The organism is Streptomyces sp. NPDC051555, from assembly GCF_044454405.1.
Lineage (GTDB): Bacteria > Actinomycetota > Actinomycetes > Streptomycetales > Streptomycetaceae > Streptomyces.
In genome coordinates, this window is record NZ_JBITDP010000004.1 from 345,636 (window position 1) to 399,187 (window position 53,552).

Genomic DNA, 53,552 nt, shown 5'->3' on the forward strand with positions numbered 1-53,552 from the left:
CCCCGCCCCCGCGCGCGCGGCCGCCGCCCCCCCGGGCGGGGGCAGCCAAGCGCCGCGGGGCCCGCGGCGGGGCCCCCCCCCGGGGCGCCCCCCCCCCCCCCCCGCCCCCGCGGCCCGAGGGCCCGGCCGTACTAGAACTTGTTGCGCGGGGTGATCCCCAGCGACATGCCCGACAGGCCGCGCGCGCGGCCGCCCAGCTTGCCCGCGATCGCCCGCAGCGCCGCCCCGGCGGGCGAGTCGGGAGCGGCCAGCACCACCGGCCGGCCGTCGTCGCCGCCCTCGCGCAGCCGGACGTCGATCGGAATCTGGCCCAGCACCGGCACCGTGGAGCCGATGGTCCGCGTCAGGCCGTCGGCGACCGCCTGGCCACCGCCCGAGCCGAACACGTCGACCATCTCGTCGCAGTGCGGGCAGGGCAGCCCGGACATGTTCTCGACGACGCCGACGATCTTCTGGTGGGTCTGCACGGCGATCGAACCGGCCCGCTCGGCCACCTCGGCGGCGGCCTGCTGCGGGGTGGTGACGACCAGGATCTCCGCATTCGGCACCAGCTGCGCCACCGAGATCGCGATGTCACCGGTGCCCGGCGGCAGGTCGAGCAGCAGGACGTCCAGGTCGCCCCAGTACACGTCCGCCAGGAACTGCTGGAGCGCGCGGTGCAGCATCGGGCCGCGCCACACCACGGGCGCGTTGCCCGGGGTGAACATGCCGATGGAGATGACCTTCACGCCGTTCGCCGACGGCGGCATGATCATGTTCTCGACCTGGGTCGGCTTGCCCTCGACGCCCAGCATGCGCGGCACGCTGTGGCCGTAGATGTCCGCGTCCACGACGCCGACCTTCAGGCCGTCGGCCGCCATCGCCGCGGCGAGGTTGACCGTGACCGAGGACTTGCCCACGCCGCCCTTGCCGGAGGCGACGGCGTAGACGCGCGTCAGCGAGCCGGGCTGGGCGAAGGGCACCTCGCGCTCGGCGGTGCCGCCGCGCAGGCTGCTCGCCAGGTCCTTGCGCTGCTCGTCGCTCATCACGTCCAGCGTGACGGCAACCGAGGTGACGCCCGGGACCCGCTCGACGGCCTCGGTGACGTTCTTGGTGATGGTCTCGCGCATGGGACAGCCCGACACCGTGAGGTAGACGGTGACGGCGACCGCTCCGCCGTCGCCGACGTCCACCGATTTGACCATGCCGAGTTCGGTGATCGGCCGGTGGATCTCGGGGTCGTTCACCGTCGCCAGCGCGTCGAGGATCGCGTCCTGATCGGGCCCGGCCTGGTCGGGCGCGGCGGCGGAGCTTGTGTCGGTAGCCATGCCCCGATGGTACGGCTCGGTAGCACGCCGTCGGTAAGCCCGTCAGCGGTCGCCTTCGTCACGTTCGGACGGGAAGAGCCGGCGCTCGTCCATCTCCTTGATCAGGTCCTGGAACTCCGACCGGATCCAGTCGCGGGTCGCGACCTCGCCGAGACCCATCCGCAGCGCCGCGATCTCCCGGGTGAGGTACTCCGTGTCCGCGATGGAGCGCTCGTTCTGCTTGCGGTCCTGCTCCAGGTTGACCCGGTCGCGGTCGTCCTGCCGGTTCTGCGCGAGCAGGATCAGCGGAGCGGCGTAGGACGCCTGGAGGGACAGCATCAGGGTCAGGAAGATGAAGGGGTACTCGTCGAACCGCCACGGGTCGGGCGCGAAGATGTTCCACAGCACCCAGGCGATGATGACGACCGTCATCCAGACGATGAACCGCCCCGTGCCGAGGAAGCGCGCCACCCGCTCCGACAGCCGGCCGAAGGCCTCCGGGTCGTACTCGGGGAGCAGCCGCCGGCGCGCCGGGCGCGGCAGGTCCAGGCGCACGCGCGAACGCGTCAGCGCGCTCGACCCGGTCGACTGGCCGGCCTTCATCCGCTCGGCCCGGCCCTCGCGCGCCTCGCGCTCGGCCCGGTCGTGCCGGTCCGCCCGCTCCGCGCGCACCCGGCCCGCGACCTCGTCCAGCCGGTCCGACAAGCCGTGCTCCCGCCCGTGTTCGCGCGCCTGCGCCCTGGCCTGCTCGCGGCGCTCCTTGATCTGCTCCCGGCGGCGCTCCCGCCCGGAATCGCGCCCCCGGTCAGTGCCCACTACCGGCCTCCTCGGAGTGGAAGTCCGTCTCGCGCCAGTCGTCGGGCAGCAGGTGGTCCAGTACGTCGTCCACCGTCACGGCGCCGAGCAGCGAGCCGCTCTCGTCGACCACCGGCACCGCGACCATGTTGTAGGCGGCGAGGTAGCTGGTCACCGCCGGCAGCGAGGCGTTCGGGCGCAGCGGCGGCAGGTCCGTGTCCACCAGCGAGCTCACCAGCGTGAACGGCGGGTCGCGCAGCAGCCGCTGGAAGTGCACGGTGCCCAGGTACTTGCCGGTCGGCGTCTCGTCCGGCGGGCGGCACACGTAGACCTGCGCGGCCAGCGCCGGGGACAGGTCCGACTGCCGTACGCGCGCCAGCGCGTCCGCGACCGTGGCGTCCGGCCGCAGCACGATCGGCTCGGTCGTCATCAGACCGCCCGCCGTGCGCTCCTCGTAGGACAGCAGGCGCCGCACGTCGGCCGCGTCGTCCGGCTGCATCAGGGTCAGCAGCCGCTCCTTGTCGACCTCGGGCAGCTCGGAGAGCAGGTCGGCCGCGTCGTCCGGGTCCATCGCCTCCAGCACGTCCGCGGCGCGCTCCTCCTTGAGCTTGCCGAGGATCTCCACCTGGTCGTCCTCGGGCAGCTCCTCCAGCACGTCCGCGAGCCGGTCGTCGTCGAGGGCGTTGGCCACCTCGGCGCGCCGCTTCGGCGTCAGGTGGTGCAGGACGTTCGCGAGGTCGGCGGGACGCATCGTCTCGAAGGTGGCGACCAGGTTCTCGGCGCCCTGCCCGTCCTCCTCCAGGGAGAAGCCGGTCACCCCCGACCAGTCCACGGTCAGCGTCTCGCCGCGGCGGCGCAGCGCGCCCGCCTTGCCCTTGCGGACGAAGATCCGGTTGATCTCCCAGTCGCGCCGGGCCGGGAGCTGCTGGATGGCCACGTCCAGGACGGTGACCTCCTCGTCGTCCGCGACGAGCCGCACCCGGCGGTCCAGCAGCTCGCCCAGGACGAGGCGCTCGGTGGGGCGCTGCTCGAAGCGCCGCATGTTGACCACGCCGGTCGTGATGACCTGTCCCGACTCCACGCCGGTCACCCGGGTCATGGGCACGAAGATGCGGCGCCGGCTCACCACCTCGACGACCAGGCCCAGCAGCCGGGGCGGGCGTCCGCCCACGCGCAGCATCGCCACCAGGTCGCGGACCCGGCCCACCTGGTCGCCGTTGGGGTCGAAGACGGGTACGCCCGACAGATGCGAGACAAAGATCCGCGGGGCGCCTGCCACCATCCGAGCGCCTCCTGGAGCGTCGATCAAGATTCCTGCCGCCCTCAGGCTAGCCCGTGCCGCCGCGAACCGCCCTGGTGGGGCGTTCCGCCCGGGCCCGGGTCGCGCACGACGTGCGGGTACGCTGCCTGCTGCTCGCTGACGACCGACGAGAGGCACCTGCCCGTGACCGCCACCTTCCCTGCCGCACGGCTGCGCCGGACCACCGCCATCGGGGTCCTCTGCGCGGGTCTGGCCATCGCCGCCACGGGCTGCGGGGAGGACCCCGACAAGGGCACCAACGGGGTCGGCAAGCTGTCCGCGGACAAGATCGAGTCCAAGGCGCGCGCGGCCGCCTCGGAGGCCAAGGCGGTGCACCTGTCCGGCACCCTGGTCAGCGGTGGCAAGTCCTTCACGCTGGACATGAAGCTGAAGTCGGACGGCGGTTCGGGGGAGGTCAGGTCCAAGGACAACACCTTCCGGCTGCTGCGGGTGGGGGAGCAGCTCTACCTGAAGGCCGACGCGGCGTTCTGGGGGCAGTCGGAGGCGGCCGGCAAGCTCGGCGACAAGTTCGTCAAGGTCCCCGCGGCCGACCCCTCCTACAAGCAGTTCCGCGGCTTCACCGACATGCAGGTCCTGCTGGACGGGCTGCTCGGCATCGGCGGAAAGCTCGCCAAGGGCGCCGAGTACGCGAAGGTCGGCCCCACCAGGGCGGTCCTGCTCACCTCGGACGGCGGCAAGGGCGGCAAGCTCGCCGTCTCCCTGGAGGGCACCCCGTACCCGCTGCGGGTGGAACGCGCGGGCGGCGCCGGTCGGGTCGAGCTGACCGACTGGGGCCGGCAGTTCCCGCTGGCCGCCCCGGCCCAGGACCAGACCGTGGACTACGGGTCCCAGCTGCCCACGACCAAGGGCACCGGCACCGGCAAGAGCCCGGGCCCCGGCGCGAGCAGGAGCGGCGCCGGGGACGACGACGCGAGCGGCGCGGCCGGCGGATCCGGCGGCCAGGGCGCGGACCCGGGCAGCGGCGGCTGAGCGGTCTCCCGCTACCCGCGGGCCTTCTTGCGCTTCAGGAGCAGCTTCGGGAGGGCCGCCGGGGCGGGCAGCCGGGTGGTGGCCGGGGACGGCAGCGGCCGCGCGGCCAGCGATGCGGCGGGCAGCTCGGTCGTCGCCGCCACCGGCTCCAACCGCAGCAGCCGGCACTCGCGCGCCCAGCGCTCGGTCATCAGCTCCGAGTCGGGCGCGTTCAGCCGCTTGCCCTTCAGCTCGGCCACCGCCGCCAGCCAGGGCTCGCCGTGCGGGGCCAGCTCGGTGACCGCGGCGGTCCAGGCGACCAGCCGACCGCCCTTGTCCTTGCTGCGCACGGTCACCTCGGCCGTCGCGCCGTCGGCGAGACCGGGGAAGGGCTGCTCGCCGGGCCCGTCGCCCAGGACGTGGGCCGCCCCGTCCACCCACGCGTGCCACAGGGCCCGGTCGGGCCCGCTGCCCCGGACCCAGATGAGGCCGGACTTCTTGGTGGCCTCCTCGACGAGGGCCAGGTCGAGCGTGCTGAGAGTCATGCGCACAGGGTAGCCAGCCGCGCGTGCGGCGCTACAGCCAACCGCGGGTGCGCCCCTACAGCCAGCCGTGGCGGCGCAGGGACCGGTGGATGGCGAAGCAACTGGCGGCGATGGCGGCCATCACCATCGGGTAGCCGTAGCGCCAGTGCAGCTCCGGCATGTGCTCGAAGTTCATGCCGTAGACCCCGCAGATCATCGTCGGCACCGCGATGATCGCCGCCCACGAGGTGATCTTGCGCATGTCCTCGTTCTGCGCGACCGTGGCCTGCGCCAGATTGGCCTGGAGGATCGAGTTCAGCAGTTCGTCGAAGCCGATGACCTGCTCGTGCACCCGGGCCAAGTGGTCGGCGACGTCGCGGAAGTACTTCTGGATGTCCGGGTCCACCAGCCGCATCGGCCGCTCGCTGAGCAGCTCCATCGGCCGCAGCAGCGGGGACACCGCCCGCTTGAACTCCAGCACCTCGCGCTTGAGCTGGTAGATCCGGCCCGCGTCCGCACCGCGCGGACTGCCCTTGGCGGGGGCCGCGAAGACCGCGCTCTCCACCTCGTCGATGTCGTCCTGGACCGCCGAGGCCACCGCGATGTACCCGTCGACCACGTGGTCCGCGATCGAGTGCAGGACGGCCGAGGGCCCCTTGGCCAACAGCTCGGGGTCGTCCTGGAGCCGGTGGCGCAGGCCCTTGAGGGAGCCCTGGCCGCCGTGCCGCACGGTGATGACGAAGTCCGGGCCGGTGAAGCACATCACCTCGCCGGTCTCCACGACCTCGCTGGTGGCGGTGAGTTGGGCGTGCTCGACGTAGTGGATGGTCTTGAAGACGGTGAAGAGGGTGTCGTCGTAGCGCTCCAGCTTCGGCCGCTGGTGGGCGTGCACCGCGTCCTCCACGGCCAGCGGGTGCAGTCCGAAGGCGGCCGCGATCCCGGCGAACTCGGCCTCGGTCGGCTCGTGCAGGCCGATCCAGGCGAAGCCGCCGTCCTCGCGCACCCGGCGCATCGCCTCGCGCGGCGTCAGGCAGGCGGCACCCCGGTCGCGGCGGCCCGCGCGGTAGACGGCGCAGTCGACGACCGCGCTGCTCGCGGAGTGGTCGCGGGTGGTGTCGTAGCCGGACTGGGTCGGGGTGGACCTGCGCAGTGCGGGACGTACGGCCGCGCGGAGGTAGGGCAGCATCGACATGGCAGGCTCCTTCGCGCGGCTGCGGGCCACGCGGGTCGGAGACCTTCCGCCGCTGCGGGCAGGCGGAAGGAAGCAGGACGGGAGGAAAGGTTCTGCCGTCGCTCTTCAGCTCAAAGGGAGCGTGAGGCACCCGTGGAAGAGCGGTTGGTACTGCACGATCGACTTCGATCCATTGCAGCCCCACCTCCTCCGGCCGGTCCCCCGTGGGGGAAGTCCTGTCGCCGGAGCATGCATCCACGCTTCTGCGTGTGGCCCCGGCCAGCGGTCCACAGTAACAGCCGACGGATGGTCAAGAGCCTGCCTTTACCCCAGCGATAGGAGTTCTATGCTCGCCCCATGGCAGAACTTCTGGCACTTGTCGAAGCCCGGCTGCGCACCGCGCTGGGTGAGCCCGACGCCCGCGCCGCCGTCACCTTCCTCGGCACCGACCGCATCGAGGTCCTCCGCTTCCTCGACGGTGACGTGGTGCGCTACGCGACCCTCGGAATGTCGGCGCAGCCGATGGGCGACCCCACCGTGGTGGTGTCCGATCCGGTCCGCGGGCCGCGCGCCGAGCTGGTCCTGACGGTGCGGGCGGGCGTGGTCCCGACCGACCAGGTGCTCCGGCCGCTCGCGGTCCTCGGGGCCTCCCCGCAGGTCGAGGGGCTCGTGGTGTCGCCCGGGGCCTCGCTGGACGTGGGCGAACCGCTGTGGCCCGGGGCGCCGTTCAGCTCCGTCCTGGTCGCCGAGCCGGGCGGGCTGGTGGAGGACCTGGAGTTGGACGCGCCGATGGACCCGGTGCGCTTCCTGCCGCTGCTGCCGATGACCGGGAACGAGGCCGCCTGGAAGCGGGTGCACGGCGCGGCGGCCCTGCAGGAACGCTGGCTCGCGCGCGGCACGGACCTGCGCGACCCCCGGCGCACCTCCGTGTCCCTGGACTGACGGCCGGGCCGATCGTGCGGGGCGGCCGGCGCCCCGGACAGGCGGCTCCCGGGTGACTGACGGGCGCCACCGGGGGTAGGTATCGACTCCGGACGGGTGATCGTCCCTTGACGCGGCGGCGGACGGGGAGGAGCGTGGCTCTGTATGAGGGGCGAACCGAGTTGCCCGAAGTGTGGTGGCCGGGTCAGGGCGCCCGGTCTTTTCGCTGACTCCTGGCAGTGCTCCGTGCACGGCACCGTCCACCCCCTGCAGCCCGTCATCCCGCCCAGCGTCGAGGGTCTCGGCGTCGTGGTGCACCGCGCGCAGGTGCCGGTGTGGATGCCGTGGCCGCTGCCGGTCGGCTGGCTGTTCACCGGGGTCGCGTCCGCCGGGGACGACCGCAGCGGCGGGCGGGCCACCGCGGTGGCGTGCTCCGGACCCGGTCCGCTGGGCGGCATCGGCGAGCTGTTGCTGGTCGCCGAGGAGCTGGGCGTGGGCCTGGGCGCGCGGTACGCGGGCATCGACGGCCCCGACCCGGGCCCCTTCATGGACGTATCGGCCCCGCCGCACGCCAAGGTGGTGGCCGCCGGGCGGCCGACCCCGATGTGGCACGTCACGGGGACCCCTGAGGACCGCGCCGTCTTCGCCGGCGAGGCGCGCGGGCTGTGGCTGTGGGCCGTCGTGTGGCCCGAGCAGTCCGGGCTGCTGATGTACGACGAGCTGGTGCTGACCGACCTGCGGGACGCGGGCGCCGAGGTGGAGCTGCTGCCCTGCGGGGCGTTGAGCCCGCGGATCCTGGGCGGAGCCACCTGAGCGGGTCCCGGTCGCGGCCCCCGCCCGCCGGTCCCCTTCGCCCGTACGCCCGTCAAGCCTTGGCCAGAGCAGGACCTTCTGCCCGGTTATCCTGAGGTGTCCCCGTCCGTCCGATCCCTGGAGCCGTGCCGTGCGCATCGACCTGCACGCCCACTCCACGGCTTCCGACGGTACGGACACCCCCGCCGAGCTGGTCCGCAACGCGGCCGCCGCCGGGCTGGACGTCGTCGCCCTGACCGACCACGACACCGTCGGCGGTCACGCCGAGGCGATCGCGGCGGTGCCGCGGGGGCTCACCCTGGTCACCGGCGCCGAGCTGTCCTGCCGCCTCGACGGCATCGGGCTGCACATGCTGGCGTACCTCTTCGATCCGGCCGAGCCCGAGCTGTTCCGCGAGCGCGAGCTCGTCCGCGACGACCGGGTGCCGCGCGCGCGGGCGATGGTGGGCACGCTCCAGGAGCTCGGCGTCCCCATCACCTGGGAACAGGTGGCACGGATCGCCGGCGACGGTTCGGTCGGCCGCCCGCACATCGCCACGGCGATGGTGGAGGCGGGCGTCGTGGCCAGCGTGTCGGACGCCTTCACCCCGCAGTGGCTGGCCGACGGCGGCCGTGCCTACGCCCGGAAGCACGAGCTGGACCCCTTCGAGGCGATCCGGCTGGTCAAGGCGGCCGGCGGGGTCACCGTCTTCGCGCACCCGCTCGCCCTCAAGCGGGGGCAGTGCGTGCCGGAGGCCGCGATAGCCGAGCTCGCGGCCGCGGGTCTGGACGGCGTCGAGGTGGACCACATGGACCACGATCCCGCCACGCGCGCGCGGCTGCGCGGCCTCGCGGGCGAGCTGGGCCTGCTGACGACGGGCTCCAGCGACTACCACGGCAGTCGCAAGACCTGCCGGCTCGGGGAGTTCACGACCGACCCCGAGATCTACGGCGAGATCACCCGCCGCGCGACCGGGGCCTTCCCGGTTCCCGGCGCGGGCGGACGCGACCGCACCGGCGCGTAAGCGCCCCCGTACGCCCGCCGCGCGCGCCGTCCCCCGAGGGCCCACGAGCCCCGTGGGGTCCTCCCGGCTTCCGGGTCCCCTCCCGGAGCGCCCGGAGCAGGTCCCGCACGCGCGCTCGCGTACGTCCCCACACCCTTCATCCCACACCCCTCATCTCCTGCAAGGCGCAAGGCATCACTGTGTTCGATCTCGCCGTCTTCGGCTCCCTCTTCCTCACCCTCTTCGTCATCATGGATCCCCCCGGGATCACCCCGATCTTCCTCGCGCTGACCTCCGGCCGCCCGGCCAAGGTGCAGCGCCGGATGGCCTGGCAGGCGGTGTGCGTCGCCTTCGGCGTGATCGCCGTCTTCGGCATCTGCGGCCAGCAGATCCTCGACTACCTGCACGTCTCGGTGCCCGCGCTGATGATCGCGGGCGGTCTGCTGCTCCTGCTGATCGCGCTCGACCTGCTCACCGGCAAGACGGACGAGCCGAAGCAGACCAAGGACGTGAACGTCGCGCTGGTGCCGCTGGGCATGCCGCTGCTGGCCGGTCCCGGTGCGATCGTCTCGGTGATCCTCGCGGTGCAGAAGGCCGACGGCCTCTCCGGACAGGTCTCCGTCTGGTCCGCGATCATCGCGATGCACGTGGTGCTGTGGATCACGATGCGCTACTCGCTGGTGATCATCCGGGTCATCAAGGACGGCGGCGTGGTGCTGGTGACCCGGCTGGCGGGCATGATGCTCTCCGCGATCGCGGTCCAGCAGATCATCAACGGCGTGCTCCAGGTCGTCCACAACGCCTGAGCGCCCCGAACGGGCCGCGGCGCCCGCCGCCGGTCATGCGAACGCCCCCGCACCGGGTCGGTGCGGGGGCGTCGCGCAATGGGTGCGGCGTGGGTTCGCCGTCAGGAGGACGCGGACTCGAACGGTCGGATGAGGATGCGCTGGCCGATAGATGCGGCCTGCTGCACGATCCGGTTGACGGAGGCCGCGTCCACGACGGTGCTGTCCACGGCGGTTCCGTCGACATCGTCCAGGCGCAGAATCTCGAAGCGCATCGGCTTCTCCCTTCGTCGGTGTTCTCCTTGCATGTGTTCCAACGAAGTGTAGGAGGCAAACATTCCCTACGCTAAGGAAATTTTTTCACTTGCTAAGGATTGACCCGTCGAAGTCTGCCCAGAAGGCCGTCAGGGCCCGGGCCGTCGCCGCCGGATCCTCCGCGTTGGGGGAGTGCTCGGTGCCCTCGATGACGGCCCGCCGGGCGCCGAGGCGGTCGGCCATCGCGTCCAGCCACGGCACCGGCCACGCCTGGTCCACGGCCCCCGACAGCACCAGCTTCGGCAGCTCCACCGCGGCCAGCTCGGCCACCCGGTCGGGCTCGGAGATCAGGATCCGCCCGGTCGCGATCAGCTGCTCCGGTACGGTCGCCAGCCAGCGCCCCCGCAGGAACTCCGCCAGCTCCTCGCCGTCCGGCGCCGCGTCCTCGGGATCCTGGGCGCGCATGGCCGCCCATACGGCCGGCATGTCCTCCCGCAGCATCTCCAGCGCCGCCACGAGCAGCTTCGTGCGGTCCTGCTGGGCGGCGTCGATGGCGGCCGGGCCGCTGCTCATCAGGGTGAGCGAGGCGAAGGGGGCCGGGTCGCGCAGGACGGCGGCGCGGGCGACCAGACCGCCCAGCGAGTGGCCGACCAGGTGCACCGGACGGTCGCCGGCGTCCAGCGCGGCCGTCTGGGCCAGCAGGTCCCGCCCCAGCTCGGCCAGGGTGTAGGCGTCCTCGTCGCGCGGCCCGGCGCTCTCGTACTGCCCGCGCCCGTCCACCGCGACGACCCGGTACCCGGCCGTCGCCAGGGGCTCCAGCAGGCCGATGAAGTCCTCCTTGCTCCCGGTGTACCCGGGGACCAGCAAGGCGGTGCCGCGCAGCGGCTCACCGGCCTCGTGTACGGCGAACGCGCCCCGGTCGGTGCTCAGGGACCGGGCGCGGGCGTGGGGCGGCAGGGTGAGGCGCGGCGGCTTGCTCATGGCCAGAGGTTACCGGCCCGTAGGCGGCGCCGCCCGGGCACTGCGCCGGGATGCGCGGACGGCCCCGCTCCCCCTCGGAAAGGGGGAGCGGGGCCGTCCGGTGGAGCGGGTGCCTACGCCTCGGGGGCGGCGGCGGCCTTGCGGGTCCGGGTCCGCTTCGGCTTGACCGGAGCGTCCTCGGTGGCGACCGCGGCGGCCTCGGCGACCGGAGCGGCCTCGGCGACCGGAGCGGCCTCGGCGACCTTGCGGGTCCGGGTGCGCTTCGGCTTCACGGGAGCCTCCTCGGCGACCGCGACCGCGACAGCGGCGGCTTCGACGACCGCGGCGGCCTCGGCGACCGGGGCGGCCTCGGCGACCTTGCGGGTCCGGGTGCGCTTCGGCTTGACCGGAGCCTCCTCGACCACGGTGGCCACGGCGACCGCGGGGGCCACGGCGACGGGCGCCTCGACCACGGCGGCCTTGGCGACCGTACGGGTCACCGGAGCCGGAGCCTTGCGGGGCGCGCGGGTGGCCCTGCGGACCGGGGCGGGCTCGACCGGCGGGGCCATCTGGAAGTCCACCTCGGCCACGGCCGGGACGAACGGCGCGAGCGGTTCGAGCTTGGCCGGGGTGCGCGTGGCCGGGGTGCGGGTGGCCGGTGCGCGGGTGATCGGGGTGCGCATGGCCGGGGTGCGGGTGACCGCGGGTGCCTCGGTGGCGGCGGCGGGCGCCGTGCCACGGGTGCGACGGCGGCGCGGCTTGCGCGCCTCGTCGGCGGCCGGGGCCTCGGGGGCCTCGGCGACCGGGCTCACCGGAGCGGCCACGGCCACGGCCGCGGTCTCCACGGCCGGGCTCTCCACGGCCACGGCGCCCTCGGCCGCCTCCGAACCGCCACGGGTGCGGCGGCGCTGACGCGGCGTGCGGGTGCGCTCGGGACGCTCCTCGGCCACCGGAGCGGCGGCGGCGGCCGGGCCGCGACCGCCACGGCCACCGCGGCCGCCGGTCTCGCCCAGGTCTTCCAGGTTCTCGGCCTTCAGGCCGGCCCGCGTGCGCTCGGCGCGCGGCAGGATGCCCTTGGTGCCGGCCGGGATGTTCATCTGCTCGTACAGGTGCGGGGACGTGGAGTACGTCTCCACCGGGTCGTGGAAGTCCAGCTCCAGCGCCTTGTTGATCAGCTGCCAGCGCGGGATGTCGTCCCAGTCGACCAGGGTGACGGCGATGCCCTTCTTGCCCGCGCGGCCGGTGCGGCCCACGCGGTGCAGGAAGGTCTTCTCGTCCTCGGGGGTCTGGTAGTTGATGACGTGGGTGACACCCTCGACATCGATACCGCGGGCGGCGACGTCGGTGCAGACCAGCACGTCGACCTTGCCGTTGCGGAAGGCGCGCAGCGCCTGCTCGCGGGCACCCTGGCCCAGGTCGCCGTGGACGGCGCCCGACGCGAAGCCGCGCTTTTCGAGCTGCTCGGCGATGTCGGCCGCGGTGCGCTTGGTGCGGCAGAAGATCATGGCGAGCCCGCGGCCTTCGGCCTGCAGGATGCGGGAGACGAGCTCCGGCTTGTCCATGTTGTGCGCGCGGAAGACGTGCTGCGCGGTGTTGGCGACGGTCGCGCCCTCGCCGTCCTCGGAGACGGCGCGGATGTGGGTCGGCTGCGTCATGTACCGACGGGCCAGGCCGATGACCGCGCCCGGCATGGTCGCCGAGAACAGCATGGTCTGACGCTTCGGCGGCAGGTAGCTCATGATCCGCTCGACGTCGGGCAGGAAGCCCAGGTCGAGCATCTCGTCGGCCTCGTCCAGGACGAGGGCCTTGATGTGCGACAGGTCGAGCTTCTTCTGCCCGGCCAGGTCGAGCAGGCGGCCCGGGGTGCCGACGATGATGTCGACGCCCTTCTTGAGCGCCTCGACCTGCGGCTCGTACGCGCGGCCGCCGTATATGGCGAGGACGCGGACGTTGCGGACCTTGCCCGCGGTCAGCAGGTCGTTGGTCACCTGGGTGCAGAGCTCGCGGGTCGGAACCACCACGAGGGCCTGCGGAGCGTCGGTCAGCTGGTCGGGGCGGGCCCGTCCGGCCTCGACGTCCGCGGGGACGACGACCCGCTCCAGCAGGGGAAGGCCGAAACCGAGCGTCTTGCCGGTACCGGTCTTGGCCTGGCCGATGACGTCCGTGCCGGTGAGGGCGACGGGGAGGGTCATCTCCTGGATCGGGAAGGGGGACACGATGCCGACGGCTTCAAGGGCTTCGGCGGTCTCGGGGAAGATCCCGAGGTCTCGGAACGTAGTCAGGGTGCTGCCTCTTCTGTGAGACGCGGCCCGAGGCGGCGAAGGGGGTCGTACCGTGCCAGGCTTGCAGTACTGCTGTGTACGGAAGCTGCGCGGGACCACGGGCCTTCGCTCAAGCGCTCATGCCGCTGAGGGGGCCCCTCGTGGGCGATGCGCATGAACGCACACACCACGCCGAGGGCGGTCGGGGTTGGAGCCGATCGGGCCACCGACCGGGCATCCTCATTGGGACGGCCCGCCGAGTATCCGGCAGGCGCATTACCACTGTACCCCGGAATCGCGCAGCTGTGTCGGGTGAATTCACCAGGTCGACACCGGCGTGCGGGTCGGACCACCGGTTTCGCGGCGGCCTCCCGTGCAGTGGGCACGTGGTTTCCACGGGGCCCGAGCGGGCTATTGTGCGGAGCATGTCGACCGTAGAAAACGCATCGCCCGCCGCAGCCGACGACCCCGGCGCGAACGCCGGCATCGCTGCCCAGAACTGGTCCGAGGCCTCGTCCTCGCCGCAGTACCGGGCCGCCGTCGTGGACCTGCTCGGCGCCCTCGCGTACGGAGAACTGGCCGCCTTCGAGCGACTCGCGGAGGACGCGAAGCTCGCGCCCACCCTCGACGACAAGGCCGAACTGGCCAAGATGGCGTCCGCCGAGTTCCACCACTTCGAGCGGCTGCGGGACCGGCTCGCGGCCATCGACGCCGAGCCGACCGGCGCCATGGAGCCCTTCGCCAAGGGCGTGGACGACTTCCACCGCCAGACCGCGCCGTCGGACTGGCTGGAGGGCCTGGTCAAGGCCTACGTCGGCGACTCGATCGCCAGTGACTTCTACCGCGAGGTCGCCACCCACCTCGACACCGACACCCGCGCCCTGGTGCTCGCCGTGCTCGACGACACCGGTCACGGCGGCTTCGCCATCGAGAAGGTGCGCGCCGCGATCGAGGCCGACCCGCGCTGCGGCGGCCGCCTCGCGCTGTGGGCCCGCCGCCTGATGGGCGAGGCGCTCTCGCAGGCGCAGCGCGTGGTCGCCGAGCGCGACGCGCTCTCCACCATGCTCGTCGGTGGCGTGGACGGGATGGCCGCGGGCTTCGACCTCGCGGCCGTCGGCGAGATGTTCACCCGCATCACCAAGGCGCACACCAAGCGGATGGCGGCCCTCGGCCTCGCGGCCTGACGACGCACGCCCGCCGGCCGGATCCCGGCCGGTCATGACGGTGGCCCCGCAGCGGATGTCCGCTTCGGGGCCACCGTCATGACCGGTAGGTGTTCGTCAGCTATTCATCAGCCCGCCGGGACCGAAAACGGAGTCCGGCCGGACGTCCTCCCAGGCCGCCGCGCGGGCCGCAGCAGGAGGGAGAGGACCACCGCCGAAACGAGCGCCCCGCCGAGGATGGTGGCGCTCGGCGTGGTGTGTCCCGGGCCCAGTGCGTAATGGGTGAGGTACGACCCGAACAACGCCCCCAATACCGCGCTGACCAGCACGGTTCTGGATGAGGGCAGGCGCGTCGGGAGCATTCTGAGGGCCGCGGCGGCCAAGGCGAGACCGAGCAGGGCCGAGCCGAGCGCTTCCAGCAGCATGATGAGGTCCCTCCCGCAGGTCAGGGCAAATCGGATCACAGGCGTCCTACCCGAAGCGGAAGAAAGAGAAACGGCCCGGTGGGGTCAACCACCGGGCCGTCGCGTTCGTTCTCTTCGCTCCTCAGAGCGCGCCGAAGCCCACCTTGCGGATGCTGGGCTCGCCCAGGTCGACGTACGACAGGCGGTCGGCCGGCACCAGGACCTTGCGGCCCTTGATGTCGGTGAGGCTGAGCAGCTGCGTCTTGCCGGACAGTGCGTCGGCGACGATGCTCTCGAGCTCATCGGCGCTCAAGCCGCTCTCCAGCACGATCTCCCGGGGTGCGTGCTGCACGCCGATCTTGACCTCCACGGCTTTGTCCCTCCGACGATCCGGTTCGCGCGATCACCGCGCCGTACTCGCCCCCACCCTAGCCCGCGGAGGCGACGCGAATGGCGTACAGCGGACACGCTGGCAGCGAACAGGTGCGCCGACGGGTGCGCCTACGACGGTCAGTGGCCGTCGGTGCCGTGCAGCGGGAAGCCCGCGATGCCGCGCCAGGCCAGTGAGGTCAGCAGGCCGACCGCGGTGTCCCGGGCGACCGGGCTGGAGCTGGACAGCCAGTACCGGGCCACGACCTGCGAGACCCCGCCCAGGCCCACGGCCAGCAGCATCGACTCGTCCGTCGACAGGCCGGTGTCCTCGGCGATGACCTCCGAGATCGCCTCGGCGCACTGGAGGGAGACCCGGTCGACCCGCTCGCGCACCGTCGGCTCGTTGGTCAGGTCGGACTCGAAGACGAGCCGGAAGGCGCCGCCCTCGTCCTCGACGTACGCGAAGTACGCGTCCATCGTGGCGGCCACGCGCAGCTTGTTGTCGGTCGTCGACGCCAGCGCGGTGCGCACCGCCAGGAGCAGCGACTCGCAGTGCTGGTCCAGCAGGGCCAGGTACAGGTCCAGCTTGCCCGGGAAGTGCTGGTAGAGCACCGGCTTGCTGACGCCCGCGCGCTCGGCGATGTCGTCCATCGCCGCCGCGTGGTAGCCCTGGGCCACGAACACTTCCTGGGCCGCGCCCAGGAGCTGGTTGCGTCGGGCTCGGCGCGGCAGTCGGGTGCCCCGCGGGCGCGCCGCCTCGGTCTGCTCGATGGCTGTCACGCCGCCTCCCACTTTCTCTCGGAACCCTGCGGCGCAGTGCGCCGCGCCCGCCATCGTACTTTTCGGTAACCGAATCCGGGGGGTCCGGGCCGAGTTTTCTCGCGGTACGGACGCCGGCAAGCGCCGCTGGTCAGCCCGGTCGGTCGCGGTCGGCCCGGTCAGCGGTAGTCGTCCTCGTCCAGGGCCACCACGCGCGCCTGCTCCGCCGCGTCCCCGTCCGACGCTTCGCCGGGATCGGCCGCGATGACCGGATCGTCGTCGAGCGGGGTCAGCTCGGTGCGCTGCTCCGCCGCGTCCGCCTCGGGGGCCTCGGGCCCGGGGGCTTCCCGCACGAGGTCCTGGAAGGTCTCCGGTTCCGCAGGGTCGACCGTCATGTGGTTCCCCTCATTCCCCTCATTCCCTTCGTTTCCTTCGTTTCCTCTGGATTCCCGCCTCCTCCTTCGAGCGTAGGAGCCTCCGGGGCCGGGCGCTATACGGCTCTGTGATGGCGAACACACGGTTCCGGACGTGATCCTCTCGTAACATTGCGCCCATGTCTTCGACCGAGCTGCCCGGTGTACGCTCCGCCGCCGAACCATCGGGCCTGGTGGGCGCCGTCCGCGTGGCCGACGGGGAGCGGCTGCGCACCGCGTCGCTGCCCGGTCTGACGCTGACCGTGCGCTCGCGGCCGCCCGTGCGCGAAGGACTCGCGCCGGCCCTCTTCGTGCACGGACTCGGCGGCTCCTCGCAGAACTGGTCGGCGCTGATGGCGCTGCTGGAGGACACCGTCGACGGCGAGGCCGTCGACCTCCCCGGCTTCGGGACCTCCCCGCCGCCCGCCGACCGGGACTACTCGGTCACCGCCATGGCCCGCGCGGTCATCCGGCACCTGGACGCCGCGGGGCGGGGGCCCGTACACCTCGTCGGGAACTCGCTCGGCGGGGCCGTCAGCACCCGCGTCGCCGCGGTGCGGCCCGACCTCGTCCGCACGCTGACGCTGATCTCGCCCGCCCTGCCCGAGCTGCGGGTGCAGCGTTCCGCCGTGCCCACCGCGCTGCTCGCCGTCCCGGGCGTGGCGCCGCTCTTCGCGCGCCTCAGCCGCGACCTGACCGCCGAACAGCGCACCCGCGGGGTGATGGGGCTCTGTTACGGAGACCCCTCACGGGTGACGTCCGAGGGCTTCCGGTACGCCGTGGAGGAGACCGAACGGCGGATGCGGCTCCCCTATTTCTGGGAGGCGCTCGCCCGCTCCTCGCGCGGAATCGTCGACGCCTACACGCTCGGCGGACAGCACGGGCTGTGGCGCCAGGCCGAGCGGGTCCTCGCGCCGACCCTGCTGGTCTACGGTGGCAGGGACCAACTGGTCTCGTACCGCATGGCGCACAAGGCGGCGGCCTCCTTCCGGGGCTCGCGGCTGCTGTGCCTGCCCGAGGCCGGGCACGTGGCGATGATGGAGCACCCCGAGGTCGTGGCATCGGCCTTCCGGGACCTGCTGGGCACCGCCGGGCAGAACGACGTACGAGACGACGAAGACGGCAGAGGCTGAGCACCGGTGGGACGACATAGTCGCAAGGACTCCGCTCCTCCCCGCCCGGTCCACGGTGACCAGGGCGGCCCCGACCCGGCTTCCGCGCACCCGGAAGCCGCGGCCGCCGGACCCCTCTCCGGGAGCGCGCGCCGGCACCGGCCCGAGCCCGCGGCCGGCCACCAGGAGTACGCGAACGAACCCGCGCCCGCGGCGCGCGCCGGCCACCCGGAGATCCACGAGCCCGGCGGGGCGTACGGCGACTGGCGCGCCGTTCCCCGCAGCCACCCCGCGCCGTCCCCCGCCCCCGGTGTCCCCGCGCAGGCCCCGGCCCCGGCGGCGTACGGGAGCACCGCGCCGTACGGGAGCCCCGCGCCGGCCCCGGCCGCCGCGGCGTACCGGGCCGCCGTGGCCACCGCGGCCGCCGTCTTCCCCGAGGCCGAAGCGCCCGATACCGCCGTCTTCCCCGAGGCCGAGGCGCCCCGGGCCGCAGTGCCGGGCGCCGGCTCCGCGCACCCCGCCCGGGGCGCGGGCGGCGGTGCCCCGACCGGCTCGCACCGCCGGGTGCCCCCGCCCCGCCGTGGCTCGCGCTCGACGCCGGCCAAGCGGTCCGCGGCGACCCGGGGCCGCAAGGTCCGCACCTACACCGGCATGGCCGCCGCGGCCGTCACCACCGTTCTCGCCGTCGTCGTGGCGGGTCAGGTCGTGGGGGAGGACGGCGGCAGCCACCTCGGCGTGCAGAGCGCCGGTGACACCGCCGCCGACCGGGCCGCCCCCGGCCAGTCCGCGGCCTCCCGTTCCGACGGCCGCGCGACGCCCGACGCGCCCGCGGTGGGCGGTGGTCAGCAGGCGGTCGTCAAGACGTACGAGCAGAAGATGGCCGACCCCTACCCGATCGCCGCGAACCTAGCCGGCCCGGGCACCTTCGACACGGTCGCCACCGGCGCACCGGCCCCCGGCAAGGGACGCCTCGTCCGCTACCGGGTCGACGTGGAACAGGGCCTCGGCCTGGACGCTGACCTCTTCGCCGAGGCCGTCCAGCGCACCCTCAACGATCCGCGCAGCTGGGCGCACGACGGCGACATGCGCTTCGAGCGGGTCGCCTCGGGGACGGCCGACTTCGCGATCACCCTGGCCAGCCCGGGCACCACCGGGGTGTGGTGCGCGAAGTCCAGCCTCGACACGACCGTCGACAACGTGTCCTGCGACTCCGCGTCCACCGAGCGCGTGATGATCAACGCCTTCCGCTGGGCGCAGGGCTCGCCGACCTACGGCCAGGACCAGATGTACGCCTACCGCCAGATGCTCATCAACCACGAGGTCGGGCACCGGCTCGGACACGACCACGTGAGCTGCAGGACGCCGGGCGCGCTCGCGCCGATCATGCAGCAGCAGACGAAGTCGCTCGACATCGACGGAATCTCCTGCAAGCCCAACCCCTGGGTCTACCCGACCAGTTGATCAGGTTCGTGGTGGTGGGGGGCGCGGGGCCGGATTGACAAGGTGTTCGATGGTCGGCAATGGTTCTCCGCATGTCGCACCACCACACCATGACCGCGAGCGCCGCCATAGAGCTGGCGCTCCTCGGTGTGGCCGCGCACAGCGTGGCCGACATCCTCTGTCGCTGACGCCTGCCTGAGCGCGCGACGACCCCTTTTCACGTCATTCCGCCGCGCCCGGGCACTCCCTGCCCGCGGGTGCGGCTCCGCATGTCCCTGATCCCCTTTCGGTCGGCCTGACGGCCCGGTGGCCGGACGGTCGGACGTCGCCCCCCGCGCGGCCCTTCCCGTTCGACCCATCACGCCGAGAGGTCCCTTTTCCGATGTTCCGTCACTCCCACATATCGCGCCGCCTGGCCGCGGTCACCGTCAGCCTCGTACTGGCCGGGGGCGCCGCGGCCTGCGGCCCCAAGGGCAGCGACGGGGAAAGCTCCGGCGCCGCCGCGTCCGGCGCCACCGGCTCGCAGCAGAAGGGCGGCACGCTGACCGTCCTCAACAACGAGCCGCAGAGCGACTTCGACCCGGCCCGTCTGTACACCTCCGGCGGCGGCAACGTCCCCTCGCTGGTCTTCCGCACGCTCACCACCCGCAACCGCGAGGACGGCGCCGCCGGCGCCAAGGTGGTGCCCGACCTCGCCACCGACACCGGCAAGGCCAATGCCGACGCCACCGAGTGGACGTACACGCTCAAGGACGGGCTGAAGTACGAGGACGGCACCCCGATCACCACCGCCGACGTCAAGTACGGCATCGAGCGCTCCTTCGCCGCCGAACTCTCCGGCGGTGCGCCCTACTTGAGGGACTGGCTGATCGGCGGGGACACCTACCAGGGCCCGTACAAGGACGGCGGCAAGGGCCTCGACTCGATCGTCGTGCCCGACGCGAGGACCATCACCTTCAAGCTGCGCAAGCCCGAGGGCGAGTTCCCCTTCGTCGCCACCCAGACCCAGTTCGCGCCGGTCCCCAAGGCCAAGGACACCGGGGTCAAGTACGAGGAGCACCCGGTCTCCTCGGGCCCGTACAAGGTGGTCAAGAACGAGAACGACGGCGAACGCCTGACCCTGGAGCGCAACGAGAACTGGGACCCGAAGACCGACGAGGAGCGCAAGGCCTACCCGGACAGGATCGACGTCCGCTCCGGCCTGGACTCCGCGGTCATCAACCAGCGGCTCTCCACCAGCTCCGGCGCCGACGCGGCCGCCATCACCACCGACACCAACCTGGGACCGGCCGAACTCGCCCAGATCGGCGCTGACAAGAACCTCGCCGCCCGGGTCGGCACCGGCCACTTCGGCTACATCAACTACCTGGCCTTCAACCCGAAGGTGGCCCCCTTCGACAACCCGAAGGTGCGCCAGGCCATCTCGTACGCGATCAACCGCACCAGCGTGATCAACGCGGCGGGCGGCTCCGCGCTGGCCGAGCCCGCGACCACCTTCCTGCCCGAGCGCGAGGCCTTCGGCTACGCCGCCTACGACCACTTCCCGGCGGGGAAGACCGGCGACCCGGCCAAGGCCAAGCAGCTGCTGGCCGAGGCCGGCTTCAAGGACGGGCTCACCATCACGCTGACCCACTCCACCGCGCAGAACCGGCAGACCAGCCCCGAGGTCGCCACCGCCGTGCAGCAGGCGCTGGCCGCCGCCGGGATCACGGTCAAGCTGGAGGGCCTGGAGAACAACGCCTTCAACCAGAAGCGCTGGGACGTCAAGAGCACCCCCGGCTTCTTCCTCTCCCGCTGGGGCGCCGACTGGCCCTCCGGCGCCCCCTTCCTCGCCCCGATCTTCGACGGTCGCCAGATCGTCAAGGACGGCTCCAACTACAACCACGCCCAGCTCGACGACCCGGCCGTCAACACCGAGATCGACGAGATCGCGAAGCTGACCGACCTCGCCGCGGCGGGCAAGCGCTGGGGCGCCCTCGACAAGAAGATCGGTGAGCAGGCCCTGGACGTCCCGCTCTTCCACCCGGTCTACAAGCGGCTCGTCGGCAAGGACGTCAAGGGCGTCGTCATCAGCGACTGGACCGGCGTCCTCGACATCTCGCAGGTCTCGGTCAAGTGACCCTCATATCCGAACGATCGGCGTCCGCGGCCGGGGTCACCACCCCGGCCGCGGGCGCCGCGCGCCAGGTCCGGCGGCGGCTGCGCCGCCGTCCCGGCGCCCTCGTGGCCGCCGTCGTGCTGGCCCTGCTCGTCCTCGTCGCCCTCGCCGCGCCGCTGCTCGCCCACCTCGCGGGCCAGGACCCGAACGCCTACCACGACGACCTCGTGGACTCGGCCCGCGGCGGGGTCCCCCTCGGCTCCTTCGGCGGGGTCTCCGGCGACCACTGGCTCGGCGTCGAACCGGGTACCGGCCGGGACCTGTTCACCCGGCTCGCCTACGGCGCCCGGATCTCGCTGCTCGTCGCCATCGGGGCCACCACCGTCCAGGTGCTGACCGGGCTGGTGGCCGGACTCGCCGCCGCACTGGGCAGCCGGCCCGTGGGCCTCGTCATCGACTGGCTCACCAACGTGATGCTCGGCCTCCCGGCGATCGTCCTCGGGATCGCGCTCACCGCCGTCGTCCCCGCGGACTTCCCGCGCCCGCTGCTGCTCGTCCTGATCATCGGGCTGCTCGGCTGGGGCTCGACCGCCCGCATGGTCCGCGCCCAGGCGCTCGCCCTGCGCGGCCTCGACTTCGTCGCCGCGGCCCGGCTCGGCGGCAGCGGCCGGCTGCGCGTCGCCCGCCGCGAGCTGCTGCCCTCGCTGGCGGCGCCGCTGATCACCTTCGCCGCGATCCTGCTCCCCGTCAGCATCGTCGCCGAGGCCTCGCTGTCCTTCCTCGGTGTCGGGGTCAAACCGCCGACCCCCTCCTGGGGGCAGATGCTCTCCTCGGCCCAGACCTGGTTCCGCGCCGACCCGATGTACGTCCTGCTGCCCGCCGGGCTGCTCTTCGTGACCACCCTCGCCTTCACCGTGCTCGGCGACGCCGTCCGCAGCGCCCTCGATCCGCGCGAGGAATCCCGTCTGCGGATCGGGTCGAGAAAGGAGCGACGGGCGTGATCGGCTTCGTCCTCAAACGGACCGGTGGCGCCCTGCTGGTGCTGCTCACCCTGTCCGTGGCCGTCTACCTCCTCTTCTACCTCGCCCCCGGCGACGCCGCCCGGCTCGCCTGCGGCGAACGCTGCAACCCGCAGCAGATCGCCCAGGTCCGCGAACAGCTCGGGCTGAACGACTCCGTGGTCGTCCAGTACCTGCACTTCCTCCAGGGCATCGTGGCCGGCCGGGACTACTCCGGCGGCGCCGCGCTCGTCCACTGCGACGCGCCCTGCCTCGGCTTCTCCTACCAGAACGACCAGCAGGTCACCGAGCTCCTCCTGGAGCGGCTGCCCGCCACCGCCTCGCTCGCGGTGGGCACCCTCGTGATCTGGCTCGCCGTCGGGGTGGGCACCGGACTCCTCTCCGCGCTGCGCCGCGGCGGGATCACCGAGCGGGTGCTGACCGTGCTCACCCTCGCCGGGACCGGCACCCCCGTCTTCATCCTCGGCCTGCTGGCCCTGATGGTCGTGTGCGCCTACCTCCAATGGCTACCGTTCCCCACCTACGTGCCCTTCGGCGAGGACCCCGAGCAGTGGGCCTGGAACATGCTGCTGCCCTGGCTCGTCCTCGGCTTTTTCGAGAGCGCCAAATACGCCCGGCTGACCCGCAGTTCCACCCTGGAGACGCTGGCCGAGGACCACATTCGCACCTTCCGCGCCTACGGCGTGGCGGAGCGGCGCGTGGTCACCCGGCACGCGCTGCGCGGAGCGGTGGCGCCGGTCGTCGCGCTCAGCGCGGTCGACTTCGGCACCCTCTTCGGCGGCGCGGTGCTCACCGAGTCGCTCTTCGGCATCCCGGGACTGGGCAAGACCCTGATCGACGGGGTCCGGGTCGTGGACCTGCCCGTCGTGGTGGGTGTGGTGCTGGTCACCGGCGCCGCCGTCGTCATCGCGGGCGCCGTGGCCGACCTGTTGTACGCCGCCGCCGACCGCCGGGTGGTGCTCACATGACCGGGACGACGACCACGCCCCCGACCTCGGCTCCGCCCCCGTCCCCGGCCGAAGCGCTCGTCGAGGTGGTCGACCTCGCCGTCGACTTCCCCGTCGGCGCGCCGGGGGAGTACGTACGGGCCGTGGACGGGATCTCCTTCACGTTGGAACCCGGGCGCGCGCTCGCCGTCGTCGGCGAGTCCGGCAGCGGCAAGTCCACCGTCGCCGCCGCCCTGCTCGGCCTGCACCACGGGACCGGCGCCCGGCTCTCCGGCACGGTCCGGGTGGCCGGGACCGACGTCGGGGCCGCCCCGCCCGCCGCGCTGCGCGCGCTGCGCGGGGGCGTCGCCGCGATGGTCTTCCAGGACCCGCTCACCTCCCTCGACCCCTACTACGCCATCGGCGACCAGATCGCCGAGGTCCACCGGGTGCACGCCGACGTCTCCCGGCGCGCCGCGCGCGCCCGGGCGGTCGAGGTGCTGGACCGGGTGGGCATCCCGGACGCGGTGCGCCGCTCGCGCGCCCGACCGCACGAGTTCAGCGGCGGCATGCGCCAGCGCGCCCTCATTGCCATGGCGCTGGCCTGCGAACCCCGGCTGCTCGTCGCCGACGAGCCGACCACCGCGCTCGACGTCACCGTGCAGGCCCAGATCCTCGACCTGCTGCACGGGCTGCGGGCCGAGCGCGGCCTCGGCCTGCTGCTCGTCACCCACGACGTGGGAGTGGCCGCCGAGAGCGTGGACGAGCTGCTCGTGATGCGCCACGGGCGGGCCGTGGAGCACGGCCCGGTGGCGCGGGTGCTGGCCGCGCCCGGGAACCCGTACACGAAGGAGCTGCTCGCGGCCGTGCCCCGGCTGGACGCCCCGCGCACCACCGGCGCGCCCGCGGGGGAGCGTACGCCCGTGGTCGAAGCGGTCGGCCTGCGACGGGAGTTCGGGCGGCGCGGCAAGCGGGTCACCGCGGTCGACGGGGTCTCCCTCACCGTCGCCGCGGGCGAGACCCTCGGCATCGTCGGCGAGAGCGGCAGCGGCAAGTCCACCCTCGGGCGCATGCTCGTCGGGCTGCTGGACCCCACCGCCGGTACCGTCCGCCACGAGGGCCGCGAGACCTCCGGCATCGCCTCCGGCGTCCAGATGGTCTTCCAGGACCCGGTGTCCTCCCTCAACCCGCGCCGCAGCATCGGCGAGTCCATCGCCGACCCGCTGCGCGCGGCCGGCGAGCGCGACGAGGCCGTCATCCGGGCCCGCGTCGGCGAACTCCTGGTCCGGGTCGGGCTGGAGGCGGCGCACCACGACCGCTACCCGCACGAGTTCAGCGGCGGCCAGCGCCAGCGGGTCGGGATCGCCCGTGCGCTCGCCCCCCGGCCGCGACTGATCGTCTGCGACGAGCCGGTCTCCGCACTCGACGTCACCACGCAGGCCCAGGTCACCGCCCTGCTCGCGGAGATCCAGCGGGAGAGCGGCATCGCGCTCGTCTTCATCGCGCACGACCTCGCCGTGGTCCGGCAGGTCAGCGACCGGGTCGTGGTCATGCGCCGCGGCGAGGTCGTCGAGGAGGGCCCGGTGGACGAGGTCTACGACCGGCCGCGGCACGCCTACACCCGGCAACTGCTCGCGGCCGTTCCCTCCTTGGACCCGACCCTGGCCGCCGGGCGGCGCGCCGCCCGGGCCCGGCAGAAGGAGGCCGCGCACCAGCCTGCGCACTAGGCCGCGCACTGGGCCGTGTACCAGGCAGTGCACCAGTCTTAGCGCGGTCGAACGCGAACCGTACGGGAAAGTTACGACTCTTCACCCCTTCCGGTGGCGCGACGGACAACCGTCCGTCGCGCCTTCGGCATATCCGCTTGAGTTCTCGCGGCGGGTCACCGGACCGACGGAGGCCGCCTGAACGGGAGATCGGGGGTGCCACTCGTGCGGATCGCACTGCTCACGGAAGGTGGTTATCCGTATGCGACGGGCGAAGCGAGGCTCTGGTGCGACCGGCTGGTGCGCGGGCTTCCGCAGCACGAGTTCGAGCTGTACGCGCTGAGCCGCAGCGCCGGGCAGGAGGAGCGCGGCCGGGTGCCGCTGCCCGCCCACGTCACGCGGGTGCGGACGGCCTCCCTGTGGGCCCCCGACGACGACGGCCGCAGCTACTCGCGCCGCGAGCGGCGCCGTTTCCTGGCCTGCTTCACGGACCTGGTGCGCGGGATCGCCGCCGCCGACGCCGAGGCGTTCGCCGCCGGACTGTACGGGCTCGCCGAACTCGCCCGGGACCAGGGCGGCCTGTACGCGGCGGTGCGCTCCGAGACCGCGGTGCGGGCCGTCGAGGCCGGCTGCCGGGCACCGGGCGCGAGCCGCGCCGTCCGGGCGGCGCAGGTGCCCGACCTGCTCGCCTTCGTCGACGAGCTGGAGCGCGCCCTGCGCCCGCTCAGCCTGGACTGGTACGAGGAACTCGGCGCCGTGGACGTCTGCCACGCGGCGGCGGGCGGGCTGGCCGCACTGCCCGGGCTGGTGGCCAAACGCTTCTTCGGAGTCCCGCTGCTGGTCACGGAGTACGGCGTCCAGCTCCGGGCGCACTACCTGGAGCACGCGGAGGAACGCCCGGCCCTGCGGGCCCTGCTCGGCGCCTTCCAGGTCCGCCTCGCCGCCGAGATCTACGCCCGGGCGGACCTGCTCACCCCCGGCAACGCGCACGCGCGGCGCTGGCAGGAGAAGTGCGGGGCCGGCCGGGAGCGGCTGCGGACGGTCTACCCGGGCATGGAGGCGGACCGATTCGCCACCGTCGGGGAGGCCGCCGACCACGGCGACCCGGCCACCCTGGTGTGGGTCGGCCGGATAGAACCGGCCAAGGACCTCATCGCGCTGCTGCACGCGTTCGCGGAGGTGCGGCGGGCCGAACCGGACACCCGTCTGCGGATCTTCGCGACCGCGGCGGCGCCGGGGTACTTGGCCGACTGCCGCTCGCTCGCGGCCCAGCTCTTCCCCGACGAGGCGGCGGACGCGGTGACCGTCGGCGAGAGCCCCGTCACCTTCGAGGAGATCGGCGGGCCGGAGACCCCGGCCCTGCCCGACGCCTACGGCTGCGCCCCGGTCACCGTGCTGTCCTCGGTGGTCGAGGGCTTCCCGATCCGCCTCGTCGAGGCCATGTTCTGCGGCCGCGCCACGGTCTCCACCGACGTGGGGGCGGTGCGCGAGGTCATCGGCGGTACGGGACTGGTGGTCCCGCCGCGCAATCCGCGCGCCCTCGCGGACGCCTGTCTGACCCTGTTACGGGATCCGGAGCGCGCCCGGCGGCTGGGGGCGGCGGCCCGGGCGCGGGCGCTGGAGCTCTTCACCGTCGAGCAGAACGTGGCCGCCTTCCGGGAGATCTACCTCCAGCTGATCGCCGACGGCGCGGCCTGCCCGCCCGCGGACGCCCCCTTCACCCATCCGCCGGAGGCCCGCGTGCCGGGCCACTGGACCACCCCGACGTGGGCCGCGTCCCCGGAGGCGACGGTATGACGACCCACCCGGACACCACCCCGTCCCTCTTCGACCTGGCCCGGCGCCCGGTCCTGGTCCCGGCGCCCGAACCGGAGCCCTGCGCGGACCCGGAGCCCTGCGCCGACCCGGTGGAGACCACGCTCGTGCTGCGGCTCGCGCCCCCGCCGCCGGCGGACCCCGAGCTATCGCCCGAGCCCGCCCCGGCGGCGCACCCCGCCCCGGCGGCCGGGCCCGCGCCGGACGCCGACGCGCGCCCGGGCCGGGTCGTCACCGGACGGCGCCGCGCGAGCGGGGACCCGGTCAAGGCACTGATGCACCGGCACCGGGAGCTGTGCGAGCGGGCCGTCGACCCGCTGGAGATCGCCGCCGGACTGGAGGCCCACGGGATCACCGACCGGACCGCCGCCCGGTTCCGCCACCGGGACGTCTTCTCCCTCGCCGAGGAGCTCTACGCCCGCGTCCCGCGCGGGGAGGTCCCCGACGCCCCCCGGACCGCCGCCCCGGCCGGCGCGGGCCGGGCGGACCTGCGGGGGGCGGCGTACGCGATGGCCCCCGGCGCCCTCGCGCTCGGCGCCGACCTGCTCGGCGGGCCCGCCCCCTGGGTGGCCGTCCTCGCCGTCGCGCTCGCCGTCGGCGTCCTCGCCCGGCCGCGCCCCCGCGGCCGCCGGCACCCCTGGCTCCCCCAGCTGCTGGCCGCCGCGGCCACCGGATACGCCGTGTACCGGCTCGGCACGCCGCTGGGCACGCCCCTCGGGGTGGGCCTCGCCCTCGCGGCCGCCCCCGCGCACTGGTGCGACGCCGCCTTCACGGCCCGCGCGCGCCGCCGCCTCGCCGGGAGCCGCGCGCTGGAGGACTTCGCGGCGGGCGCGCGGCCCCTGCTGGTGGGGGCGGCGCTCTGCTTCACCGCCCTCGCGGCCGTCCCGCTCGTCCTCCTCGGAGCCCCGCTCGCGGTCGCCGTGCCGCTCGCGGTGCTCCTCTTCCTGACCCGGCTGCTGGTCCGCCACACGCCGCACCGGGTCCCGGCCGCCATCGCCCTCGCGGTGGCGCTGATCCCGAACCCGGTCGCCGCCGCGGCGGCCGCCGCCGGACTGCTCGTCCACGCCACGGTCGCGCTCTCCCGCGCATCCGCACACGCACAGACCTGACCGCGCCAACAAGGAGAAGAAGACATGACCGGCCAGCCAAACGACCACGGGGCCGCGCGATGAGGGTGCTGCTGATCGGAGCCAACGGGTATCTCGGCCGCTACGTCGCGGACCGGCTGCTCGCCGACCCCGCCGTCCAACTCACGGCCCTCGGCCGGGGCGACGACGCCGACGTCCGGTTCGACCTCGCGACCGGCAGTCCCGGCGCGCTCACCCGCTTCCTCGATGCCGTCCACCCGGGCGTCGTGATCAACTGCGCGGGGGCCACCCGCGGCGGTGCGCGCGAGCTGACCCGGCACAACACCGTCGCCGTCGCGACGGTCTGCGAATCGCTGCGCCGCAGCGGCTGCGGGGCCCGGCTGGTGCAGCTCGGCTGCGCGGCCGAGTACGGTCCCAGCCAGCCCGGGTCGTCCACGGCCGAGGACGCCGTGCCGAGACCCGGCGGGCCGTACGGCGTCAGCAAGCTCGCCGCCACCGAACTCGTCCTCGGGTCCGGCCTCGACGCGGTCGTGCTGCGGGTGTTCTCGCCCGTCGGCCCCGGCACCCCCGCCGGGTCCCCGCTCGGCCGGCTCGCCGAGGCGATGCGCCGGGCGATGCAGTCCGGGGACTCGGAGCTGAAGCTCAGCGGCCTCGGCGTGCAGCGCGACTTCGTCGACGTGCGCGACGTGGCGCGGGCCGTGCACGCGGCCTCGCTCTCCGCCGCGCAGGGCGTCGTCAACATCGGCACCGGACGCGCGGTCCGACTGCGCGACGCGGCCGCCGTCCTGGCCCGGGTGGCGGGCTACGGCGGCGCCATCCACGAGCTCGACGGCCCGCAGCAGCCGCACGCGCACCCCGGCCGTCCGGCGGGGCTGGCCGCGATCGGCTCCCCGCGCGCCGAGGCGACCGCCGAGCAACTGGCCGCGACCCCGCCGCCTTACCCGTACCCGGACGGCTGCGGCACCTGGCAGCAGGCCGATGTCCGCACGGCCCGCGACCGGCTCGGCTGGCGGCCCCGGATCAATCTGGAGGAATCGCTCGCGGACATCTGGATGGAGGCGGCGTGCCGCATCTGACCACCCCGCCCGGGGCGCGGCAGGCGGCCACCGGGGCCGGCCGGCTGGGCCTCGGGGTCCCCGGGTACGGGCACCCGCTGGTCGCGCCCGCCGAGTGGGCCGAGCTGTCCCGCCCCGGCACCCCGCTGCACTGGGCCGTCCTGAACGTGGCGGACGGCCCCGGGCAGCGGCCCGACCCGCACTGTTCGCAGGCGGCCGTCCGGCTCCGGGAGACGGGCGCCGCCGTGCTCGGTCATCTCGCGATGCGGGACGGCGAGCGGTCCTTCGGCGAGCTGGTCTCGGACGCCCACCGCTTCGTCGACTGGTACCGGGTCGGCGGTTTCTACCTGGCCGACGCCCCGGCCGACCGGGCCGGACTGGACGCCGTGCGCAAGCTGACGGACACCCTGCGCACGCTGGGGACCGGCGGGCACCGCCCGCACCTGGTGCTCGGGCACGGCACGCATCCGTACGAGGGCTACACCGAGGCCGCGGACCAGCTGGTCACCTTCTCGGGGAGCTGGGCCGACTACCGCTGGTCGCAGGTGGCGGAGTGGACGGCGGACCATCCGCCGGAGCGGTTCTGCCACTTCGTGCACGGGGTGCCGCGCACGCACCTGGAGGAGGCCGTGCGGGTCGCCCGGTGGCAAGGAGCGGGCACGATCTGGTTCACGGACCGGCTCGGAACGCGTGCGGGCAGCGACCCGTGGGCCTCGATGCCCGGGTACTGGGACGAAATCGTCTCGCGGATCGGGACGAGTGTCTCGGAATGAAGTGGGCCGTGGCAGTGTTGCGGAACAGAACAACACTTTAATGCTCCCCGCTGGTGCGGGGATGACCCGCCTGGAGTGCCCGTGTCGCTGCCACCCCTGGTAGAGCCAGCTGCTGAGCTCACCGTTGACGAGGTCCGTCGGTACTCCCGCCACCTGATCATCCCGGACGTCGGGATGGACGGGCAGAAGCGCCTGAAGAACGCCAAGGTGCTCGCGGTGGGCGCCGGCGGCCTCGGTTCCCCCGCCCTGATGTACCTGGCCGCGGCCGGCGTGGGCACCCTCGGCATCGTGGAGTTCGACGAGGTCGACGAGTCGAACCTGCAGCGCCAGATCATCCACAGCCAGGCGGACATCGGCCGCTCGAAGGCGCAGTCGGCGCGCGACAGCGTGCTCGGCATCAACCCGTACGTGAACGTGATCCTCCACGAAGAGCGGCTCGAAGCCGAGAACGTGATGGAGATCTTCAGCCAGTACGACCTGATCGTCGACGGCACGGACAACTTCGCGACCCGTTACCTGGTCAACGACGCCTGCGTGCTGCTGAACAAGCCGTACGTCTGGGGCTCGATCTACCGCTTCGACGGCCAGGCCTCGGTCTTCTGGTCCGAGCACGGCCCGTGCTACCGCTGCCTGTACCCGGAGCCGCCCCCGCCGGGCATGGTCCCCTCCTGCGCCGAGGGCGGCGTGCTGGGCGTGCTCTGCGCGTCCATCGGTTCCATCCAGGTCACCGAGGCCATCAAGGTCCTGACCGGCGTCGGCGACCCGCTGGTCGGCCGCCTGATGATCTACGACGCCCTGGAGATGCAGTACCGCCAGGTCAAGGTCCGCAAGGACCCCGACTGCGCGGTCTGCGGTCCGAACGCGACCGTCACCGAGCTCATCGACTACGAGGCCTTCTGCGGCGTCGTGTCGGAGGAGGCCCAGGAGGCGGCCGCCGGCTCGACGATCACTCCCAAGCAGCTCAAGGAGTGGATCGACAACGACGAGCCGATCGAGATCATCGACGTCCGCGAGATCAACGAGTACGAGATCGTCTCGATCCCCGGCGCGAAGCTGATCCCCAAGGGCGAGTTCCTGATGGGCACCGCCCTCCAGGACCTGCCCCAGGACAAGCGGATCGTCTTGCACTGCAAGACGGGTGTCCGCAGTGCGGAAGTCCTCGCGGTCCTGAAGTCCGCGGGCTTCGCGGACGCGGTGCACGTCGGCGGCGGCGTCATCGGCTGGGTCCACCAGATCGAGCCGGAGAAGCCGATCTACTAGGCGACCCGCTCTCCGTACGGGAAGGGCCCCGCCGCGCGTCGCGCGCGGCGGGGCCCTTCCGTGCGTCCGGGCTCAGACCGCGGTGCAGACGGCCTTGGCCGCCGGGACCTTGCCGTTCAGCAGGTAGGCGTCCACCGCCTTCTGCACACAGGCGTTGCCGCTGTTGTAGGCGCCGTGCCCCTCGCCCTTGTAGGTCAGCTCCACGCCCACCCCGGGGCCGAGCCGCTCCACCATCTTGCGGGCGCCCTCGTACGGGGTCGCCGGGTCGCCGGTGTTGCCGATCACCACGATCGGGGCGGCGCCCCGAGCGCTCACGTCCGGGGTGTCGAAGGCCCCCTTGACCGGCCAGTCGGTGCAGCCGAGCAGGCCCCAGCCGAGGAACTCGCCGAAGACGGCCGAGGCGGCGCGGAAGGCCGGGAGCTTGGCCTTCGTCTGCTCCAGCGTGAAGCGCTCCTTGGAGTCCGCGCAGTTGATCGCGGTGTTGGCCGCGCCGATGTTGTTGTACGTGCCCTTGGCGTCGCGGCCGTTGAGCGCGTCCGACATGACGAGGAGCAACTGCCCCTGGCCGCCCTCGGCCTCGTCCAGCCCCTGCTCCAGCAGCGGCCAACCCTCCTTGGAATAGAGGGCGTAGGCGATGCCGTTGGTCGCGGCGGAAGCGGTGAGCAGGCGATCGCCCACGCCTTCGACGGGCTTGGCGGCCAGGGCTTTCTGGAGCTTGACGATGTTCGCGTCGATCTCCTTGGCGGTGCTGCCCTGGAGGCGGCAGGCGTCCCCGCGGTCCACGCAGTCCTGCTCGAAGTTGCCGAGGGCCAGTTGGAAGCCCTTCGCCTGCCCCAGGGCGCCCTCCTCCGACGTCTTGGTCGGGTCGACGACCGCGTCGAAGACGGCCCGGCCGACGTTCTTCGGGAAGAGGTGGGCGTAGACCCCGCCCAGCTCGGTGCCGTAGGAGATGCCGAAGTAGTGCAGCTTCTCGTCGCCCAGGGCCTGGCGCAGCCGGTCGAGGTCACGGGCGGCGTTCTCGGTGCCGACGTGGGGGAGGAGCTTGCCGGAATTGCGGACGCAGCCGTCCCGGTAGGTCTTGATCCCGGCCAGGTACGCCTGCTCCTCGGCCGGGGTGGCGGGGGTGTTGTCGGCGGCGTAGTAACGGTCGAGCTGGGCGTCGCTCTCGCAGAGCACCGGGGCGCTGCGGCCGACCCCGCGAGGATCGAAGCTGACCAGGTCGTAGCGGGTGCGCAGGGCCGTGTACTCCTTGGCGGCGCCGGGCAGGGAGGCGACGCCGGAGCCGCCGGGGCCGCCGAAGTTGAAGACGAGCGAGCCGATGCGGGCGGACTTGGGGCCGGTGGCCTTGGCGCGGATCAGGGCGAGCGGGAGGGTGTCGCCGCCGGGCTCGGCGTAGTCGACGGGGACCTCGAGGGTGGCGCACTCCCAGTCCTTGCCGGGCGCTCGGCCGGCGCCCTGTGCCGCGGAGGGGGCGGGGCAGGGCTTCCAGGCGGGGGCGGCCGGGGCGCCCGGGGCGTTCTCCCTGCCCCTGGTGGTGTCCTTGCCGGCGTCGGAGCAGGCGCCGGTGGAGAGCAGGGCGGCGGCGAGGGCGGCGACGGCGGTGATCCGCGGGGCAGTGGGCATGCCCCCATCCTGCTTCGCCCCTCACCCCCTCGCCCCCGCCATGGCCCGTTCGTGTACCCCCACCGACCTGGCCCGGCCGAACTCGGCCCCGCCGGCGTCTGAGCGCCCATGGCCTGCCGCAGCCTCTCCGGTGAGCGCCCGGCCTGGCGCGGCCATTTCAGCCTCGCCGGCGTTTGAGGCGCCGCCGGAGGCAACCGCGGCCACAGCCGGGCGCCACCTTGGCGGGCCCGGCAGGCCCAACGGGCTGGATCCGGGCCAGGTCCGGTCCCGCCGGTGGGGCCTCCGGCGGGGGGGGGGGCGGGGGGCGGGGGGCGGGGGGCGGCCCGGGGGGCGGCGGGGGGGCGGGCGGGGGCGGGGGGGGGGGGGGGCGGCTGCCCCCGGGGGGGGGGGCGCGCGGGGGGGGGCGGGCCGGGGGGGGCGCCGGCGGGGGGCCCCCCCCCCCCCGGCGGGGCTGGACTGGGCGGGCCGGTCCCGCCGGTGGGGCCTCCGGCGGCGCCTCAAACGCCGGCGGGGCTGGATGGGGCGGGCCGTGCCCGCCGGCCGGGACGAGATGGCGGGGCCGGACGGGGTCAGGTGGGGAGGAGGGTGTGGGCGGCGGCGCGGCCTGTGGCTACGCAGGCCGCCACGCCGACCCCCTCGTACGCCGCCCCGCACAGCGCCAGCCCCGGCAGCTTCCCGGCGGCCTCGCGGATCCGCGAGACCCGCTCCCGGTGCCCCACCCCGTACTGCGGCAGCCCCCGGTCCCACCGGGTCACCCGCGTAGCGACGGGCTCGCCCATCGGCCCCACCGCGTGGTGGAGTTCGGCGATCGCGGTCCGCACCAGGTGCCGGTCGGGCCGGTCCAGCAGCTCCTCGTCGCCGATCCGCCCGATGGAGGCGCGCAGTACGAAGGTGTCCGGCGCCGAGGCCCCCAGCCAGGACCACTTGTTGGAGAGGAAGGAGGCGGCCTTCAGGGTGTGCCCGTCCACCGGCGGCACCAGGAACCCGTTGCCCTGGGGCAGGAAGTGCGCCTGCGCCCGGGAGAAGGCCATCGTGATGACGGCCGTCGAGGCGTGCGCGATGCCCGACAGCTCGGCCTCGGCCTGCGGCGAGTGCGGCCGCAGGAGCTCGGCCGCCGCGAAGGCCGGCAGCGCGAGGATCACCGCGTCCGCCTCCATCGTCAGCGGCCCGTCGTCCGTCATGGCGAGCACCCGCCACCGCCCCGCCGGCGTCCGCTGGAGCGAGCGGGCCGTCGTACCGGTGAGGATCCGCGCACCGCACGCGTCGGCCACGGCCTGCGGGAAGCGCCCGGTGCCGCCGGTCACGCCCTGGACGGCGACGGCCGCCGAGCGCGGCGCGCCCGCCGCCTTCATCCGGCGCAGCGCCGGCAGCAGCGGCCCGCCCTGTTCGGCGAGGGCCGCGATCCGCGGCATCGCGGCGCGCAGCGAGAGCCGGTCGGCGCGTCCGGCGTAGATCCCGCCGAGCAGGGGCTCGATCAGCCGGTCCACGGCTTCCTGGCCGAACCGGGAGGCGAGGTAGGCGCTCACCGAGCAGTCCCCGGTGAGCGCGGGCGCCTCCAGGGTCTCCTCGGCCGCGACCCGGGCGACGCCGGCGGGGGAGAGCAGTCCGGTGCCGGTCAGGGCGGCCGGATCGATGGGCACGCCCATGACGTGTCCGGGGGGCAGCGGTCGCAGGCCGCCGTTGGTCCAGATGGTGGTGGGGGCCTTCGCGGGATCGCACAGCGCGTCCCCGAGTCCGACGGCCGCCGCGAGCTCGACGGCCTCGGGACGCAGGGCCATCAGGGACTCCGCGCCCTCGTCGACGGTGATGCCCGCGATGGTGCCGGTCCGCAGTTTGCCGCCGACCTTCGCGTGGCTCTCCAGGACGGTGACGTCCGCCCGTCCGCGCAGCTGCCAGGCGGCCGCGAGGCCGCTGATGCCGCCACCGACGACGATCACTGATCGCATTGTCTTCTCCTGTGGCCGATATGTTCCCATATGAAACATATGGGAATCCTGTGCGTCAGTGCCTCATGCTTTCGGTCAGGACCCGCAGCTCGTCCTGATGGGGGAAGCTCCCCGGCCGGTAGGCGCAGTACGGGTCGGCCTCCAGCACGTCACCGGTGAACCCGTAGGCCCGCGACCGCGAACCCCCGCACACCGTCTTGAACTCGCACGCCCCGCACTTGCCGCGCAGCAGCTCAGGGTCCCGGAGCGTGGTGAAGAGCGCCGAGCCCCGGTAGATGTCGGCCAGCGCGTGGTTCTTCACGTTGCCCGCCGAGACCGGCAGGAACCCGCTGGGGTGCACCTCGCCGGTGTGCGAGATGAAGACGAAGCCCCGCCCCGAGGAGACGTCCATCGGCGGCCTGCGCACCGTGCGCCGCGCGCCGTCGAAGACGCCCAGCTCGTGCGCCCGCGCCATGAGCCGCTCGTACAGCGGCCCGAGCCGCGGCCGTTCGCCCTTCGCGTCGAGGATCGTGCGCTGGAGCGCGACCCGGCGGAAGTGGTGGCCCTCGGTGGTCTTGGTGGCCATCACGGCGCCGCAGTCGTAGAGGAAGTGCAGTACGTCCTCGACCTCGTCCGGGGTCAGGGACGCCAACTGTTCGCCGCGGCCCGTCGGCACCAGCACGAAGCCGGACCACAGCATCGCGACCTCGCGGCGGACCACCGCCGCGATGTCGGCGAGGTCCTCCAGGCTCTCGCGGGTCACCGTGGTGTTGATCTGCACCTTGAGCCCGAGCTCCCGGGCCGTGCGCCAACCGTCCAGGGTCCAGTCGAAGACCCCGTCGACCCCGCGGAAGCTGTCGTGGCGCTCGGCCGTCGACCCGTCCAGCGACAGGGACAGCGCGATCGCCCCGGCCTCGCGGACGGCGACCAGGTTCTCCCGGGTGAGCGTCGGCGTGCCGGAGGGCGAGACCGCGACCCGCAGGCCGAGCCCGGTGCCGTACGCGACCAGCTCGGTCAGGTCGGGGCGCTGGAAGGGGTCGCCGCCGGTGATCACGAACAGCGGACCGGGCCTGCCGAAGGCGGCGACCTGGTCCATGACCCGGCGGGCGTCCCGCCCGTCCAGCTCCAGCGGGTCACGGGCGGTCTGCGCCTCGGCCCGGCAGTGCAGACAGGCCAGCGGGCAGGCCCGGGTGGCCTCCCAGATGACGATGAAGGGCCGTTCGGAGACCGCGTGCACGGGCTTGCGCACGACGGTGCGCGGGGCGCCGGTCACGACACGCGCTCCCAACCCCGCTTGCTCGGGCGGTTGGCCAGCTGCTTCGGGTCCCGCTTGCGGTAGACCACGTACGGCCGGAAGAGGTACTTCAGCGGCACCGAGAACATGTGCACCAGCCGCGAGTACGGGATCAGCGCGAAGAGCGTGAAGCCGAAGAGGATGTGCAGCTGGAAGGCGAGCGGGGCGCCCGCCATCAGGTGGTAGTCCGGCTGGAAGGTGAACAGGCTGCGGAACCAGAGCGAGATGCCGGTGCGGTAGTTGTAGTCGTCGGTCATGCCGGTCGAGTTGAGGATCGTGGCCGTCAGGCCGAGGACCATCGCGCCGAGCAGGCACGCGTACATCACGTGGTCGCTGCGCAGCGTGGCCTTGCGGACCGCGGGGACCTTGAAGCGCCGGTACACCAGCACCCCGATGCCCGCGGCGGCCGCGACGCCCGCCACCGTGCCGGTGGAGATCGCGAGCAGGTGGTAGGCGTGGTCGCTCAGGCCCACCGCGTCGGTCCAGCTCTTCGGGATCAGCAGGCCCACGACGTGGCCCATGATCACGAACAGCATGCCGAAGTGGAAGAGCGGCGATCCGATCCGCAGCAGCCGCGACTCGTGCAGCTGCGAGGAGTGGGTGGTCCAGCCGAACTTGTCGTACCGGGCCCGCCAGAACGTGCCCGCGACGAGCAGGGCGACCGAGACGTACGGCAGTACGCCCCACAGGAGGAGGTCCATCAGGCCACCGCGTCCTTCATCTCGATCGGCCGCTTCGGGGCCTGGGGCCAGGGCAGGTCGGTGGGCCGGCCCAGGGGGAGGTCGACGGGCAGGTCCGAGGGCATGTCGAGGCCCGGACCGAAGGGTTCGAGGGCCGAGCCCGCGCCCACCAGCTCCTGCGGCGGCCCGTTCTTCGCGAGCGCCTTCGCCTCGGCCCGGGTCTCGGGCGAGGGGCCGGGCAGCGTCGTGCAGACCGCCTCCAGCACCCGGGCGTAGGGCGAGCCGGACTCGGTCAGCGCGAGGCGCAGCAGCTCCAGCCCGGCCCGGTGTTCCTGGAGCAGCCGGGTGCCGGCCTCCTCGGTGCGGGCGGCGAACTCCAGCGCCACGGGCAGGAAGTCGGGCAGTTCCTCGCCCGTGTACTCCAGCCCGAAGTCCCGGTAGATCCGCTTCAGTCGGACCAGCGACAGCCCGCGGCGGCGCGTGTCACCGTCCACCCACCAGGTGAGGTAGAGGCAGCGGCGGTTGCGGGTGTCGAAGGTCGAGGTGTACCGGGCGCACAGCTCGATCGGCGTCAGCGCCTCCGTCTCGTCGAGGAAGGAGCCGAGCCTGGCGGCTTGTTCGGCGGGCGCCCCGGCCAGGGCCGCACGGAGCCGGGGGAGTTCGTCATGGAAGTAGTCTCCCGGATACTGCAACACACAGCTCGCGACCAGTCGTACGACAGCATCGGGAGTCACGGGGTCCTCCTCGTGGGGCTGATGTTGAGCAGGACGCGCGCGGGCGCGGATCCCGCGCTCTCGCCCACGGGGCAGGTGGCGTCCAGCGGGTGGCTCTCGGCGAGCGCGTCCGCGTCGGCGCGGGCGGCGGTCGGGATGACGAAGCGGTCCTCCTGCTTGGCGATGGCCAGCAGCCGGAACATGTCCTCCATCTCCTGGCCGGTCAGCCCCACGGCCGCCGCGATCGACTCGTCGCGGTCCTCGCCGAGGTTGATCCGCCGCATGTACGAGCGCATCGCGGCCATCCGGCGCAGCACCGCCCGCACCGGGTAGGCGTCACCGGCGGTCATCAGTTCGGCGAGGTACTCCACGGGGATGCGCATCTCGTCGATGGCGCCGAAGAGGTTGCCCGCGTCCTCGCCGTCGCTGCCGGTGGCCGCGACCGCCTCGACGACGGGGGAGAGCGGGGGGACGTACCAGACCATCGGCATCGTCCGGTACTCCGGATGCAGCGGGAGGGCCACCTGGTAGGTGGCGATCAGGTCGTAGACGGGGGAGCGGCGTGCGGCGTCCAGCCACTCGTCGGTGATGCCCGAGGCTCGGGCGGCGGCGGCCACGGCCGGGTCGTGCGGGTCGAGGAAGCACTCCAGCTGCGCGGGGTAGAGGTCGTGCTCGTCGGCCACGGACGCGGCCTCGGCGACCTTGTCGGCGTCGTAGAGCATCACTCCCAGGTAGCGCATCCGCCCGACGCAGGTCTCCGAGCAGACGGTCGGCATGCCGACCTCGATGCGCGGGAAGCACAGCGTGCACTTCTCGGCCTTGCCGGTCCGGTGATTGAAGTAGACCTTCTTGTACGGGCAGCCGGTGACGCACATCCGCCAGCCGCGGCACTGGTCCTGGTCCACCAGGACGATGCCGTCCTCCTCGCGCTTGTACATCGCGCCCGAGGGGCACGACGAGACGCACGCGGGGTTCAGGCAGTGCTCGCAGACCCGCGGGAGGTAGAACATGAAGCTCTGCTCGAACTCGAAGCGGATCTTCTCGCCGACCTCGTCGCGGATCTTCTCGACGATCGGGTCCCGCGGGGCGTGGGTGGGCGCGCCGCCGAGGTTGTCGTCCCAGTTGGGACCCCACTCGATCTTGTCGATCGGCTCGCCGGTGACCTGCGAGACGGGGCGGGCGGTGGGCATGTCGTCGCCCGCCGGGGCCTCGGTGAGGTTCTTGTACTCGTACGTCCAGGGCTGGTAGTAGTCGGAGATCTCCGGCAGGTCCGGGTTGGCGAAGATCTTGCCGAGCTTGGCGAGCCGGCCGCCCGCCTTCAGCCGCAGCTTGCCGGAGCGGGTCCGCTCCCAGCCGCCCTTCCACTTCTCCTGGTCCTCCCAGCGGCGCGGGTAGCCCTGGCCGGGGAGGGTCTCGACGTTGTTGAACCAGACGTACTCGGTGCCCTGCCGGTTGGTCCACGCCTGCTTGCAGGTGACCGAACAGGTGTGGCAGCCGATGCACTTGTCGAGGTTCATGACCATCGCCACTTGTGCCATGACGCGCATGGGGATCAGTACTCCACGTTCTGGTCGCGGCGGCGGATGACCGTCACCTCGTCGCGCTGGTTGCCGGTCGGGCCGAGGTAGTTGAAGGCCCAGGTCAGTTGGGCGTAGCCGCCGACGAGGTGGGTGGGCTTGAGCATCACCCGGGTCAGCGAGTTGTGGATGCCGCCGCGGCGGCCCGTCTTCTCGGTCTTGGGGACGCCGACCGTGCGCTCCTGGGCGTGGTTCATGTAGACCGTGCCCGGCGGCATCTTGTGGGAGACGATCGCGCGGGCGGTGACCACGCCGTTGCGGTTGACCGCCTCGATCCAGTCGTTGTCCGCGACCCCGATCGCCTCGGCGTCCTGCGGGGACATCCACACCGTCTGACCGCCGCGGCCCAGGGTCATCATGTAGAGGTTGTCCTGGTACTGGCTGTGGATCGCCCACTTGTTGTGCGGGGTCAGGTACCGCACGGCGACCGTCTTGCCGTCCTCGACGACCCCGAGCTCGGGCTCCCCGTAGAGCTGGTGCATGTTCAGCGGCGGCTTGTAGACGGGCATCGACTCGCCCACCTCGTGCAACCAGTCGTGGTCGATGAAGAAGTGCTGGCGGCCGGTGAGGGTGTGCCAGGGCTTGAGGTGCTCGGTGTTGATCGTGAAGGCGGTGTAGCGGCGACCGCCCGCCTCGCTGCCCGACCACTCGGGCGAGGTGATCACCGGGACCGGGCGGGCCTGGGTGTCGGCGAAGGTGATCCGCTTGCCCTCGGCCTCGGCGGCCAGATGGGCCATGTGGGTCCCGACCTTCTTCTCCAGCGTCTCGAAGCCCTGCGTGGCCAGGCGGCCGTTGCTGGTGCCCGAGAGCGAGAGGATCGCCTCGCAGGCCTGCTGCGCGGTCTCCAGTCGAGGGCGGCCGTCGGCGACGCCACCGCGGACCGTGCCGTTCTTCGCGCGGAGGTAGTCGATCTCCTCGGCGACGTCGAAGGTGATGGCCTTCGTCGTCACGCCGAGCGCGTCGACCAGCGGGCCCAGCGCGGCGAACTTCTCGCCGACCGCGCCGTAGTCGCGCTCCACGACCTGGAGGTTGTACATGGTCCGGCCGGGTACGGGCTCGCACTCGCCCTTCGACCAGTCCAGCGCGACCCCGCCCGGCTGGGCCATCTCGCCGCCCGCGGTGTCGTGCTGGAGGGCGGTGGCGACCAGGTCCTTGCGCACGCCCAGGTGGGTCCTGGCCAGCGCGCCGAAGCGCTCCGCCAGTGCCTTGAAGGCGTCGTAGTCCGAGCGGGCCTGCCAGGGCGGGTCGACCGCCGGGGTGAAGGCGTGCAGGAAGGGGTGCATGTCGGTGGAGGACAGGTCGTGCTTCTCGTACCAGGTCGCCGCCGGGAGGACCACGTCCGACAGGAGCGTCGTGGAGGTCATCCGGAAGTCCATCGTCATGAGCAGGTCGAGCTTGCCCTCGACGTCCTCGTCCCGGTAGGTGACGTCCTTCGGCGTGCAACGCGGCCCGTCCTCGGGCAGGTTGGAGTGCGTGCCGAGCAGGTGCTTGAGGAAGTACTCGTTGCCCTTGGAGCTGGAGCCCAGCAGGTTGGCGCGCCATACGTTCAGTACGCGCGGCCAGTTGCCGGGGGCGTCCGGGTCCTCGCCCGCGAAGCCCAGCTCGCCGCTCTTGAGCTGCTCGACCGCGCTGGCCACCGGATCCCGGGCCTCGCCCAGCTCCAGCGGGTTGCGGTCGAAGGTCGGGTAGGAGGGCATCCAGCCCATCCGGGCGCTCGCGGCCAGGCAGTCGGAACCGGTCATGCCGGCGAAGGCGCCCTCGGCCAACGGCGAGGCCAGCGCCTCGGCGGGCAGGGTGTCGTAGCGCCACTGGTCGGTGTGCAGGTAGAACCAGGCGGCGCCGATCATCTGGCGCGGCGGGCGCGACCAGTCGGAGGCGGCCGCGAGGGTGGCCCAGCCGGTGACCGGGCGGCACTTCTCCTGGCCGACGTAGTGGCCCCAGCCGCCGCCGTTGCGGCCCTGGCAGCCGGTGAGGGTCAGCAGGGCGAGGAAGGCGCGGTAGATGGTCTCGGAGTGGAACCAGTGGTTCGTGCCCGCGCCCATCAGGATCATGCAGCGGCCCCGCGACTGCTCGGCGGTCTCGGCGAACTCGCGGGCCACCCGGGCCGCCTGGGCGGCGGGCACCGAGGTCAGGGACTCCTGCCAGCCGGGGGTACCGGGCTGGCTCGCGTCCTCGTACGAGGCGGGCCACTCGCCGGGCAGCCCCTCGCGGGCCACCCCGTACTGCGCGAGCATCAGGTCGAAGACCGTGGTGACCAGTCGGTCCCCGAGCCGGCGCACGGGCACGCCGCGGCGGATGACCCCGCCGCGCTCGTCGTCCTCGAAGCGGGGCAGCGTGATCGCGACGCTCTCCACCGCGTCCGGGCCGTCGTCGAGGAGGGTCAGCCGGGGGACGGTGTCCCCGAGGTCCAGGTTCCACTCGGGCTTCTCGTTCTTGCCCCAGCGGTGGCCGAGGGTGCCGTTCGGGACCACCGGCTCGCCGGTGACGTCGTCGATCAGCACCGTCTTCCACTGCGCGTTCTCGGTGTCGTGCCCGAGATCGGCGGCGGTGACGAACTTGCCGGGCACCAGGCCCTGTTCCGTTTCCCGCAGGGACACCAGGAACGGGAGGTCGGTGTACTGGCGGACGTAATCCGTGAAGAACGGCGTCTGCTTGTCGACGAAGAATTCCTTCAGGATGACGTGGCCCATCGCGAGGGCCAGCGCACCGTCCGTACCGGGGTGCGGGTGCATCCATTCGTCGGCGAACTTGGTGTTGTCCGCGTAATCGGGGGAGACCGTGACGACCTTCTGGCCGCGGTAGCGGGCCTCGGTCATCCAGTGGGCGTCCGGCGTCCGGGTGACCGGGACGTTGGAGCCCCACATCATCAGGTAGGCCGCGTCCCACCAGTCACCGGACTCCGGCACGTCCGTCTGGTCGCCGAAGACCTGCGGCGAGGCCACCGGGAGGTCGGCGTACCAGTCGTAGAAGCTCAGCATCGGCGCGCCGATGAGGGAGTGGAAGCGGGCGCCCGCCGCGTGCGAGGCCATCGACATCGCCGGGATCGGCGAGAAGCCCGCGACCCGGTCCGGGCCGTGCTCCTTGATGGTGTGCACGTGGGCGGCGGCGACCAGCTCGGTCGCCTCCTCCCAGGTCGCGCGCACCAGACCGCCCTTGCCGCGGGCCTTCTGGTACCGGCGCCGGCGCTCGGGGTCGGACTGGATGTCGGCCCAGGCCTCGACGGGATCGCCGAGGCGGCCCTTGGCCTCCCGGTACATCTCCAGCAGCGTGCCGCGGACGTACGGGTAGCGGACCCGGGTCGGCGAGTAGGAGTACCAGGAGAAGGAGGCCCCGCGGGGGCAGCCGCGCGGCTCGTACTCCGGGCGGTCCGGGCCCACCGACGGGTAGTCGGTGGCCTGGGTCTCCCAGGTGATGATCCCGTCCTTGACGTAGACCTTCCAGCGGCACGAACCGGTGCAGTTCACGCCGTGCGTCGAGTACACGACCTTGTCGTGGCTCCAACGGTCGCGGTAGAACGCCTCCGCGGCCCGGCCGCCGGTCCGGTGGACCGTGCGCAGGTCGTCCGAGACCTCGGCCCGGCTGAAGAAGCTGCCCGCCTTGATCAACTGCTCGGCGGCACCCTGATGCTCCTGCAACGCGACCTCCAGGCCATCGCAAATTCGAATCCCCGAACGACCGTACGCCCGTGGAATAGCCGCGTCCGGTGACAAAGGTCCCGGAGGGGGGTGACCATCTGCCGGAGTTTCACGGGCCGATCGGGTGCATTCTGGAATGGCGTCAATTCCGCGACGGCGCAGGTTAATTACGCGTATTCATGCCAATTAGGTGGTGGGTCGACCCGTGCGACTGGAAACGGAAACCCGGAGCGGGTCGCGCCCGCGGCCACGCCCGCACCCGCGTCCCGCCGCGCCCCGGCGCTCGTGGGCGCGGCGCTGGCTGCCGGACCAGCACGGGGCGTGGGCGATGCTCGCCGTGCCGTTCCTCGTCGGTGTCCTGCTCGCACCGCGGCCCCGCCCGGCGCACGCGGCGCTCTTCGGCGCCTGGCTGCTCGGCTACGTCGCCGTCTTCCACGGCCAGCAGTGGCTCCGGCTGCGGCGGCACTCGCGCAACCCGCGCGCGGCCGGCCGCCACCTGCGCCCGGGGCTCGTCTTCGGCGCGGCCTGCGCGCTGCTCGCGCTGCCGCTCGCCGTCCTGCACCCCTGGCTGCTGTGGGCGGGGGCCGCGGCCGGACCCTGCGTCGCCGTGAACACGTACGCGGCGCGGCGGAACCGCGAACGGGCCCTGTGGAACGGCCTGGCGGCGGTGGTCCCGGCCTGCGGGATGCTGCTGGTGGCCCTGCGCCTGGGCGGCGGTGACCTCGCCGACGGCCGGCGGGCGGCGCTGGCCTGCCTGCTCTACTTCGGCGGCACCGTCCCGTACGTGAAGACGATGATCCGGGAGCGCAACTCGCCCGCCTGGCGCCGGGCCTCGGTGGCCTACCACGCGGTGGCGCTGGTCGCGGCCGCCTGGCTGAGCCCCTGGCTGGCCCTCCCGTTCGCCCTCTACCTCGCCCGAGCCGCCCTGCTCCCGGGCCGGGGCCTGAAGCCCCCACTGGTCGGCGCCGCGGAACTGACCGCCTCGGCCCTCCTCCTGACCACCCTCACCCTGACCTTCTGACCCGGCTCCACCCGGCCCGGGCCACATCAGGCCCGCCTGCGCATCGAGCCGGCCGCGCCGCATCAGGCCCTTCGGGCCATCGACCCGGCCCGAGCCGCCTCAAGCCCTTCGGGCCATCGACCCGGCCCGAGCCACCTCAAGCCCTTCGGGCCATCGAGCCGGCCCGGGCCACCTCAAGCCCGCCCGGCGATTGAGGGCCCGCCGGAGGCACGACGGGGCCGCACGGGCGGCCCCGTTCCCGCGGAACCAGCAACCCGGCTCCGCCGGACCCCGGGCCCCGGGCTCCGCCCGGTCCCGCGCCTCAATCGCCGGCGGGGCTGGGGGCGGCCCCGGCGGGGGCGGGGGTGGCGGGGCCGGGGCCCGCCCGGGTGGTGCGTCGGGGCCGGGTGCGGCGTCGAAGGCCGCTGCCAAGTGGAGCCCGCCCGGCGATTGAGGGCCCCGGCGGGCCGGGCCGGGACCGACCTCCGCGCCGCCCCCGCCCGCCGCCGGAACTAGATGGCTTCCTTGCGGGTCAAATAGTTGAACGAGATCCACCCCGGCAGCACCGGCAACCAGAAGGTGCACAGCCGGAACAACAGCACCGCCGAGATCGCGATCTCCTTCTCCAGCCCGGCCGCGATCAGCCCGAGCGTCAGCGTGGTCTCCACCGCGCCCACACCACCCGGCGTCGGCGCCGCCGACCCCAGCGCGTTGCCCGCGAGGAAGACCACCGCGATGCTCGCCAGGCTCAGGGCCTCGCCCCCGCCGAAGGCACGGACCGAGGCGTCCAGGCACATCACGAAGCAGGCGGTCAGCAGCAGCATCCCGCCGATGCCCGTGATCAGCTTCTGCGGCCGCTGGAGGATGTCCAGCATGCGCGGCACCACCCCGGCGAACAACGCCCGTACCCGGGTCGCCACGAACTTCCGCAGGAACGGGATCGCCGTCACCACGAGCACCAGCACGGCGACCGTGAGCAGCCCCGCGATGACCGCCCGGGACGGGGTCATCTGCGTGGTGTTCTCCGTCCCGGTCAGATAGCCGAAGGACAGCAGCAGCAGGATGTGGCTCGCCAGACCGAAGAGCTGCGACGCGCCGACGCTCGCCACCGCCAGCCCCGGCCGCACGCCCGAGCGCTGGAGGAAGCGCGTGTTCAGCGCGACCCCGCCCACCGCCGCCGGAGCGACCAGCTTCACGAAGGACCCGGCCAGCTGCGCGCAGACGGTCCGCAGGAAGGGCACCCGCTCCGGCACGAAGCCCAACAGGCTCATGGCCGCCGCGAAGTAGGTCAGCGCGGAGAAGGCCAGCACCACCCCGACCCAGCCCCAGCGCGCCTGCCCGAAGGTGGTCGCGAAGTCGACCTGGGTCAGCTGGGAGAGCAGGAAGTACGCCGCCACCGCGCCCGCGATGAAGGACACCAGGGTGCGCGGCTTGATCCGCTCCAGCCGGGCCGGCTCCACCGGCGCCTGCGGACGGATCAGCAGGACCTGCTGGCGGATCTGGCTGAGCAGGTCCTCCTCGCGCGCCTCGTCGAGGGCCTCGTCCAGCGCCCGCTTCTCGGCCTTGCGCTCGGCCTTCGTCTCCGCCTTGGAGACGGCCTTGGAGGAGCGGCGCGCGGCCGCGTCGGCCTCGCGCTCCGCCTCGCGCTGCGCCTTGGCCAGCCGCGAGGTCTCCAGTACGGCCTCCCGCTCGCGGGTCGAGCGCTCGCGCGCCAGCCTGCGCAGGGTGGCCCGGGTGGAGCGGCTCAGCGCGATCGGCTGGAGCAGCGGCAGACAGTCCGCGACCGCGTCCGGACCCAGCACCTGGAGCGCCGAGGCCACCGAGCGCTCGGCACCGACCCGCAGGCCGATGGTGGTCAGCAGCTGGGCGATGTCCATCCGCAGCACCAGGTCGCCGGCCGCGATCTCGCCGCCGCGCAGGTCGGTGAGGATGACGTTGCCAAAACGATCCACCACGAGGGCGTCCGCGGTGAGCCGTCGGTGCGCGATCCGTCGCGACTGCAGGGCCCGCACCTGCTCCCAGGCGTTGCGGCTCAGCTCGTCGGTGATCTCCTCGTCGGCGAGCGAGTCCATGGTCCGGCCGCCCAGGTGCTCGTAGACGAGCATCACGGCGTCCGGCCCCAGCTCCGAGGTGGCGATCAGCCGGGGCGCGTTCGCCCCGGCGGCGATCGCCGCGTAGGCGAGCAGCGCCTCCTGCTCCAGCGCCTGGCGCAGCGACTGGAGGCTGCGCCGGGTGGTGATCCCGCGCAGGGTGAGCCGCCGCCAGACCCGGTAGAAGAACCCCTGGGCCTGCTGCTCGCGGTCCACGACCGTGACGTCCAGCGGCGGTCCGTCCGCCAGCGTGACGTGGTAGCGGCGGCCCCGGTCGTTCTGCTCCGAGACCTCCTTGCCCTCCGGGCTCTCCGGCACCTCGGCGCGCGTCGCGCTGACCGGTTGGAAGCCGACCCGGCGCAGACCCGCGAGGAGGTTCTGGCCGGTGGGCCGGACATTGGGGGAGCCGACGGCGTACAGCGTGCCGTAGGCGACGGTCCAACCGATGAGCACGGTGAGGATGATCGAGAAGGGGGTGGTGTAGCCGCCGACGAGCATCGCGAAGGCGTCGAGGAGGAGCACGGCCCACAGGGCCACGCGCCAGCGGGGTCTGCGCGTCATTCCGACGGCGGTCATGTAGGCGATGACGGGTGCGAGGTAGCCGTGGACCGGATCGGTGAGGTCTTCGCCGATGCCGGTGGGGCGGGTCAGGGCCTCGCGGATGGTGCCCGGCGCGGTGCGCGAGACCCAGAGGTCGATGGCGAGGGTCACGCCGTGCGCGAGCACGGCGGCGAGCACGCCGTCGGCGATGCGCAGACCGTCGCGCTTGATCAACCGTTCGATGGCGAAGGCGACCGGCACGAGCAGGATCGCGATGCTCGACACCAGCCCGGCGACCTTGATGAGCAGGTCGGGCGCCTGACCGGTGCCCTTGCTGATGTCCGCTTCCAGGCCGACTGTCGTGCCGTGGGCGAAGGCGGCGATGCCGAGGACGACGGCGATGCCGAGGATGCCGACGAGCAGCCGGACCAGGTCGGAGGGGCGGTGCACGCGGGCGGCCAGCAGGGGCTCGTCGACCTCGACCCGGTCGGCGGTGATGGCTGTGACGTCGGTGACGGCGTCCGTGACGGCGTCCGGGCGCGCGGGAGCGGCGGCGCCGTCCGCTCGCGCCGCACCGTCCGCCTTCGCACGCCGTGCTCCCGCCCCGGCACCGGGATCGGCACCGGCGCCGGCGCCGGCACCGGGATCGGAATCGGCTCCGGCTCCGGCTCCGGAGAAGTCCGGGGAGCCGGGGGTTCCCGAAGGCCCTGGAGGACCGTCCGGACTGCTCTCGGGAGGGCTCACACCCTGCTCCTTCGCCGTCACATCCGTCTCTTCTTGATCACGTATCACCTGTCACCGCCCGGAAGATGGTGGCACGGCGGAGCCGGGGCGCGAGGCAGCAGGGTGCGCGTCCCACCGGAGGGAACCGTTTCGGTGGTCCGGGCGCGGGGTGCGGCACCATGTGCCGCATGAGCGATGAACCGGAGCTGCCGGAGTACGCGGAACGAGTCCTCGCCGTCGCCGAGGAGATTCCGCCCGGCCGCGTGATGACCTACGGGGACGTCGCGGAATGGCTCGGCGACGGCGGCCCGCGCCAGGTCGGGCGCGTCATGGCGCTCTACGGCGGCCCGGTCCCGTGGTGGCGCGTGGTCCGCTCGGACGGGGTCCTGCTGCCCGGCAGCGAACCGCGCGCGCTGGCGCACTACCGGGACGAGGGCACACCGCTGCGCGCGGCCTCCCGAGCCGCCACGGGGCACGTGCCGCGCCTCGACATGAAACGCGCGCGCTGGGACGGACACCGGGCGGCGGACGGTTGACGTCCGGTTCACTCCGGGCCCCGGCGCGGGCGTGTGCAGGGTCACACCTGCCAGCTTCGGCCATCGGACGTGCGGGTGGGCTCCCACAGGCCCGTACGGGGGACGCGGGGTCCCCGGGGAGACTGCGCGGGGTCGCCCGCTTGCCGTAGCGTTGAGCCTTCGCCCGCGCCGCGCAGGCCGCCCCGCGCACCCACGAACCCAGACCCACCAGGACCGGCACCCCACGTGATCAGCTCTCCTTCGGACCGTCGTACGCGGGCCCCGCACGCGTACCGGCTGGTCCGCGGCGGACCGGCGCAGGTGGATCCCCCTGTCCTGGACGCAGCGCAGCAGGCCGTGGTTGACCACGCCGCCGGGCCGCTGCTGGTCCTCGCGGGACCGGGCACCGGAAAGACGACGACCCTGGTCGAGGCGGTCGCGGCCCGGGTCGAGGCCGGCGCCGATCCCGCCCGCATCCTCGTCCTCACCTTCAGCCGCAAGGCGGCGGTGGAACTGCGCGACCGGACCGCGCTGCGGCTCGGCGGGGCCCGCGCCCCGCAGGCCACCACCTTCCACTCCTTCTGCTACGGCCTGGTCCGCGCCCACCAGGACAGCGAGCTCTTCACGGAACCGCTGCGGCTGCTGTCCGGCCCCGAGCAGGACGTGACCGTACGGGCCCTGCTCGAAGGCCAGCGCGCCCTGAAGTCGATCCGCTGGCCCGACGACCTGCGGGCCGCGCTCACCACGCGCGGATTCGCGGACGAGGTACGAGCGGTCCTCGCCCGCAGCCGCGAGCTGGGGCTCGGGCCGGCCGCGCTGGACGCCTTCGCCTCCCGGACCGGACGCCCCGACTGGCAGGCCGCCGCCGCCTTCCTCGCCGAGTACCTCGACGTCCTGGACATGCAGGGAACGCTCGACTACGCCGAACTCCTGCACCGCGCGGTGCTGCTCGCGGAGCGCACCCCGCAGGTGTCCGCGGCCTACGACGCGATCTACGTCGACGAGTACCAGGACACCGACGCGTCCCAGGTCCGGCTGCTGCGCGCGCTGAACGGTCCCGCCGGCACGCTGGTCGCCTTCGGTGACCCGGACCAGTCGATCTACGCGTTCCGCGGCGGTGACGTCAACGGCATCCTGGACTTCGCCTCGGTCTTCCCCGGCGCCGGGATCCGCTCCCTGAGCGTGTCCCGCCGATCCGGCGCGGGCCTCCTCGCGGCCACCCGGCTGCTCACCACCCGGATGCCGATGACCCGGCTCCCGGCCGCCGCGGTCCGCGCGCACCGCGAGCTGCGGGCCGTGCGGGAGGGCGGGCGGGTGGAGGTCCACACCTACCCGACCTCCGCCACCGAGCTGGAGAACATCGCCGACATCCTGCGCCGGGCCCACCTGGAGGACGGGGTGCCCTGGCAGGACATGGCCGTCCTGGTCCGCTCCGGCGGCCGCACCCTGCCCGCGATGCGCCGCGCCCTGGTCGCCGCGGGCGTCCCGGCCGAAACGGACGGCGGCGACGCCCCCCTACGCCACGAACCAGCCGTGACCCCCCTCCTCACCGCCCTCCGCACGGTCGCGACCCCCACTCCGGCCGAGGCGATTCCAGCCCCGCCGGAGGCGCAGTCGCGCCCGCAGGGTCCGACGCACGCGCACCGCCCCGCGGAGCCGGACGCCTCCCCGGACGGTTCGCGGGCGGCCGGTGACGCGGACCCCGCGGGCGCGGTGGTGCCTCCGGCGGCGCCTCAAACGCCGGCGAGGCTGGAGGTGGCCCCGGACGGATCCGCGGACGGTTCGCGGGCGGCGGTGGTGCCTCCGGTCCCGCCACATCCAGCCCCGCCGGCGTTTGAGGCGCCGCCGGAGGCAGAAGAGCACCCGCAGGGTCCGACGCACCGGCACCACCCGGCGGAGCCCGAGCCCCCCTCGGCCACCCCCGCGGCGGCAGCCGAACCCGCGGCGGCAGCCGAACCCACCCCCGGGCCGGATGTCGAGGCCGGCTGGATCGGCGTGGAGGCCGCCCTCACCCTCCTCACCTCCCCCCTCGGCGGCATGGACGCCACCGACCTCCGCCGCCTGGGAAGGGCCCTGCGCGACGAGGAACGGGCCGCCGGCACGACCGTCCCCGCCCCCTCCGACGTCCTCCTGGCCCGCGCCCTCGCCGAACCCGAACGCCTCACCGCGCACGACCCCGCCTACGCCCGCGGAGCGCAGCGCCTCGGCCCGCTCCTGCGCAAGGCCCGTGAGCTGCTCCAGGGCGGCGGCACCGCCGAAGAGGCCCTGTGGGTCCTGTGGGACGGCACCCCCTGGCCGCAGCGCCTGGAGCGGGGCGCCCGCCGCGGCGGCGCCGCCGGCCGCAACGCCGACCGCGACCTCGACGCGGTCTGCGCCCTCTTCGACACCGCCGCCCGCGCGGAGGACCGCACCGGCGGCCGCGGCGCCCTCAACTTCCTCGAACAGCTGGAGGCCGAGGACATCGCGGCCGACACCCTCAGCCACCGCGCCACCCGCCCCGAGGCGGTCCGCCTCATGACCGTGCACCGCTCCAAGGGCCTGGAGTGGGGCCTCGTCGTCGTCGCCGGAGTGCAGGAGGGCCTCTGGCCGGACCTGCGCCGCCGCGGCTCGCTCCTGGAGGCCGACCGGATCGGCCGCGACGGCCTCGCGGAACCGATGCCCCCCGGCGCCCTCCTCGCCGAGGAGCGCCGCCTCTTCTACGTCGCCACCACCCGCGCCCGCGAGCGCCTCGTCGTGACCGCCGTCAAGGCCCCCGCCGAGGACGGCGACCAGCCCTCCCGCTTCCTCACCGAACTCGGCGTCACCCCCAAGGACGTCACCGGCCGCCCCCGGCGCCCGCTCGCCGTCCCGGCCCTGGTCGCCGAGCTGCGCGCCACCACCGTCGACCCGGACGCCTCCGAGGCGCTGCGCGACGCCGCCGCCCGGCGCCTCGCCCGGCTCGCCGCGCTCACCGACGACGACGACCGTCCGCTCGTACCGTCCGCGCACCCGCAGCGCTGGTGGGGCCTGTACGAGCCCACCCGGGCCACGGTCCCGCTGCGCGACCGGGACAGGCCCGTGGCGCTGTCCGGCAGCGCCCTGGACCAGCTGGCGAACACCTGCTCCCTCCAGTGGTTCCTGGGCCGGGAGGTCAAGGCCGACGCCCCGTCGTCGGCCGCCCAGGGCTTCGGCAACGTCGTCCACGTCCTCGCCGACGAGGTCGCCTCCGGTCGCACCCCCGCCGACCTCGCCGTCCTCATGGAGCGGCTGGACTCGGTGTGGGACGCCCTCGCCTTCGACGCGCCCTGGAAGTCCCGCCAGGAGAAGGAGAACGCCCGGGCCGCCCTGGAGCGCTTCATCCGCTGGCACAACTCCGACCGCGGCGGGCGCACCTCCGTGGCCACCGAGCACGGCTTCGACGTGACCCTGGGCGCGGGCGAGTACGAGGTCCGCATCCGCGGCTCCATGGACCGCGTCGAGACGGACGCGGCGGGCCGGGCGTACGTCGTCGACTTCAAGACCGGCAAGGCCGCCCCCACCCGCGAACAGGTGGAACGGCACCCGCAGCTCGCCGTCTACCAGCTCGCCGTGCGCGAGGGCGCGGTCGACGATGTCTTCGACGGCCGCCGGCCCGAGCCCGGCGGCGCCGAACTGGTCCAGCTGCGCCAGGGCGCGGCGAAGAAGGACGGCGGCGACGAGGTCCCCAAGGTGCAGGCCCAGCAGCCGCTCGGCGGCGGCCCGGCGGGGGACTGGGTCGGCGATCTGCTGGCCACCGCGGCGGGCCGGGTCCTGGACGAGCGCTTCGCGCCCGCCACCGGCGACCACTGCTCCCGCTGCTCCTTCCGGGCGGCCTGCAGCGCCCGCCCCGAGGGCCGCCAGACCGTCGACTAGCGCGTAACCCGTAACCCGTAACCCGTAACCCGTAACGCGTAACGCGTAACGCGTGGCGAGCAGCGCGCAGCACACGGGCGACGGCGGCCGATGGGGTTGTGGGCGAGTGCTCCGGGTCGGGGCTGTCGGTGGAGGCCGCTAGCCTTTTTACGTGTCCGCGCGCCAGCCCGTCCTCACCGACCCCGAGCAGCTCAAGCAGCTCCTCGGGATCCCCTTCACGCCCGAACAGCTGGCCTGCGTCACCGCCCCGCCCGCCCCCCAGGTGATCGTCGCGGGCGCGGGCTCCGGCAAGACGACCGTCATGGCCGCCCGCGTGGTCTGGCTGGTCGGTACGGGCACGGTCGCGCCCGAGCAGGTCCTCGGCCTGACCTTCACGAACAAGGCCGCCGGCGAGTTGGCCGAGCGGGTACGGACGGCGCTGGCGCGGGCCGGGATCAGCGACCCCGACCCCTCCCCGGCCGACGACACCGCCGGGGGCGAGCCCCGGATCTCCACCTACCACTCCTTCGCCGGGCAGCTCCTGAAGGACCACGGGATGCGCATCGGGCTGGAGCCCAGCTCCCGGCTGCTCGCCGACGCCACCCGCTTCCAGCTCGCCGCCCGCGTGCTGCGCGAGGCCCCCGGCCCCTACCCCTCGCTCACCAAATCCCTCCCCGACCTGGTCAGCGACCTGCTCGCGCTGGACAGCGAGCTCTCCGAGCACCTGGTCGACCCGGCGGGGCTGCGCGCCCACGACACCGCCCTCCTCGACGCCCTCGCGGACGTCAAGCTCGGCAACGAAGACCTCCGAAAGGTCCCCGAGGCCGCCCGCGGCCGGCTCGAACTGCTGGAGCTGGTCGGCCGCTACCGCGCCGCCAAGGCCTCCCGCGACCTGCTCGACTTCAGCGACCAGATAGCCCGTTCCGCACAGCTGGCCACCACCCGCCCCGAGGTCGGCGCGCTGCTGCGCGAGGAGTTCCGCGTGGTCCTGCTCGACGAGTACCAGGACACCTCGGTCGCCCAGCGGCTGCTGCTGTCCGGGCTCTTCGGCAAGGGGTCCCCCCGGGACGGGGTCCCAGGGCAGGCCACCGGCCACGCCGTGACCGCCGTCGGCGACCCCTGCCAGGCGATCTACGGCTGGCGCGGCGCCTCCGTCGCCAACCTCGACGACTTCCCGGAGCACTTCCCGCACGCCGACGGCACCCCCGCCACCCGGCTCTCCCTCAGCGAGAACCGGCGCAGCGGCGGCCGCCTCCTCGACCTGGCCAACGGCCTGGCCGCGCCGCTGCGGTCCCTGCACGAAGGCGTGGAGGCGCTGCGTCCGGCGCCCGGCGCCGAGCGCGACGGCTTCGTCCGCTGCGCCCTGCTGGAGACGCACGCCCAGGAGCTGGAGTGGCTCGCCGACTCCATCGCCCACCTGGTGCGCACCGGCAAGGAACCGGGCGAGATCGCCGTCCTGTGCCGCTCGGCCGGTGACTTCGCCGCGATCCAGGGCGCCCTGGTGGCCCGTGACGTCCCCGTCGAGGTCGTGGGCCTGTCCGGGCTGCTGCACCTGCCCGAGGTCGCCGACCTGGTCGCCGTCTGCGAGGTGCTCCAGGACCCCGGGGCCAACGCCGCCCTCGTGCGGCTGCTGATCGGCCCGCGCTGGCGGATCGGCGCGCGCGACCTGGCCCTGCTCGGCCAGCGGGCCCGGCTGCTGGTCGCCCGGGCCCCGGCCGCGGGCGACGACGCGGACCACCGGCTGGCCGCGGCCGTCGAGGGGGTCGATCCGGCCGAGGTCGTCTCGCTTGCCGACGCCCTGGAGACCTTCCTCGGCGACGCCCCGCAGCAGGACGGGCTGCCCTTCTCCGCCGAGGCCCGGGTCCGCTTCGCGCACCTCGCGCAGGAGCTGCGCGACCTGCGCCGGGCCCTGTCCGACCCGCTCATGGACGTCCTGCACCGGGTGCTGGCCGCCACCGGGCTCGACGTCGAGCTGTCCGCGTCCCCCCACGCGCTCGCGGCCCGCCGCCGCGAGACCCTGTCCGGCTTCATGGACGTGGCCGCCGGCTTCGCCGCCCTCGACGGCGAGGCCACGCTGCTCGCGTTCCTCGCCTACCTGCGCACCGCCGCCCAGTACGAGAAGGGCCTCGACCAGGCCCTCCCCGGTGGGGAGAACACGGTCAAGGTGCTGACCGCCCACAAATCCAAGGGCCTGGAGTGGGACGTCGTGGCCGTTCCGGGGCTGTATGCGGGCGCCTTCCCGAGCGAACGCTCCCGCGAGGCCTGGACCTCGTACGCGAAGGTCCTCCCGCACTCCCTGCGCGGCGACGCCGCGACCCTGCCCGCCGACCCGGAGTGGACCGCGGCCGGTCTGAAGAACTTCAAGGCACAGCTGCGCGCCCACCAGTCCACCGAAGAGCTCCGCCTCGGCTACGTGACCTTCACCCGCCCCCGGTCCCTGCTGCTGGCCTCCGGCCACTGGTGGGGCCCGACCCAGAAGCGCCGCCGCGGCCCCTCCTCCTTCCTGACCGCCCTGTACGACCACTGCGCGGCCGGGTTCGGCGAGATCGAGGTCTGGGCCGAGGAGCCCGAGCCGGACGCCGTGAACCCGGCCCTGGACACCGCCGACACCCCCGACCGCTCCTGGCCGCTCCCGCTGGACCCGGACTCCCTGGCCCTGCGCCGCCGCGCGGCAGCCCTGGTCGCCTCCTACCTGGCCACCCCGCCCACCCCCGAGCCCACCTCGACCCCCCAGGACGACTACCTCTGGCCCCCGGACTGCGACGAGCCCTGGGACGAAGAAGAACCCCCCTGGGACGACGACGCCCCCGACTCAGCCCCTCCGGCGTTTGAGGAGCGGGGTCCGGGGCGGAGCCCCGAAGCCCCGCAGGGCCCCCGAGCCGCACCCCCCCCCCCCCCCCCCGCCCCCGGGGCCCCCCCGGGCCCCCCCGCCCCCCCCCCCCCCCCCCCCCCCCCCCCCCCCG

General features: G+C 73.7%; 42 protein-coding genes. 22 read left to right on the top strand and 20 right to left on the bottom strand.

Annotated features, from left to right (window positions below):
• Positions 1–131 precede the first annotated feature (131 nt).
• The 3 genes from ACIBEA_RS12730 to ACIBEA_RS12740 form a co-directional block, all read right to left on the bottom strand.
• A complete protein-coding gene (locus ACIBEA_RS12730; RefSeq protein ID WP_399259956.1) occupies positions 132–1,307 on the bottom strand; it encodes an Mrp/NBP35 family ATP-binding protein in 1,176 nt (391 codons plus the stop codon).
• Positions 1,308–1,349: 42 nt separating this feature from the next.
• Positions 1,350–1,889, bottom strand: a complete 540-nt coding sequence (locus ACIBEA_RS12735) for a DUF1003 domain-containing protein (protein WP_385787782.1) — start codon at positions 1,887–1,889, stop codon at positions 1,350–1,352.
• A gap of 202 nt (positions 1,890–2,091) precedes the next feature.
• The gene (locus tag ACIBEA_RS12740) at positions 2,092–3,363 is read right to left on the bottom strand and encodes a magnesium transporter MgtE N-terminal domain-containing protein (protein ID WP_399259958.1); all 1,272 of its coding nucleotides are present in this window, start codon (positions 3,361–3,363) and stop codon (positions 2,092–2,094) included.
• 162 nt (positions 3,364–3,525) lie between these two features.
• Between ACIBEA_RS12740 and ACIBEA_RS12745 the strand changes: the two genes are divergently transcribed.
• Positions 3,526–4,371: a hypothetical protein gene (locus ACIBEA_RS12745; RefSeq protein WP_399259960.1), complete on the top strand. Its 846-nt coding sequence runs from the start codon at positions 3,526–3,528 to the stop codon at positions 4,369–4,371.
• An 11-nt stretch (positions 4,372–4,382) separates the two neighbouring features.
• Here the strand turns inward: ACIBEA_RS12745 and ACIBEA_RS12750 are convergent, their stop codons facing one another.
• Together ACIBEA_RS12750 and ACIBEA_RS12755 are read right to left on the bottom strand one after the other, a co-directional pair.
• Positions 4,383–4,895, bottom strand: coding sequence for a hypothetical protein (locus ACIBEA_RS12750; RefSeq protein ID WP_399259962.1), 513 nt, complete (start codon positions 4,893–4,895; stop codon positions 4,383–4,385).
• Between the two features lie 55 nt (positions 4,896–4,950).
• Positions 4,951–6,066: a magnesium and cobalt transport protein CorA gene (locus tag ACIBEA_RS12755; RefSeq protein ID WP_399259963.1), complete on the bottom strand. Its 1,116-nt coding sequence runs from the start codon at positions 6,064–6,066 to the stop codon at positions 4,951–4,953.
• Between the two features lie 336 nt (positions 6,067–6,402).
• Here ACIBEA_RS12755 and ACIBEA_RS12760 point away from each other — a divergent pair, with 336 nt between their 5' ends.
• From ACIBEA_RS12760 to ACIBEA_RS12775, 4 genes are all read left to right on the top strand, one after another.
• Positions 6,403–6,987 (top strand): suppressor of fused domain protein, encoded by a 585-nt coding sequence (locus tag ACIBEA_RS12760; protein ID WP_399259965.1) that lies wholly within the window; start codon positions 6,403–6,405, stop codon positions 6,985–6,987.
• Between the two features lie 144 nt (positions 6,988–7,131).
• Positions 7,132–7,779 (top strand): DUF6758 family protein, encoded by a 648-nt coding sequence (locus ACIBEA_RS12765; protein ID WP_399259967.1) that lies wholly within the window; start codon positions 7,132–7,134, stop codon positions 7,777–7,779.
• Between the two features lie 130 nt (positions 7,780–7,909).
• On the top strand, positions 7,910–8,782 hold the full coding sequence (locus ACIBEA_RS12770) for a PHP domain-containing protein (protein ID WP_399259969.1): 873 nt from the start codon (positions 7,910–7,912) through the stop codon (positions 8,780–8,782).
• A gap of 179 nt (positions 8,783–8,961) precedes the next feature.
• Positions 8,962–9,567, top strand: coding sequence for a MarC family protein (locus ACIBEA_RS12775; RefSeq protein ID WP_399259971.1), 606 nt, complete (start codon positions 8,962–8,964; stop codon positions 9,565–9,567).
• A gap of 101 nt (positions 9,568–9,668) precedes the next feature.
• Here the strand turns inward: ACIBEA_RS12775 and ACIBEA_RS12780 are convergent, their stop codons facing one another.
• The 3 genes from ACIBEA_RS12780 to ACIBEA_RS12790 form a co-directional block, all read right to left on the bottom strand.
• Entirely contained in the window at positions 9,669–9,821 is a 153-nt protein-coding gene (locus tag ACIBEA_RS12780) for a hypothetical protein (protein WP_330332467.1), read from the bottom strand.
• Positions 9,822–9,906: 85 nt separating this feature from the next.
• Positions 9,907–10,782 (bottom strand): alpha/beta fold hydrolase, encoded by an 876-nt coding sequence (locus tag ACIBEA_RS12785; protein WP_399259973.1) that lies wholly within the window; start codon positions 10,780–10,782, stop codon positions 9,907–9,909.
• Between the two features lie 113 nt (positions 10,783–10,895).
• Positions 10,896–12,977, bottom strand: a complete 2,082-nt coding sequence (locus tag ACIBEA_RS12790; protein ID WP_399259975.1) for a DEAD/DEAH box helicase — start codon at positions 12,975–12,977, stop codon at positions 10,896–10,898.
• A 470-nt stretch (positions 12,978–13,447) separates the two neighbouring features.
• On the opposite strand from ACIBEA_RS12790, the gene ACIBEA_RS12795 reads away from it, so the two are divergent.
• Positions 13,448–14,206, top strand: coding sequence for a ferritin-like fold-containing protein (locus ACIBEA_RS12795; RefSeq protein ID WP_399259977.1), 759 nt, complete (start codon positions 13,448–13,450; stop codon positions 14,204–14,206).
• A gap of 107 nt (positions 14,207–14,313) precedes the next feature.
• Here the strand turns inward: ACIBEA_RS12795 and ACIBEA_RS12800 are convergent, their stop codons facing one another.
• The 4 genes from ACIBEA_RS12800 to ACIBEA_RS12815 all read right to left on the bottom strand — a co-directional run bounded on the left by ACIBEA_RS12800 (position 14,314) and on the right by ACIBEA_RS12815 (position 16,115).
• Positions 14,314–14,610, bottom strand: a complete 297-nt coding sequence (locus tag ACIBEA_RS12800) for a hypothetical protein (RefSeq protein WP_399259978.1) — start codon at positions 14,608–14,610, stop codon at positions 14,314–14,316.
• A 121-nt stretch (positions 14,611–14,731) separates the two neighbouring features.
• A complete protein-coding gene (locus ACIBEA_RS12805) occupies positions 14,732–14,959 on the bottom strand; it encodes a DUF3107 domain-containing protein (protein ID WP_399259980.1) in 228 nt (75 codons plus the stop codon).
• Between the two features lie 140 nt (positions 14,960–15,099).
• Positions 15,100–15,741: a TetR/AcrR family transcriptional regulator gene (locus ACIBEA_RS12810; protein ID WP_399259982.1), complete on the bottom strand. Its 642-nt coding sequence runs from the start codon at positions 15,739–15,741 to the stop codon at positions 15,100–15,102.
• Between the two features lie 158 nt (positions 15,742–15,899).
• Positions 15,900–16,115 (bottom strand): hypothetical protein, encoded by a 216-nt coding sequence (locus tag ACIBEA_RS12815; protein WP_399259984.1) that lies wholly within the window; start codon positions 16,113–16,115, stop codon positions 15,900–15,902.
• 158 nt (positions 16,116–16,273) lie between these two features.
• Between ACIBEA_RS12815 and ACIBEA_RS12820 the strand changes: the two genes are divergently transcribed.
• The 12 genes from ACIBEA_RS12820 to moeZ all read left to right on the top strand — a co-directional run bounded on the left by ACIBEA_RS12820 (position 16,274) and on the right by moeZ (position 30,425).
• The gene (locus ACIBEA_RS12820; protein WP_399259986.1) at positions 16,274–17,266 is read left to right on the top strand and encodes an alpha/beta fold hydrolase; all 993 of its coding nucleotides are present in this window, start codon (positions 16,274–16,276) and stop codon (positions 17,264–17,266) included.
• 6 nt (positions 17,267–17,272) lie between these two features.
• Positions 17,273–18,706 carry a DUF3152 domain-containing protein gene (locus tag ACIBEA_RS12825; protein ID WP_399259988.1) on the top strand — a complete coding sequence of 478 codons (1,434 nt, stop codon included), beginning with the start codon at positions 17,273–17,275 and terminating at the stop codon, positions 18,704–18,706.
• A 71-nt stretch (positions 18,707–18,777) separates the two neighbouring features.
• Complete coding sequence (locus tag ACIBEA_RS12830) at positions 18,778–18,873, top strand: Ms4533A family Cys-rich leader peptide (RefSeq protein ID WP_354382332.1); 96 nt, start codon at positions 18,778–18,780, stop codon at positions 18,871–18,873.
• A 194-nt stretch (positions 18,874–19,067) separates the two neighbouring features.
• A complete protein-coding gene (locus ACIBEA_RS12835) occupies positions 19,068–20,804 on the top strand; it encodes an ABC transporter substrate-binding protein (RefSeq protein ID WP_399259990.1) in 1,737 nt (578 codons plus the stop codon).
• Positions 20,805–20,809: 5 nt separating this feature from the next.
• Positions 20,810–21,784 carry an ABC transporter permease gene (locus ACIBEA_RS12840; RefSeq protein ID WP_399260152.1) on the top strand — a complete coding sequence of 325 codons (975 nt, stop codon included), beginning with the start codon at positions 20,810–20,812 and terminating at the stop codon, positions 21,782–21,784.
• Complete coding sequence (locus ACIBEA_RS12845; RefSeq protein ID WP_399259992.1) at positions 21,781–22,770, top strand: ABC transporter permease; 990 nt, start codon at positions 21,781–21,783, stop codon at positions 22,768–22,770. The genes ACIBEA_RS12840 and ACIBEA_RS12845 overlap by 4 nt, the downstream gene beginning before the upstream one ends.
• The gene (locus ACIBEA_RS12850) at positions 22,767–24,455 is read left to right on the top strand and encodes a dipeptide ABC transporter ATP-binding protein (RefSeq protein ID WP_399259994.1); all 1,689 of its coding nucleotides are present in this window, start codon (positions 22,767–22,769) and stop codon (positions 24,453–24,455) included. The genes ACIBEA_RS12845 and ACIBEA_RS12850 overlap by 4 nt, the downstream gene beginning before the upstream one ends.
• A 204-nt stretch (positions 24,456–24,659) precedes the next feature.
• A complete protein-coding gene (gene pelF / locus ACIBEA_RS12855; protein WP_399259996.1) occupies positions 24,660–26,231 on the top strand; it encodes a GT4 family glycosyltransferase PelF in 1,572 nt (523 codons plus the stop codon).
• Positions 26,228–27,358, top strand: coding sequence for a hypothetical protein (locus tag ACIBEA_RS12860; protein WP_399259998.1), 1,131 nt, complete (start codon positions 26,228–26,230; stop codon positions 27,356–27,358). The genes pelF and ACIBEA_RS12860 overlap by 4 nt, the downstream gene beginning before the upstream one ends.
• 59 nt (positions 27,359–27,417) lie before the next feature.
• Positions 27,418–28,413: an NAD-dependent epimerase/dehydratase gene (locus ACIBEA_RS12865; protein WP_399260000.1), complete on the top strand. Its 996-nt coding sequence runs from the start codon at positions 27,418–27,420 to the stop codon at positions 28,411–28,413.
• On the top strand, positions 28,401–29,165 hold the full coding sequence (locus ACIBEA_RS12870; RefSeq protein WP_399260002.1) for a spherulation-specific family 4 protein: 765 nt from the start codon (positions 28,401–28,403) through the stop codon (positions 29,163–29,165). The genes ACIBEA_RS12865 and ACIBEA_RS12870 overlap by 13 nt, the downstream gene beginning before the upstream one ends.
• A gap of 81 nt (positions 29,166–29,246) precedes the next feature.
• The gene (gene moeZ / locus ACIBEA_RS12875; RefSeq protein ID WP_399260004.1) at positions 29,247–30,425 is read left to right on the top strand and encodes an adenylyltransferase/sulfurtransferase MoeZ; all 1,179 of its coding nucleotides are present in this window, start codon (positions 29,247–29,249) and stop codon (positions 30,423–30,425) included.
• A gap of 72 nt (positions 30,426–30,497) precedes the next feature.
• On the opposite strand, the gene ACIBEA_RS12880 is transcribed toward moeZ, so the two are convergent.
• The 7 genes from ACIBEA_RS12880 to ACIBEA_RS12910 all read right to left on the bottom strand — a co-directional run bounded on the left by ACIBEA_RS12880 (position 30,498) and on the right by ACIBEA_RS12910 (position 41,872).
• On the bottom strand, positions 30,498–32,048 hold the full coding sequence (locus ACIBEA_RS12880; RefSeq protein WP_399260006.1) for an alpha/beta hydrolase: 1,551 nt from the start codon (positions 32,046–32,048) through the stop codon (positions 30,498–30,500).
• Between the two features lie 569 nt (positions 32,049–32,617).
• Entirely contained in the window at positions 32,618–33,994 is a 1,377-nt protein-coding gene (gene hemG / locus ACIBEA_RS12885) for a protoporphyrinogen oxidase (RefSeq protein ID WP_399260008.1), read from the bottom strand.
• Between the two features lie 55 nt (positions 33,995–34,049).
• Positions 34,050–35,246, bottom strand: coding sequence for a TIGR04053 family radical SAM/SPASM domain-containing protein (locus tag ACIBEA_RS12890; protein ID WP_399260010.1), 1,197 nt, complete (start codon positions 35,244–35,246; stop codon positions 34,050–34,052).
• On the bottom strand, positions 35,243–35,968 hold the full coding sequence (narI, locus tag ACIBEA_RS12895) for a respiratory nitrate reductase subunit gamma (RefSeq protein WP_399260012.1): 726 nt from the start codon (positions 35,966–35,968) through the stop codon (positions 35,243–35,245). The genes ACIBEA_RS12890 and narI overlap by 4 nt, the downstream gene beginning before the upstream one ends.
• On the bottom strand, positions 35,968–36,681 hold the full coding sequence (gene narJ, locus ACIBEA_RS12900) for a nitrate reductase molybdenum cofactor assembly chaperone (protein ID WP_399260014.1): 714 nt from the start codon (positions 36,679–36,681) through the stop codon (positions 35,968–35,970). Before narJ ends, narI begins: the two co-directional genes overlap by 1 nt.
• Complete coding sequence (gene narH / locus ACIBEA_RS12905) at positions 36,678–38,207, bottom strand: nitrate reductase subunit beta (RefSeq protein ID WP_399260016.1); 1,530 nt, start codon at positions 38,205–38,207, stop codon at positions 36,678–36,680. The genes narJ and narH overlap by 4 nt, the downstream gene beginning before the upstream one ends.
• A 5-nt stretch (positions 38,208–38,212) precedes the next feature.
• On the bottom strand, positions 38,213–41,872 hold the full coding sequence (locus ACIBEA_RS12910) for a nitrate reductase subunit alpha (RefSeq protein WP_399260018.1): 3,660 nt from the start codon (positions 41,870–41,872) through the stop codon (positions 38,213–38,215).
• 301 nt (positions 41,873–42,173) lie between these two features.
• On the opposite strand from ACIBEA_RS12910, the gene ACIBEA_RS12915 reads away from it, so the two are divergent.
• Positions 42,174–42,893 carry a YwiC-like family protein gene (locus ACIBEA_RS12915; protein ID WP_399260154.1) on the top strand — a complete coding sequence of 240 codons (720 nt, stop codon included), beginning with the start codon at positions 42,174–42,176 and terminating at the stop codon, positions 42,891–42,893.
• Positions 42,894–43,384: 491 nt separating this feature from the next.
• Here ACIBEA_RS12915 and ACIBEA_RS12920 read toward each other — a convergent pair whose 3' ends face one another.
• Entirely contained in the window at positions 43,385–46,246 is a 2,862-nt protein-coding gene (locus ACIBEA_RS12920; protein WP_399260020.1) for a lysylphosphatidylglycerol synthase domain-containing protein, read from the bottom strand.
• A 167-nt stretch (positions 46,247–46,413) separates the two neighbouring features.
• Here ACIBEA_RS12920 and ACIBEA_RS12925 point away from each other — a divergent pair, with 167 nt between their 5' ends.
• The 3 genes from ACIBEA_RS12925 to ACIBEA_RS12935 all read left to right on the top strand — a co-directional run.
• A complete protein-coding gene (locus ACIBEA_RS12925) occupies positions 46,414–46,761 on the top strand; it encodes an MGMT family protein (protein ID WP_399260022.1) in 348 nt (115 codons plus the stop codon).
• Positions 46,762–46,989: 228 nt separating this feature from the next.
• Positions 46,990–50,610, top strand: coding sequence for an ATP-dependent helicase (locus ACIBEA_RS12930; RefSeq protein ID WP_399260156.1), 3,621 nt, complete (start codon positions 46,990–46,992; stop codon positions 50,608–50,610).
• A gap of 151 nt (positions 50,611–50,761) precedes the next feature.
• Positions 50,762–53,552: ATP-dependent helicase (locus tag ACIBEA_RS12935; protein WP_399260024.1), on the top strand; the 2,791-nt coding region annotated here is incomplete at its 3' end.

Bases quoted from the DNA above. Each gene is read 5' to 3' on its own strand.
- narH (WP_399260016.1), bottom strand. From the start codon at position 38,207: ATGCGCGTCATGGCACAAGTGGCGATGGTCATGAACCTCGACAAGTGC.
- ACIBEA_RS12865 (WP_399260000.1), top strand. From the start codon at position 27,418: ATGAGGGTGCTGCTGATCGGAGCCAACGGGTATCTCGGCCGCTACGTC.
- ACIBEA_RS12880 (WP_399260006.1), bottom strand. From the start codon at position 32,048: ATGCCCACTGCCCCGCGGATCACCGCCGTCGCCGCCCTCGCCGCCGCC.
- ACIBEA_RS12795 (WP_399259977.1), top strand. From the start codon at position 13,448: ATGTCGACCGTAGAAAACGCATCGCCCGCCGCAGCCGACGACCCCGGC.
- ACIBEA_RS12740 (WP_399259958.1), bottom strand. From the start codon at position 3,363: ATGGTGGCAGGCGCCCCGCGGATCTTTGTCTCGCATCTGTCGGGCGTA.
- ACIBEA_RS12815 (WP_399259984.1), bottom strand. From the start codon at position 16,115: ATGACGGTCGACCCTGCGGAACCGGAGACCTTCCAGGACCTCGTGCGG.
- ACIBEA_RS12820 (WP_399259986.1), top strand. From the start codon at position 16,274: ATGTCTTCGACCGAGCTGCCCGGTGTACGCTCCGCCGCCGAACCATCG.
- ACIBEA_RS12765 (WP_399259967.1), top strand. From the start codon at position 7,132: ATGAGGGGCGAACCGAGTTGCCCGAAGTGTGGTGGCCGGGTCAGGGCG.
- ACIBEA_RS12755 (WP_399259963.1), bottom strand. From the start codon at position 6,066: ATGTCGATGCTGCCCTACCTCCGCGCGGCCGTACGTCCCGCACTGCGC.
- ACIBEA_RS12760 (WP_399259965.1), top strand. From the start codon at position 6,403: ATGGCAGAACTTCTGGCACTTGTCGAAGCCCGGCTGCGCACCGCGCTG.
- narI (WP_399260012.1), bottom strand. From the start codon at position 35,968: ATGGACCTCCTCCTGTGGGGCGTACTGCCGTACGTCTCGGTCGCCCTG.
- ACIBEA_RS12850 (WP_399259994.1), top strand. From the start codon at position 22,767: ATGACCGGGACGACGACCACGCCCCCGACCTCGGCTCCGCCCCCGTCC.
- ACIBEA_RS12860 (WP_399259998.1), top strand. From the start codon at position 26,228: ATGACGACCCACCCGGACACCACCCCGTCCCTCTTCGACCTGGCCCGG.
- ACIBEA_RS12750 (WP_399259962.1), bottom strand. From the start codon at position 4,895: ATGACTCTCAGCACGCTCGACCTGGCCCTCGTCGAGGAGGCCACCAAG.
- hemG (WP_399260008.1), bottom strand. From the start codon at position 33,994: ATGCGATCAGTGATCGTCGTCGGTGGCGGCATCAGCGGCCTCGCGGCC.
- ACIBEA_RS12785 (WP_399259973.1), bottom strand. From the start codon at position 10,782: ATGAGCAAGCCGCCGCGCCTCACCCTGCCGCCCCACGCCCGCGCCCGG.
- ACIBEA_RS12730 (WP_399259956.1), bottom strand. From the start codon at position 1,307: ATGGCTACCGACACAAGCTCCGCCGCCGCGCCCGACCAGGCCGGGCCC.
- ACIBEA_RS12780 (WP_330332467.1), bottom strand. From the start codon at position 9,821: ATGCGCTTCGAGATTCTGCGCCTGGACGATGTCGACGGAACCGCCGTG.
- ACIBEA_RS12835 (WP_399259990.1), top strand. From the start codon at position 19,068: ATGTTCCGTCACTCCCACATATCGCGCCGCCTGGCCGCGGTCACCGTC.
- ACIBEA_RS12925 (WP_399260022.1), top strand. From the start codon at position 46,414: ATGAGCGATGAACCGGAGCTGCCGGAGTACGCGGAACGAGTCCTCGCC.
- ACIBEA_RS12735 (WP_385787782.1), bottom strand. From the start codon at position 1,889: ATGAAGGCCGGCCAGTCGACCGGGTCGAGCGCGCTGACGCGTTCGCGC.
- ACIBEA_RS12830 (WP_354382332.1), top strand. From the start codon at position 18,778: ATGTCGCACCACCACACCATGACCGCGAGCGCCGCCATAGAGCTGGCG.
- ACIBEA_RS12800 (WP_399259978.1), bottom strand. From the start codon at position 14,610: ATGCTGCTGGAAGCGCTCGGCTCGGCCCTGCTCGGTCTCGCCTTGGCC.